Genomic DNA, 57366 nt, shown 5'->3' with positions numbered 1-57366 from the left:
AAACGGCAATGGCGCCATAGATCGGCGAATTGAAGAAAAGCGCGCCCAGGATGATCAGACCCGAGACCGGATTGTTCTGAAACACGACCTGCCCGATGCCACGCAGGCACCAGTCGACAAAACCGAAAACCGGATGTTCCTTCAATGCGTTCAATGCCTTCCCCCCGACTGCAAGCGGCACGCGGGCACGGTAACACGGCCCGGCAGAAGGCGCGGAACTATTGACCGCGGAGATATCATTTTTTTGAAACGCAACCAGACGTGCCTGACAGCCGGGTCCGGACGTGTCCCGTTGGGCCTGAAAAGCTTCGGGTGTGCCAGGCAGGATCTGGATGGATCGGCACGAGACGTCAAGCGCTGGCAGGCACTGGAACTGCAGCGGAACCGAATGGTTCCACTGCAGCCAAGTTGGGTACTTGAGGCAAAGCAAAAGACGGAGACAACCGGTATCCGGCTTCTCCGCATAATGCTCGCTGACATTACTCCCTGGCCCCTGCAACTTCGTTCAGGTTGGGAGCCGGGTTTGTATCAATGTTTAGACGAACCTTGAAATACTGCCGAAAAACATGGACTTTTGCCGCGACAGGGACTGAATTTGACTATGACAGCAAGCCCCAAAAAACCTTGAACTGCCTCGACATCTAACGCGGCCATGGTTCACAAGCGATCCCGTCATTGTCAGCATCGTGTTTCGGCCAATACCCAGGTTCGCCACGATTTGCCGGTGCCAAGCCAACTGAACGTGCTGCAACGCAATTCGGAGCAGATGCAAGATGCAGCAAGGTAACGCTTCGGGACCAGGGACTGAAGAATGGCAGAGCCCAATATGTGAGCGAAAGAAACGCCAGAACAAATGCCATTGCCAACAAGGGGGTCCAGGCTCTGAAAGCCTCCGAAGAACGACCCCGAAAGCTTTTGGACGACACTTCACGGAACCGATTTTTAAGCCGCAAAGCTTTTTCGTCTGCCGTGTTGCGGTCGGCCACTCGCATGTTGCGCAAGATCTTGCTCATGTCACATCGAATTTGTTTTCGACAACATCAACATACTAGGGAGAATATGATTTAGTTCCGATTGAGCTTTTCGTTCGATTTTTAGCGGATCCGGGTCGCAGGTCCGATGATCTGACGGCTGCACGGAAATTCATTGAGGATCAAGAAACAAAAAAACCAGCATTCTTTCGAATGCTGGTTTTCCGGACCCTTCGGTCGAATTGGAGCGGGCGATGGGATTCGAACCCACGACCCCAACCTTGGCAAGGTTGTGCTCTACCCCTGAGCTACGCCCGCATAGCGTCCCTGGTCCGTGGCGGTGACCGCCTCGGCGTCGGTGGCGCAGTATATGAACTATGCTGAGACGGATTGCAACACCGAAATTGAAGAAATTTTTTTAGCCGTCGATTTGTGGATTTCCTGTGAAATCAAAGCCGGAAAATCGCAGATTTCTGCCGCTTTTTCTACCCTTCACCTCTTGTGGCCGGCAGCCAAATCGCGTTAGACAGCGCAAAAGCTCTCAAAATTCTCAGGAAAACCCATGCCGGCGACACGCGACGACCTACTGGCCTATTTCGAGGAACTCGGGATCCCTGTCACGACGGTGGATCACGAGCCCGTCTTTACAGTTGCCGAGTCCGGCGACCTGCATGACCGCATTCCCGGTGGCCACACCAAGAACCTGTTCGTGAAGGACAAGAAGGGACGGCTGTTTCTGATCGTTGCCCTGCACGACGCGGAAATCGACCTGAAGAAAGTGCATCAGATCATCGGCGCTCAAGGGCGCGTATCTTTCGGCAATGCCGATCTTCTGATGGAGGTGCTGGGCGTGGAACCGGGTTCGGTGACCCCCTTCTCGCTGATCAACGACCGTGAAGCTCAAAGGGTCACGCCCGTGTTCGACGCAGCCATGATGCAACATGAAGTACTGAATTATCACCCGTTGAAGAACAACGCGACGACGGCGATCTCCGCAGCCGACCTTCTGAAATTCGCCTCTGCTTGCGGCCACACGGCGCAGGTTCTGGCGGTCAGCGAAGAGGCCAAGGCAGCCGGCCTGTAACGGTCACCCACTTTCGGCAGGCGAAGGCGTTTGTATTTCGCGCGCAGTGGCTCCATGTTATGGGCCAAATCAACCCTTCAACGGCATTCACTTTGAGCCGGCAGGCCCCAGGCACCGGCAGGAAAATTCGAGGCGGCACATGAGCAACGGCAATTACAGCATCGGCGGCCAGGTCGGCGGCGGCTTTGGCGCCAGCATGGGTGGCGGTTATGGCGGCCAAATGGGCGGTGGCAGCATGGGCGGCGGCAACGGTGGTGGCGACACCCCTGCAGGCGACCTCATCTTCGACGTGACGACGCAGACCTTCATGGCCGATGTCATGGAAGCTTCCCGCCAGCAACCGGTTCTGGTTGATTTCTGGGCGCCCTGGTGCGGTCCGTGCAAGCAGCTGACACCGATCATCGAAGCTGCGGTGAAAGCCGCCGGCGGCCGCGTAAAGCTGGCCAAGATGAACATTGACGACCACCCGGAAATTGCCGGCCAGATGGGTATCCAGTCGATCCCGGCCGTGGTGGCCTTCAAGGATGGCCAGCCGGTGGACGGTTTCATGGGCGCACAGCCGGAAAGCCAGATCCAGGCATTTATCGAGCGCGTTGCCGGCCCTGCCCCGGTCAGTCAGACCGACACCTTCCTGGAGCAGGGCGCAGAGCTTCTGCTGGCCAAGGATTATGGTCAGGCTGCCCAGCTTTTCGGCGCCGTGATGCAGATGGAACCGGACAACGTGACCGCGATTGCCGGCCTGGCACAGTGCTATATCGGTGCCGACGATCTGGAACGGGCCAAGCAGGCATTGGAACTGGTTCCGGAAGAAAAACACTCCGACGAAGCCTATGTGGCCGCCAAGGCCGCGTTGGAACTGGCCGAACAGGCAGCATCCCTCGGCGACCTTGCCGAGCTTCAGGATCGCATTGCCAAGGATCCGCTTGATCTGCAGGCCCGCTTCGACCTGGCTCTTGGCCTCAACGGCAAGGGCAACAAGGAAGGCGCAGTCGACGAACTGATCGAGATCGTTCGCCGCGACCGCGAGTGGAACGAGGACGGCGCGCGCAAGCAGCTGCTGCAATTCTTCGAAGCCTGGGGCTTCAAGGATCCGGCCAGCGCCTACGGCCGTCGCAAGCTTTCCTCCGTGCTGTTTTCTTGACGACCGCCGCAACTGACACACATTTAGGAAACAGCACGAAGCTGGCAGTCATGCTGCGATAACGAAAACAAAGAAGGCATTGGAATGCAGGCGGGAAATGCCATTTACGAGACCATTGCGGATCTGCCGCCGGTCCTGCCCGTGTTTCCGCTTGCCGGTGCGTTGCTGTTGCCTCGCACACAGCTGCCGCTGAACATCTTCGAGCAGCGCTATATCGACATGGTGGATGCCGCATTGGCCGGCAACCGCCTGATCGGCATGGTGCAGCCTTCACCCGACCGTCATTCGGACGATCCGGACAATCCGGCTCTTGCCAGCGTCGGCTGCGTCGGAAGGCTCACCAGCTTTCAGGAAACCGGCGACGGGCGATACCTGATCACGCTGCAGGGCATCACCAGGTTTGCCGTTGGGCGCGAGCTCGAGGACTACAGCAGGTTCCGCCAGATCGAGTGCGATTTCTCCGCCTTTGCACATGACCTCAAGTGCGGACAGGGCGAGGAGGAAGTCGACCGGACGAGCCTTCTGAGAACCTTGCGCGACTATCTGGACGCCAACAACCTGGAAGCCGACTGGCAAAGCGTGTCGGAAGCCGAAACCGAGGTGCTGGTCAACGCCCTGTGCATGATGTGCCCCTACGGCCCGCAGGAAAAGCAGGCCCTTCTGGAAGCCCGCGACCTGAAGACCCGTGCCGAAACCCTGATTGCCATCACCGAAATGGACATTGCCCGCTCGCAGAATGACGGCGGCACCACCTTGCAGTGAGTGCTCCGAACATGGCGCACCAACCTGAAAGACACTCCCAGATGACAGAACCGACCGAACGCCCGGTTGACCGCAAGCTGCTGGAACTGCTGGTCTGCCCCGTGACCAAGACCACGCTGGAATATGACGCGGATGCCAAGGAGCTGATTTCGCGCACCGCCAAGCTTGCCTACCCGATCCGCAACGGCATCCCGATCATGCTGCCCGATGAGGCGCGCAAGCTGGAAGGCTGAAGCCACCGGCCAGCAAAAAACCCGGGCGATTGACCCCAGTCCCACACCTAAATGTGGGCGTAGCGTAAAAGATTAAGCCGAACCCCTTGGTCCAGCAGAGCCTTCGGGGTTCGGACCTGCCTTGAAAATCTGAAACAAGTAAGAAACTGCGACTTCCCCGGCCCTGAAAACCGCCATTCGTTGCACGGGAACCGGACATTCGTCGCGACGTGTACGAACGGCAGCAGAGCTGGACAAAGCGGACCTAGGGTCAGAACGCAAGCAAGCCTGATGTGAAGTCAACATAAGGGAACGACTGGGTTTACCATACTCTGGAGACAACTTTGTGTGGTCTTCCCATGCCAACTCAATCTTGAGTGTGTATGATTGCGCGCATAGTCAGCCAAAGGGGTTTTGATATGCGTCTGTATTCGGTTCCCGTGCTCGCTCTCGTTTTGATCCTTGGCCTGGCCCTGCCGCTCAGGGCGCAAAGCACCGATCCTTGTGCCGCCCCGCCAAGCGTGGATTCGACGTTCACCTGCCTTTTCAACATCTTCCCCCGAAGCCAAGGCAGTGCAGACAACCCCAGCATCGGCTGGGCGCTGGCCCAGGTGGTGGCCAAGAACGGCGGGTCAGGCCCTATTGCCTCCGATGGTCCCTTGGTCATCGTGAATGGCTACGGTGTATTTGTTTATGACGGCAAACAGGCCTCCGCTGGCAAGCTGCTGGACCATGTGCTCACCCGCAACGACCCGGCCACAGGTTTCGTGCAGGCGACGGCGCTGTCGCACATTGGCCCCGCCCTGGCCTATCTTGCGGCGCTGAAGGCAGACAACTCTCCGCTCTTTGACAAGCTGTTGTCGGACCTCGAGACCCGCATCGCCCATGCTGCATCGCAGCTGAAGCTTAACCCTGACTGGATCAGCAAGCTGGAGGCGCCCTCCTGGAAGGAACGTCCGGACGAGATCAACGCCATGATGACCTATGGGATGTGGATGGCGTTGGATTATGTCCAACGTGTCCGTGCCGGGAAGGTGAAGAATTTTGACGCCAAGTCGGTCGCGGAAGATTTCTACAATGGCGGTGACAAACGCTATGAAGTGCCGTTCAACAACGTGATGATCGGCACCTTCATGCTGGCGGCACTCAACAGTGTCCAGGAGTTGCAAATGATGATCGCCAACAACACCGACACAATCAACTGGGCTGACGCCCGTGTTGTGGTGCACATGCCCATCGGCACCAATTATGGGGCGGGGCTGACCTTGTCGACCAACCAGCTTGCGGCGGCCCTGCCTGTCTTGAGCGACGGCAAGATCGGGGCAGAGAACATCCTGATCATGCCCTATGCGGTGGCCCCCTGCACGAATGTTTCGGTGATAACACAATGCCCGCTTGAAGTGTTTACCAGTGATCTCAATGCTGCGACTTACGGTTTTTATTCGCAGACCGCTTGGCTGGGTGTCTACAATCGCACCCAGATCGCGCGGAATGCGTTCTACAACGTCGACGACATTGAAACGGTGTTATCGAAGCAAATCCCCGGAGATTACCCGTTGACCTCGGCGGATGACATCGATGCCTTCATGATGCGGCTCAAGTATTCGCTGATCAACGGTGACCAGCTGCTGTCAAACTCGGTTGGGTTCTGGCTGCCGGGCGCGCTGAAAGCCAACGGGTGGGACACCAGCACGCTGAAAATTCCCGGCGTGAACGCGGGGTTCCCGAAGGGAGTCAAGCGATACCCCAAGCCAAAAAGCTAGAGCATCCTGCGGTCAAGGGAACTGCGGTGAATGCCATAACCGTCATCGCTGCGGTCGATTTGTATCGGTCTGCAGTACCGCGCAGACTGCGCCGCCGATCTTGCCCCTCCAATTGCCGTACGGAGTGGTTTCAGCATGCTGGAACCGTGGACTAATAAAACCACACCAAGGAGTATTGAATGGCAACTGAGCGGACCAAGTTGCTTTCGTTTCTGGCAGTGTCGGCACGCTGCCGCCGTTCATCTGCAGCAGTGTGCCGTTCGCTCAGCGGAATCGAGCGGCGTTCTCGGCTGCTGCCACCTTGGTATCGCCCTTGCCAAAGACGGAGGGACGTGGCTCGGGGAGTTGGAGTGCCTCCTGCACTCGTGGCATGGCGTCCAACCGGTCAAACCAGGCCTGTAGATGCGGAAGCCCGTCAACGCTCACCGTTGCCCAGAAATGGCTGCGAGCCCAAGGATAGGTGGCGATGTCCGCGATCGACATGGCCTCGCCGACGAGCCAATTGCGGCCTGCAAGACGCGTATCGAGCACTTCGAGCAGACGTCGGCTCTCGGTCACGTAGCGGTCGATGGCATAGGGTACCACGTCGCCGTTTGGTTTCGCGATGCGTTGGAAGTACATAGCCTGGCCCATCATCGGGCCGATCCCTCCCATCTGGAACATTAGCCATTGTAGCGTTTCAGACCGCTCCTTCGGATCATGGCTGAGAAACCGGTCGTACTTCTCGGCGAGATACCAGAGGATCGCACCGCTTTCGAACACTGCGAAGTCTTCGGCGCTCCGGTCAACGATGGTTGGAATGCGCCCATTCGGATTCAGTCGCAGATATTCCTGCGCCTTCTGTTCCTTCTTGCCAAAGTCAATCGGCACCAGCTCGTAGTCAATTTTCGCCTCGTGCAGGAAGATCAGCGGCTTCCAACCGTTCATGGTGTTGGCGCTGTAAAGGATGATTTCAGGCCGCGTCATTTGCAAGCTCTCCAAACGTCATTGCAAGATGGGTATCGAAGCGCGCAAGGTCACCTGCCACGTCGGCGTTCTTCATGACATCGAAGGCGCCGAAGCTCGGCAGCGGCATCATGCCAAAGAACTTGGCATTCAAATGGACAGGACGCAGGAGGTCATCCAAGGAGAGGCCTTCGAAAAAGGGTTCTCCAGCATCAGCAAAGGCTTCAGCCGGCGCATTCAACGTTGTCGAGATCATGTACCGAGTGCCGACCAGCTTGCCGCCCATGCCATAGTTTGCCTTTGGCGCGTTGGAGGAGCGACCGTCGCCATCGCTGAGCCGTCCGCCCATTCCAGCGGTGTAGACCTCATCCATGTATTTCTTGAACGACCAGGGTACGCCCATCCAGTTTACCGGGAACTGGAGAAGCAGGACATTCGCCCACAGGTGATTTTCGATCTCCGCCTCTACGTCATAACCTTCCGAGACGGATGTCAGTCGGACCTTGTGCCCCATCGTCTCGAAGGTTGCCTTGGCACGGTTGGCCAGAGTTGCATTGAGCGTCCCTGGGGCGAAGGCGTAGGGTTGTGCGCCGTTCAGGATATGGATCTTGCTCACGTCGAATGTCCTCTCTTGTTGTCGCTCGCTTGACACGAGCGGAGTCAGCATGAGATGAGCCAGAAGGGATACAAAAACAACCAGTATACTTTTTGTAACCTAATAGTACGAAATCCGCAGAGGACCGTTTATGGACGCGAAAATTGAAGTGGACGCTAAAGGTCGTCGCACTGCACGTGGCGTATGTATGGAACCCTGTGTGATAGAGCGCGGCATGCGGATCATCGGGGGCAAATGGACCGGGTCCATCCTGTGGCACGTCAAGGATGGACCCGTGCGGTTCAACGATCTGGCGCGGATGATCGGTGGTGCATCCAAAAAGATGATCACGGAACGCCTGCGTCAGCTTGAAGATCAGGGACTGGTCAAACGTGAGGTGCGGGACACAGCGCCAATCACGGTCGTCTACGAGATCACGGATTTCGGTCGGACAGCGCTCGCCTTCCTGGATGAGTTGCGCAAATGGAGCGAGGGGCTTCCACCATCGATCATCGGGGACGGATAAACCTAGTACAGCCGGGCGACGGAACGCGGCGAGGTCGCAATGGCCTCCAGGCAGACCTTCGCCGCAGACTGATCGAACGTCCCGTTGGGCCGGAAGGCGCCTGCGAGCCTACCTGGCGCGAATGTCTGCTTCGCCAAACGCTGGAGCCGTTTTGCTTGCAACCACACTTGGGTTAGAGGCCGGGTGATTGACCCGGGCTTTCTTAAAATTCCGATGCAATCCGGCATCCCGATGCAAATGCGCTTGAAGCATTTGGGACGAGGAGGCCGGAGCAACCGATTGAAGCCCGGCACACCGGCCCGGGCCCTTCATGGCGAGGGCGTCAGTAGCCGCGGAACATCGGTAGGATGTTCAGGATGATCAGCTGGCGGACAAAGATGATCGCCAGCAGCAGGATCACCGGAGAAATGTCGACACCGCCGAGATCGGGCAGGAACCGCCGGATCGGCCGGAGCGCGGGCTCCGTCAGATTGTAGAGAACCCGGCCAATGGAATTGATGATCTGATTGCTCGAGTTGACGATGTTGAAGGCATAGAGCCAGGAGAAGATCGCGCTGGCGATGATCACATACGTGTAGAGTTCCAGGGCGAGCAGTATCACGTTGAAGAGTGCGGTCATGGTCCGGTCCGTTGCCGTTCGAAATCTGGTCTTGCCCTCATGTAGCTTCCTGACAGCCCTGCTGCAAGACGGCAGCGTCACCGACATTTGATTGTGCTTAAGCTTCGCACCAGCAACAGGGCGGTGCGGAAATGCAACAGTCCGGCAAAACCCTCTCAGCTTAGGGTTTGTGTAAGCCCTTCTCGTGCTATCTTCCTGCCAACGGAATTCCTTGTCGGATGGGGTTGAATGTTCAAGTTGATGACGCGCGCCGCGCTGGCGCTTGCTCTAAGCGCTGTGTCTGGAGCCGCTCTGGCGCAGAGTGGAGACCTGTCTGAGCAGGATGCGAACCGCCAGTTCGTGGTTGACCTCGGTGTCGGCGCCATTGTCCAGCCGCGTTACGAGGCTGCAGACTCCTATCTGGTCTACCCCTTCCCGATCGTTTCGGTCGGCCGCTTCTACTTCCCCGGCCTGGGCCAGGTTGTCGATGGCCGCCGCAAGTCTGGTGTGTTCTTCTACCCGTCGTTCAACTTCATCGGCGAGCGCAAGGCCAGCGACAGCACCGATCTGACCGGCACCAACACCATCGACTGGGCGCTTGAACTCGGTCTCGGCGGTGGTTTCCGCACCGAGCATTTCCGCGCTTTCGCCGAACTGCGTCAGGGCATCAACGGGCACACGGGCCAGGTTGGTCAGCTCGGCCTCGACGGCATCGTCTATCCCGCTGAAAAGTGGGAAGTCAGCTTCGGTCCGCGTGCGGGCTTTGCCTCTGACGAATACATGGACACCTATTTCGGCGTGAGCTCGACCGAAGCAGCCAACAGCGGTGGCCGCCTGACGAAGTTCAACCCGAGCGCCGGCTTCAAGAGCGTCGGCCTGGCAGCCCGCGCCAGCTACGATTTCAACGACGACGTCCGCCTGCACCTGCAAGGTGGCTATGACCGTCTGGTTGGCGACGCAGCGGACAGCCCGATCGCCAAGAACGGCAGCGAAAACCAGTTCAGCATCGGTGCCGGCGTCACCTACCGTTTCGCCTTCGACCTGTTCTAGGAAACCCGTTTCCGCAATGTTCAAGATGCTGCCGCACTATGTGTGGCAGCATTTTTGTTTCCGGTCGACCGACATGCCGGTTGATCCGCCTGTTCGGGACATACATCCCGGGAACGCATGGAAGTTCTTCAGTTCAAGCCGGCTTGACCTGTCCTGCAGGCACGATCATTGCGCAACCCGTGCCTGCGTTTCGGCAAAGCCGGAACGCTCACTTCGCGAAGTGGCAAGTCGGATGGACGGAGAACCGCTCGGACGCCCCTAGTAGGCGCAGGGGACGAGCTTGATGCCGTTCGGCAGCTTGGTGTTCTCGTCGCCGCAAGCACCGAGGATGCGGCTGGGGTCGAGATTATAGGCACCCGACAGATCCGCCCCGGCAAGACGCGTACGGCGCAGAAGAGCGCCATCGAAATCAACGCCCTTCAGATTTGCGCCCGTCAGGTCCGAACTGACCAGCCGCACGCCTGTGAAATCCGCCCCGGAAAAATTGGCGTTATGAGCCTTGACCCTGTCGAGCTTGGCCTGGCGCATGCGGGCATCCTGGAAGTTGGCGCCATTCAGGTCCACGCGCTCAAGGTTGGCATCATCCATCTTGGCTCCCTTGAAGGAAGCTGCATCCGCAATCGACCGGGTCAACAGGACATTGCGCATGTCCGCGCCGTCAAAAACGGCTCCATTTGCCTCAACCGTGTTCAGGTCCGCGTCCCGAAGGTCCGCATCCTGGAAATTCGATTTGTTCAGATTGGCTTTTTCAAGATCGACGGAGCGCATGTTCGCACCGGAAAAATCGCTGCCGGAGAAATCCGCCCGCTCGGCTTCCGTCCGCCGGAAATCGGAGCCCTTGAAGTTCGCGTCTTTCAACAGGGCTTCCTTGAGGTCGACTTCCCGCAGATTGGCACGGCCAAAATCACCGTTTTCAAGAACCAGACCACGAAGTTCCGCCAGCCGAAGATCGCAACCGGGGCAACCGCCCTTTTCCTTGATCTCGGCCATGCGCTCTTGGTCACTGCCAGCCTGTGCTCCACCGGCTGCCACCAGCAGGGCCATGGCGCCAACGCAGCCTGCAAGAACCCGGGTCACCCTGTTTTTCATCGCGAATCCCTTTGCCAATCTCCACCTAAAGATAGGTCGCACTTGTGGCGGTTGAAGGACTGTATCCGATCAGAAGATTGAAAAAGTGAGAAAATGAGGCAGATCCGCTTCACATCGTGGCGATCCTTTGCCGCAGGGCGGGCATCATCGCCGGGAAGCAAGGGAGGGAGGGAAGAAGCAGGCGGGGTCGCGAGTGCCCACTCCTTCCGTCCATCTAAGCGCTGACGACGCACTACCTGACAATCAGCGTGCCAATCAAAACGCAAAAGCCTTGCCAATTTGTTTTCAAAGCCATTCAAACCAGATCTGGTTCAGCTAAAATCGCCTGACACAAGATGCTGATTCCGTTTAGACTTTCTTCACATCTGCTGCATTGCAAATTGCAACGCCACCTGCAAACACGGCTAACAAAAGGTTAAGAAATTGAGCTGTCCGTCCGTCAGGAAATCTCTTCCTTGACGTCGATGGTCGAGCGCTTGCCGATGTCGTCATAGTGCCGCTCGAGCCATTCCTGCGCGGTCTTGCGCCCAAGATCCTTGAGATCGGTGAGAAACGCCCATTCGGCGTTGAGTTTCGACGAGGCTTGCAACGGCTTCAGCTCCCCGGCGGAAATCCGGTGCATGTTGACCTTCATGTATTCCTCGCTCGACAGCTTGCCTTCCTCGATCAGGCGCGTGACGAAGTCGATGGCCCGGAGCTCGCGAAGAAGCGTGGAATTGAAGGTGATCTCGTTGAGCCGGTTGACGATCTCCCGCGCGGTTTTTGGCACCTTGCGCCGTTCGATCGGGTTGATCTGGATGAGCATCACATCCGGCGTGTCGGTGTCGTAGAACAGCGGATAGAGCGGCGGATTGCCCATGTAGCCGCCATCCCAATAGGGCTCGCCCTCGATTTCCACCGCCTGGAACACCTGCGGCAGACACGCGGATGCCATCACTGCATCCAACGTGACTTCCTTTTCGCTGAACACCCGGATCTTGCCGGTGAAGACGTTGGTTGCCGAAACGAAGATCTTCATGTGTTCGCATTGGTGAACACGGTCGAAATCGACGGTTTTTTCCAGGACATCGCGCAGCGGATTGGCGTTGAGCGGATTGAATTCGTAAGGCGACGCAAACCGCGTCAGCACATCGAAAAACAGATAGCTGGGGGAATGATCAAGGCTCCACTCCCCCAGGAACACGTCCAGCGGCGAACGCTGGATCGGGCTGTATTTCGCCTGCCGGCTGACCTCGTACCAGAAAGCTTCAAGGCGTTCTCTCGCACCGTCTTCGCCGCCGTCCTGCATGCCGCCGGCAAGCACCACCGCATTCATGGCGCCGGCCGACGTGCCGCTGATGGCGTCGATCTTCAGCCGCTTGTCTTCCAGGAACCAGTCCAGAACGCCCCAGGTGAAGGCGCCGTGTGCGCCGCCACCTTGAAGGGCAAGGTTGATCTTCTTAGGCGCGGCCATGACGGCTCCCTTGTTCCGGTGGTTCGGCGACGGTCGCGGGCGGACATCAGCCCGCACCGCGAGCAGCGTGGATCAGTGTGCGGTCCAGCCGCCATCGATGGGCAGGATCGAGCCGGTGATCGACGATGCCGTATCGGAGCACAGGAACACCGCGTAGCCCGCCACCTGTTCGATGGTCACGAACTGCTTCGTCGGCTGCGCGGCCAGCATGACGTCGTTCTTGACCTGCTCTTCGGTCATGTTGCGCGCCTTCATTGTGTCGGGGATCTGCGCTTCCACCAGCGGTGTCCAGACATAGCCCGGGCAGATGGCGTTGACGGTGATACCCTGCTGGGCGACTTCCAGCGCCACGGTCTTGGTGAGACCGGCAATGCCGTGCTTGGCGGCCACATAGGCGGACTTGTAGGGCGAGGCGACCAGCGCATGGGCGGAAGCCGTGTTGATGATCCGCCCCCAACCCTTGGACTTCATGCCGGGCAGCGCGGCACGGATCGCATGGAAGGCGGACGTCAGGTTGATGGCGATGATGGCATCCCACTTGTCGACCGGGAATTCGTCGACCGGCGACACGAACTGGATGCCGGCATTGTTGACCAGGATATCGACACCGCCGAATTCCTTTTCCGCATCGGCGATCATGCCGGCGATCTCGTCACCCTTCAGCATGTTTGCCGGCGAATAGGTGCAGCGCACCCCGAAATCCGCCTCGATGGCGGCCCGGGTCTTTTCGATCTCATCGGCATCACCCAACCCGTTGATCACGACATTGGCGCCTTTTTCCGCGAAGGCGCGGGCGCATCCGAGCCCGATGCCCGAAGTGGATCCGGTGATGACGGCGGTTTTGTTGGCAAGCATTTGGGATCTCCCTTGATCGGCGGATCATCGGCCGGGAGTGTCCGGCCATCCGGAAACGGATCGTTGAAAGGCTTGGCCTCGTTCTGCCTTCCACGAAAGGCAACAAGGCGTCAGAACAGAAAATTTCAGGCACACATTCGACCAGTTATCGCCGCACTGCAACATCGGAATGATGAAATTTGATCCATGTTGCCTTCATCAACGCCGGTTCATGCGCTGCGCCCCTTCAAGCGCCTTGCGTGCACGGGCCCTGGCGGCATCCCGCGTTTCCTCCACTTTGGAAAGATCTTCCTGTCGAAGCCCGAGTTGCGCGGCAAAGCGTTCGCGGATCAGGCCGTAGAAGGTCGCGTGCAGGCTGGCAAACGCCCAGACCAGGATCAGCATGGTGCCCATCGGAAAGATCGCAGAGCGGATCTGCTGCCACAAGACGCTGGCAGGCATCAATCCATCGCTAACGCCAAGAACGACCGCCCAGATGCCGACCAGGAAACCTGCAAGCAGGCTCATCACCAGCGCCGCAAAGGCCATGGCCCAGCCAAGCCCGGACGTTGCCCGCCAGCTTTCCTTGAGCGTCAGCGGATCGTCCACCGCCGATGCCGGCAGCACGACGGAAAAGCGTTGCACCACCATCAGTGCAACGAACGGTGCCAGAAACAGTAGCAGCAGTCCGATGCCCGCCGTGACCGCGGCCAGCAGCAGGGAAACAATCACCAGCGGTATCAGTGACAGGGCGCCGATCAGGCTGAGGACGATCTGGTTGAGAATGACGCGTATGTTGCGCGCCCCGAAGGTGACCGGAAAATCCCGCGCGTCGATCAGGATGCGCCGCACATAGGCAATGGCGATGGAAAAGCCGACCAGCAGGTTGGCAATGGCTGCCAGCGCCCTGAGCGCGCCTTCGTCGGCAGCGGCGACCGGCTCGGTCATGTAGGAAACGGTCTTGAAGCCGCTTTCCGGCATCAGCGACCCGCCGATGGCGAAATTCAGGGCAACCAGAAGCAGGATATAGGCCCAGCCGGTTTTCAGAAGCGTCCCGAAATTGTGCTGCGCCAACGACAGCGAACGTTCCAGAACGGTGAAAAACATGGTCTGCTCCGGTTGCTTGCAACGGCCGCAGGATACGCGATTCAGGCCGGCGCACCAGCCCCCTCCGGCCGTTCCATCGCGATCCGGTACCCTGCCGTCAGGATCGAGATTCCCAGCACGGTAACGATGATCTGCACCAGCACGTTCAGCACCAGGATCTTCATCTGGATGAGGGCCGCCGGAAGGCCTCCGGACAAAAGACCAAGAAGATACTGCAGCCCCTCGCCAACGGCGACAAAAGGCAGGATCAGGATGAGCGCAGCCAGGAACATCGGCATGCCGAGGCCTTTTCCGAACTGAAGCATCTGACTGAAGCCGAGCGGTCGCTCAACGGCAACGGCCGGCAGGCTGAGGTTCAGACGGAACAGGAACGGGGCGAGAATGAATAACGCGACGATCCACAAAACCACCGTCATGGCGGTGCTGTTGAACAGGCTCGACAGCACACCAATCACCAGCCCTGCAGGCAGCACGACAACGACCGCGGCCAGCGACAACAAAAGCATTTGCCCGATGAAACGGAACTCGACAGCGCCAACGCGAAAGTGCAGAGGTCCCGGCCGCTCGTTCAGCAGACCGAACCGGTGCCAGGCGACCGAAATGGATGCGGACGACAGCAGCGCAATCACCATGGTCGTTACCAGCAGCAGGACCGTCGTTCCGGAAATATCTTCAGGCGCGGTCGCCTCATCGATCTGCGCGCCATTCGCCAGAATGAAGAGAGACAGCACGAACTGCAGGAGAAACCAGCCACCACAAACCTTGAACACGGTTTCCAGATTGCCAAAGACAATGGAAACAGAGTCCGACAGCAACCGTTTCAACATGCAGCACCCTCCATAACAAGACGGCCGACGGTTTGGGCCGGCCCATGCAAGCTCATAGCGGGCTGAAAACCATGTGGCAACGTCCGCGAGCCCCAAGATCGACCTGCCTTTGCGGCGGCTCTGCCATTGCCCTTTTTTGCCGCACGCCCTAATCATGCGCTGGAAAGTCGGCCCCAGTTCCCTCATATGAGGGGCAAACGCTCAAAACCCGTTGGTTCCTGTGATGATCGATGATTTCGCGAAAGCCCTGCCCCGCCGCTCCTCCGTCGGTGTGAAGGTCGGCAATGTGATGGTTGGCGGCGATGCACCCATCGTGGTGCAATCCATGACCAATACAGACACGGCGGATGCCGATGCAACCGTCGCGCAGGTGGCCGCGCTCGCCCGCGCCGGCTCTGAAATCGTCCGCATCACCGTGGACCGTGCGGAAGCGGCCGCCCAGGTGCCGCGGATCAAGGAACGGCTGGAGCGGATCGGCATCACGGTGCCGCTGGTCGGCGACTTCCACTACATCGGCCACAAGCTGCTGACCGACTATCCCGACTGCGCCGCAGCACTCGACAAGTACCGCATTAACCCGGGCAACGTCGGCTTCAAGGCCAAGCGCGACACACAGTTCTCGCAGATCATCGATATTGCGCAGAAGCACGACAAGGCCGTCCGGATCGGCGTCAACTGGGGCTCACTCGATCAGGAGCTTCTGACGAAGCTGATGGACGAGAATGCCGAAAGTGCAAATCCGGTGTCGGCAGCGGCTGTCATGCGCGAAGCGATCATCCAGTCTGGACTTCTGTCCGCCGAGCGCGCCGAAGGCCTCGGCATGGGCCGTGACAAGATCATTCTCTCGGCCAAGGTCAGCCAGGTGCAGGACCTGATCGCCGTTTATGCCGATCTCGCCCGTCGCTGCGACTATGCCCTGCATCTCGGCCTCACCGAAGCCGGCATGGGCACCAAGGGCATCGTTTCCTCCGCAGCTTCCATGGGCATTCTCCTGCAGCAGGGCATTGGCGACACCATCCGCGTGTCGCTGACGCCGGAACCGGGCGGCGACCGCACACGCGAGGTGCAGGTGGCTCAGGAGCTTTTGCAGGTGATGGGCTTCCGCGCCTTTGTGCCGGTGGTGGCCGCCTGCCCGGGCTGTGGCCGCACAACGTCCACCGTTTTCCAGGAACTGGCCCAGGACATTCAGGACCACATCCGTGTTTCCATGCCCAAGTGGCGTGAACAATATCCGGGTGTCGAAAGCCTCAACGTGGCCGTGATGGGCTGCATCGTAAACGGTCCGGGCGAATCCAAGCATGCCGACATCGGCATTTCCCTGCCCGGCACCGGCGAAACCCCCTCGGCGCCTGTCTTCATCGACGGCGAGAAGGTCATGACCCTGCGCGGGCCCGGCATCGCCGACGAGTTCAAGCAGATGGTTCTGGACTATATCGAAAAGCGCTACGGCACCGGCAGCAAGTCGTCCTCCGACGCTGCCTGACCCCGGAAGGAACACGACCCCATGATGCAGCCGGGCGCTCCCGAGCCACAGAGAAAGCCGGTTCTGGTGATCACGTCACAGGTGGTGCGCGGCGGTATCAGCGGCCGCGGACTGACCTTCGCGCTGGAGCGGATCGGCCATGATGTCTGGTTCCTGCCGACCATCCTGCTGCCCTGGCATCCGGGACAGGGCAAGGGCACCCGCATCGTTGCCCCTGCAGCAGACTTCATCGCCATTGTTGAGGATCTTGCCGCGTCCCCGAAACTGGCCGAAGTCGGCGCGGTGATTTCCGGCTATCTCGGCAATCCGGAACAGGCGACTGCCATCGCGTCACTTGTGAAGGCGGTCAAGACCCACACTCCGGATGCGCCATACCTGTGCGATCCGGTCATGGGCGACCAGCACGACGGCAGCGGCAACCTTTATGTGCCCACGGCAACGGCCGAGGCAATCCGAGACCAGCTCGTGCCCCTGGCCGATGTCGTCACGCCCAACGCCTTTGAACTCGGCTGGCTGACGGGCCGTGAGATCGACAGCGAAATGCAGGCTCTCGCCGCCGCCCGGGTTCTCGGCAACGAGCGCGTGATGGTGACCTCCTCGCCAGCCCTGCGCCGCAATGCCATTGCCAACCTTCTGGCAGGCCCGCGTGGCGCCGTTGCCGCCGAGCATGCTTCCATCGCCAATCCACCGCACGGCACCGGAGACCTGATCGCAGGCCTGTTCCTGTCCAACCTTCTGGCCGGACAAAACGACGAGGAAGCGCTGAAACGTGCGTCGGCCTCCGTTTTTGAACTGGTTGCCCGCAGCGTGCGCAAGGGCGCGGACGAATTGCTGTTCGCCGAGGAGCAGAACTCCGTGGTGAAGGCAATGGCCCTCGTCACCTCGCGCCGGGTTCTGGAAGCAAAGGCCCGTGCCTGACGAGGCAGGCACAAGGGTTGCCGGTATCGACGGCTGCAAGGCCGGCTGGGTTGCGGTCATCCGCAGTCTGGAAGACCCCGCCGATCTGGATCTGATCGTCTTTCCGACCTTCGCGGATATTGTCGGACACACCCCGCATCTTGCCATCGTCGCCGTCGACATGCCCATCGGCTTGCCGGACCGCATCGGCCCTGGCGGTCGCGGCCCGGAAAAGGCTGCTCGCAAGCACCTTGGCATGCGCCAATCCTCGGTGTTTTCTGTGCCCGCTCGCCCCGCCGTTTATGAAGACGATTACCTGAAGGCCTGCAACACGGCGCTCGCCACGTCCGACCCGCCGAAAAAAGTCTCCAAGCAGTGTTTCTTCCTTTTCCCGAAAATGCGGGAAATCGACGCCCTGATGACACCGGAGCTGGAGACATGCGTCCACGAGGTGCACCCGGAACTTGCCTTCTGGCGCCTCAACGGCGGAGCGGAAATGAGCCTGCCCAAGAAGGTCAAGAGCCGCGCCAACCCGGCAGGCCTCGACCAGCGGCGGGACCTTCTCGTCTCCAAGGGGTTGCCCGGAGAGTTTCTCGACCAGAAGCCCCCGCGCGGCTGCGGCCGCGACGACCTTCTGGATGCCGCCGCCAACAGCCTGATTGCCGAGCGGATTTTTCGGGGAGACGCGGAACCGTTTCCGAAGGACTTCCGCCGCGATGAGCGCGGCCTGAGGATGGCGATCTGGGCGTAATGCGCTCGCGTTGTCCATTTTCCTGCTTTTCCTGAAAATCCTTCAAGGCATGCCCCACCCTTCCCTTTTCGCCAAAACCTGCTAAAACGCGCGCCGTTCCCCAAAAGGGAACCACCGGTCGCAGCCTACCCGGTGCCAGCGAAAACAAGGGACCACATCGTTGAAAACACTTGTCATCTGTTCCGGCGGAATGGATTCCGTCACCCTTGCGCACAAGGTTGCGCGGGAACACGAGCTGATCGGCCTCGTTTCTTTCGACTATGGCCAGCGCCACAAGAAGGAGCTGGACTACGCGAAGGCCTGTGCCGATGAGCTGAACACCGAGCATATCCTGATCGACATTTCCAATATCGGCCGCCAGCTGACCGGCTCGGCGCTGACCGACAACGTGGACGTGCCGGATGGGCATTATGCCGAGGAAACCATGAAGATCACCGTTGTACCGAACCGCAACGCGATCATGCTTTCCATTGCCTTCGGCATTGCCAGCGCGCGCGGTGCCGAAGCGGTCGCGACCGCCGTCCACGGCGGCGACCACTTCATCTATCCGGACTGCCGTCCGGCCTTCACCGAAAGCTTCGAGACCATGCAGCGCCACGCACTGGAAGGCATGGGCGAGATCAGCCTCTTCACGCCTTACGTCCACACCTCCAAGGCGGACATCGCCGCCGAGGGACTGAGGCTTGGCGTCGACTATCGCAAGACATGGTCCTGCTACAAGGGCGGCGAGGTTCACTGCGGGCGCTGCGGCACCTGCGTGGAACGGCGCGAAGCCTTTCACCTGGCCGGTGGCATCGACCCGACGGTCTACGCAGACGAAGCGTTCTGGAAGGAGGCGTGCAATGTTTAGGATCACCAAGGAATTCCACTTCTCCGCCAGCCACCAGATCCTTGGCCTGGGAGAAGACCACCCCTGCGCCCGCCTGCATGGCCACAACTATGTGGTCGAGGTGGAGCTGATGTCGGAAGAGCTGAACGGCATCGGCTTCGTGCGCGATTACCGCGAACTGTCCGAATTCAAGCGCTTCATCGACGACACGCTCGACCACCGGCACCTGAATGACGTGCTGGGCAATGATTGCGTGACCGCCGAAACCATGGCGCGCTATTTCTACAACTGGTGTCGCCAGCGCTGGCCGGAAACCTCGGCCGTTCGCGTGAAGGAAACGCCGAAGACCTGCGCCGAATTCCGTCCCCTCGTCTATCCGGGGGCGCGTGCGGCATGAGTATCGAACAGATCCGGGTCAGCGAAATATTTGGCCCCACCATTCAGGGCGAAGGCGCCCTGATTGGCCAACCCACCGTGTTCGTGCGCACCGGCGGCTGCGATTACCGCTGCTCCTGGTGCGACACGCTGCATGCGGTCGACAGCGCCCATCGGGACGAATGGTGTCCGATGACGCCGGAAGCCATCCTGATGCAGGTGGAGATCCTGTCCGGCGGCAATCCGCTGACAGTGTCGCTTTCCGGCGGCAATCCGGCGATCCAGCCGCTTGGAGGCCTGATCGAGCTCGGCCGGAAAGAGGGCTACCGTTTCGCGCTGGAAACGCAGGGCAGCCTCGCCAAGGACTGGTTTGCCGATCTCGACGTCCTGACGCTGAGCCCGAAACCGCCGTCCTCGGGCATGGTCACCGACTGGCAGCGCCTGGCGGAATGCGTCGAGGCCGCAGGGCCGGAGACGCAGACAGTGCTGAAGGTCGTCGTCTTCGACGAGGCGGACTATGCCTTCGCGCGAGACGTCTCAGACCGCTACCCGCACCTCAGCTGCTTCCTGCAGCCGGGCAACCACACCCCGCCGGCGGCAGCCGACACCGATGCCACCATCGACATGGCCGGCATCATGGAGCGCATGCGCTGGCTTGTGGACCGGGTTACCTCCGACAGATGGTACGCAGCCACCGTCCTGCCGCAGCTTCACACGATGATCTGGGGCAATTTGCGCGGGGTTTAGGAACCGGCCTTTCCGGCGTCATCCCGGCCGAGCGTAGCGTGAGCCGGGACCGGGAAGCCAATGGTGTCGCGAGCAGAATCGACAGGCCTTCGCCTCTCCGATCCCGGATCTTCGTCCGGGATGACAACGGAGAGGAAGCTTTTCAAAACCACTCCCTCATCCTGAGGAGCCGCTCCAGCGGCGGCTCGAAGGATGGGCGGCACGCACAGAACAAGCGGCCCATCCTTCGAGACGGACCTGACGGTCCTCCTCAGGATCAGAGCACAGGGAAGCGAAAGCCCAAATTTTGGGTCTTTGCGAGTTCATTCAAGAACACGGAGCCCACCCACCGACAGCGCAAAGCGTGTCCCCGGAACGGGCACAAAATCAGGAGACAGTCATGTCCGACAAGAGCATCTACGAGAACCTGACCCAGCTCGGGTCTTCCACCGAACTTCCCGACGATCCCGACAAGGCGGTTCTGGAAAAAGTGCCGAACCCGCAGGCTGGCACGGGCTATATGGTCCGCTTCGTTGCCCCGGAATTCACCTCGCTGTGCCCGATCACCGGTGCGCCGGACTTCGCTCATCTGGTGATCGATTACGTGCCACGCGATTTCCTGGTCGAGAGCAAGTCGCTGAAACTATTCCTCGGCTCCTTCCGCAATCACGGCGCCTTCCACGAGGACTGCACGGTTTCCATCGGCAAGCGCCTGGTCGACCTGCTCGATCCGGAGTGGCTTCGCATCGGCGGCTACTGGTATCCGCGCGGCGGCATCCCGATCGACGTCTTCTACCAGACCGGCCCAGCTCCGGACGGCGTCTGGATCCCCGACCAGGGTGTTGCCCCCTATCGCGGGCGCGGCTAAGGCAAACGGGCAGCCTGCGCGGATATGACGACCCCAAGGTTCGGGCAGGAATTCGGCACTATCGATCAACACCAGGCCGCACCCCACCCGGAAGTGTCACCCCGGGCGAGCATCGCGAGACCCGGGGCCCACTCGTTTCCAGAGCCTCAAGACTTGCCCGCTTGTAAGCTGGCTCCCTGAACGCAATAGAGATTTCCGAACGCGCCGCGATGGGCATTGGATCCCGGGTCATGCCCGGGATGACATCTGCGGATGGGGCAAGCCTCGCTTGCCATCCGCTTACCAGAAACACCTGTTGTTCCACGCAAGAGATCGCGCAACCGGTACACCCGCCGTCCGCCCCGCGATCCTTCCGCCTGGCTGGCTGCCTTACTCCGGTACCGGCAGGTTCAGGCCAGGGGCTTTTTCGATCACCTGGGTGGTCACCATCTCGAAAGACGGGGCCTTGCTGTCGTAGATCGCCTTGACGATGAAATCGTCACTGCGGCGGACATAGTAGGTGTAGCGGTTTTCTGTGACCATGCCCTGGCTGACGGTAATATCCGCTGCCACCACCTCCACGGCCTCACCCTCCAGCTCTTCCTCGCTGCAGGCCGCGTTGCGGATGCTGGCTGCGTTCGTTTCCTTGTCGGCACGTGCCTGATCCGCGTTCTGGCCGGTGTCCATCTCGCGGATCTTTTCCCAGGTCGACCCCTGGTCTGCGGATTGGTAGAGCACGTTGCCGTAGCCAAGCACCCACGGGCCTTCCGGTGAGGTCGGCACGGTCAGATAGTGATCCTGCGACAGGTAGAAAAAGTCATTGGTGGTCGGCGGCGCGCCCTTGAAGGCGGTGGTCACCTGGGTCTTGGTCGGCGTCGTCTGATCGAGTTGCAGATAGAGTTCCGTGAAACGATCCTGACACGGGTCAGCCAGTGCGCTCTGCATAGAGCCGGCAAGAAGAAAAAGAACTGCGGGCACGCGGTATTTCATGAAAGCCCCCATGGAAATGAATTTAAGAAATCGGCCGAAATCACCGGCCATTCCCATGGAACACTTTTTCCTGCCGCCAAACAATCACCTCGTTGGCTTCAACGTCCCGTCCCGACCCGCAAATGCAGCAGGGCCGCCCGATCGGCATCGATCGGGCGGCCCCAGATTGCGTCTGTGTTCTGAATGAACGAAGCTTGCTCTTAGAAATGAACCGACCGTGCGTCGAGCGGCTTCTGGTTCGGCGGAGCGAACTTGGTCAGATCGATCCCTTCGACAGCTGCCTTGTATTCGTCGAGGCTCGGCGTCCGGCCAAGGATGGCCGACAGAACCACGACCGGCGTCGAGGCCAGCAGGGATTCGCCCTTTTTCTCGGAGGAATCTTCCACGACACGGCCCTTGAAGAGGCGCGTGGAGGTTGCCAGAACCGTGTCGCCCTTGGCGGCCTTTTCCTGGTTGCCCATGCAAAGGTTACAGCCCGGACGCTCAAGGTAGAGAATGTTCTCGTATTCGGTGCGGGCGGTGTTCTTCGGCGAGTTGTCGTCGAATTCGAAACCGGAGTATTTCTGCAGAATGCTCCAGTCGCCTTCTTCCTTCAGCTCGTCGATGATGTTGTAGGTCGGCGCAGCCACCACGAGCGGTGCCTTGAACTCGACTTTCTCGTTGGTCTTTTCGAGGTTCTTGAGCATCTGGGCGACGATCTTCATGTCGCCCTTGTGCACCATGCACGAACCGACGAAACCCAGATCGACCTTCTTCTCGCCGCGATAATAGGAAACCGGGCGGATCGTGTCGTGGGTGTAACGCTTGGAGACATCCTCGTTGTTCACGTCCGGGTCGGCGATCATCGGCTCGTCGATCAGGTCCAGATCCACCACGACTTCCGCGAAATACTTCGCGCTGTCGTCCGGCGTCAGGGCCGGCTTCTCGCCGGAGCGGATTTCGGCAATGCGCTTGTCTGCCTTGTCGATCAGGCCCTGCAGAACCTTGTTGGCGTTGTCCATACCCTTGTCGATCATGATCTGGATACGGCTCTTGGCGATTTCCAGGGATTCGATCAGGGTGTCGTCGTTGGAGATGCAGATGGAGGCCTTGGCCTTCATTTCCGCGGTCCAGTCGGTGAAGGTGAACGCCTGGTCGGCGAGCAGCGTACCGATGTGCACTTCGATGATGCGGCCCTGGAAGACGTTGTCGCCGAACTGCTTCAGCATCTGTGCCTGGGTGGCATGAACGACGTCACGGAAGTCCATGTGATCCTTCATGGTGCCCTTGAAGGTCACTTTCACCGATTCCGGGATCGGCATGGTTGCTTCGCCCGTGGCCAGTGCCAGCGCAACCGTGCCCGAATCCGCACCGAAGGCAACGCCCTTGGACATGCGGGTGTGGCTGTCGCCGCCGATGATGATTGCCCAGTCGTCGACGGTAATGTCGTTCAGCACCTTGTGGATCACGTCCGTCAGCGGGTGATAGACGTCCTTGGGATCGCGTGCGGTGATGAGGCCGAACTTGTTCATGAAGCTCATCAGCTTCGGAATGTTGGCCTGTGCCTTCAGATCCCAGACCGAAGCCGTGTGACAGCCGGACTGGTAGGCGCCGTCGACGGTCGGTGCGATCACCGTTGCCGCCATGGCTTCCAGTTCCTGGGAAGTCATCAGGCCGGTCGTGTCCTGCGAGCCGACGATGTTGACCTTCACACGAACGTCGGAACCGGCATGCAGCACCTTGCCTTCCGCAACGCCGACAGCGTTCCGGTTGAAGATCTTCTCGACCGCCGTCAGGCCCTGGCCTTCGTGCGACACTTCCTTGTTGGGTGCGAACACCGGCGGCGTCTCGATGCCGAGGGTTTCCGCGGCAAAGCTCTGCAGCTTCTTGCCGAAGACGATGGCGTAGGAACCACCAGCCTTCATGAACTCGACCTTCTGCGGGGTCAGCGCGGAAGCGACATCGGCCAGTTCTTCGTCACCGGCGTCGTTGTAGAGCTTCTTGGTCTTGGTGTTGATGGTCAGCACCGTGCCGGTCTCGACGGAATACTTCTGTTCCAGAACCGGGCTGTCGTCATTGTTCAGGATCGGCTTGCCGTTTTCGTCCAGCTTCTTGACCCAGTTCTTCAGGTCAATGCCGATGCCGCCGGTCACGCCGACGGTGGTCAGGAAGATCGGTGAAATGCCGTTGGTGCCGGCAACGACCGGGGCAATGTTCACGAACGGAACATAGGGGCTGGCTTGTTTGCCGGTCCACAGGGCGACGTTGTTGACGCCGGACATGCGGGACGACCCCACACCCATGGTGCCCTTTTCGGCAATCAGCATGACGCGCTTGCCCGGATGCTGCAGCTTGAGCGCCTCGATTTCCTTCTGGGCCGCTTCGGAGATCATGCACTTGCCGTGCAGCTCGCGGTCGGAACGCGAATGCGCCTGGTTGCCGGGGGACAGAAGGTCGGTGGAAATGTCACCTTCGGCGGCGACATAGGTGACGACCTTTATTTCCTCGTCGATGTCCGGAAGCTTGGTGAAGAACTCGGCCTGAGCGTAGCTTTCCAGAACGTCCTTGGCGATTTCGTTGCCGGCCTCATAGGCGGCCTTCAACCGGTCCGTATCGGCATCGTAGAGGAAAACCTGCGTCTTCAGGACTTCAGCCGCATCCCTGGCGATCTGGGCATCGTCGCCAAGAGCCAGGTCCAGCAGAACCTCGACGGAAGGGCCGCCCTTCATGTGGGACAGGAGTTCGAAGGCAAACGCCGGGGTGATCTCATCAACAACAGACGTGCCGAGGATGATTTCCTTCAGGAACTTCGCCTTCGCGCCGGCAGCGCTCGTGGTGCCCGGCAGCGTGTTGTAGATGAAGAACTTGAGCGACTCTTGCCGGTGCTGGTTACCGGTATCCTTGATCTGCGCGACGATCTCTTCAACGAGAGCAGCGTCTTCGATGGGCTTGGGATGCAGACCCTGGCCTTTGCGCGTTTCGATCTCTTTCAGGTAGTCTTCATACAAGCTCATGATGATCCCGGCGTCCTGGTGTTGTTTGAAGCCTGGCTTCCGGATCGCCGTGAGGTCTGGCGGGCCGGGACAGGCTAGCTGAGCGGCGTTTTAATTCAGTATACAATGGTATGCAATATCTTCCCATCCAATAAATGATGTCTATATACCGGTTGGCGCATCTGCATGCACCCAAGATCGCATTTTCGAATTTCCGAAGGTGTTTTCTGGCTTCGATTTCCGGACGATGCCGTTTCAAGAGGCTGAAACTTCAACCGAAGTCTCGACAACGGCGACGGCGTCGTGTCTGGTGGTCGTAGCCAAAGATTGCTATAGGTGCGGCGCATCAATTTGCGGCGGCGACTGAGGGAGAGGCTCTCATCGTATCCGCGCGGAAGGATGCCGGATGACAGAGCGCTGCAGCTCCGTTTCCGGAGCCTTGAGAGAGTATGCCAGGCACCGGCGCACACACGGCCCGGGCCTTTTGGACAATAAAGGAGATCGCACGTCGTGACCCAGTCCCTCGACAGCTTCAAGTGTAAGAAAACACTGACCGCCGGCGGCAAGACCTACACCTATTTTTCCATTCCCGAAGCGGAGAAGAACGGCCTCGAAGGTGTTTCCAGGCTGCCGTTCTCGCTGAAGGTGGTGCTTGAGAACCTGCTGCGCTTCGAAGACGGCCGCACGGTGACCAAGGCAGATATCCTTGCCTGCGCCGAATGGCTGAAGACCCGCAAGTCCGATCACGAGATCTCCTATCGCCCGGCCCGCGTGCTGATGCAGGACTTCACCGGTGTTCCGGCCGTGGTCGACCTTGCCGCCATGCGCGATGCTGCCGTTAAGCTCGGCGGCGACCCGGAAAAGGTCAACCCGCTGGTTCCGGTCGACCTTGTCATCGACCACTCGGTGATGATCGATTATTTCGGCACCAAGGACGCCTTCAGGCAGAACGTCGAACTGGAATATGAGCGCAACCGCGAGCGCTACGAGTTCCTGCGCTGGGGCCAGTCCGCCTTCAACAATTTCCGTGCCGTCCCCCCGGGAACCGGCATCTGCCACCAGGTGAACCTGGAGTACCTGGCCCAGACCGTCTGGACCAGGGACGAGGACGGTGAAACCGTCGCCTATCCCGACACGCTGGTCGGCACCGACAGCCACACCACCATGGTCAACGGCCTGGCGGTTCTGGGCTGGGGCGTCGGCGGCATCGAGGCGGAAGCCGCCATGCTCGGCCAGCCGATCTCCATGCTGATCCCGGAAGTTGTCGGCTTCAAGCTGACCGGCAAGCTGAATGAAGGCATCACCGCGACCGACCTCGTGCTGCGCGTCGTGGAAATGCTGCGCCAGAAGGGCGTCGTCGGCAAATTCGTCGAATTCTATGGCCCCGGCCTCGACAACCTGTCGCTGGAAGATGCGGCCACCATCGCCAACATGGCGCCGGAATACGGCGCGACCTGCGGCTTCTTCCCGGTCGACAAGGAAACCCTGAAGTACCTGGAAGCCACCGGCCGCGACAAGGACCGCGTCGCCCTGGTTGCCGAATACTCCAAGGCGCAGGGCATGTACCGCTCCGGCGGCGAGGAGCCGGTCTTCACCGACACGCTGGAACTCGACATTTCCACCGTCGTTCCGTCGATTTCCGGACCGAAGCGTCCGCAGGACCGTATCAATCTTGCCGATGCCGCAGCCGGTTTCGCCAAGACCATGACGGACGAGTTCAAGAAGGCGGGCGAGCTGTCCAAGCGCGTTGCCGTTGAAGGCAAGGACTACGACATCGGCAACGGCGACGTTGTGATCGCCGCCATCACGTCCTGCACCAACACCTCCAACCCGTCCGTTCTGATCGGCGCCGGCCTCGTGGCCCGCAACGCGCTGAAGAAGGGCCTGAAGGTGAAGCCATGGGTGAAAACCTCCCTGGCGCCCGGGTCCCAGGTCGTGACCGACTACCTCGAAAAGGCCGGCGTTCAGGACGATCTCGACGCGCTCGGCTTCACGCTGGCCGGCTACGGCTGCACCACCTGTATCGGCAACTCCGGTCCGCTGGACCCGGCGATCTCAAAGGCGGTCAACGACAACGACCTGATTGCCTGCTCGGTGCTGTCCGGCAACCGCAACTTCGAAGGTCGCGTCAATCCGGACGTGCGCGCCAACTACCTGGCCTCGCCGCCGTTGGTGGTCGCCTATGCCCTTGCCGGCAACCTGAACATCAACATCACCGAGGATCCCCTCGGCGAGGATCAGGACGGCAACCCGGTCTACCTGAAGGACATCTGGCCAACCACGGAAGAGATCACCGACCTCATCCGCGCCTCGATCAACGAGGAGATGTTCCGCACCCGCTATTCCGACGTCTTCAAGGGCGACGAGCACTGGCAGGGCATCAAGGTGGAAGGCGGCCTGACCTACTCCTGGCCGGTGTCCTCGACCTATGTCCAGAACCCGCCCTACTTCGAAGGCATGACCATGGAGCCGAAGCCGCTTCAGGACATCGAGAATGCGGCGGTCATGGGCCTGTTCCTGGATTCGATCACCACCGACCACATTTCACCGGCCGGCTCGATCAAGCTGGACAGCCCGGCAGGCAAATACCTGTCCGAGCACCAGGTCGCCCAGAAGGACTTCAACTCCTACGGCTCGCGCCGCGGCAACCATGAAGTCATGATGCGCGGCACCTTCGCCAACATCCGCATCAAGAACCAGATGGTTCCGGGTGTCGAAGGCGGCGTCACCATGAAGGACGGCAAGAAGGAATGGATCTACGACGCCTGCATGGAATACAAGGAAGCAGGTGTTCCGCTGGTTATCTTCGCCGGCAAGGAATACGGCACGGGCTCGTCCCGTGACTGGGCCGCGAAGGGCACCAACCTCCTCGGCGTGCGTGCGGTCATCGCGCAGTCCTTCGAGCGTATCCACCGTTCCAACCTGGTCGGCATGGGCGTCATCCCGCTCACCTTCAAGGAAGGCGAAAGCTGGCAGTCGCACAACATCACTGGCAAGGAACGCGTGACCATCAAGGGCATCGCCGACATCCAGCCACGCCAGATGATGGACGTGGAAGTCACCTATGAGGACGGCACCACCAAGACCATCGAGTGCCTGTGCCGTGTCGATACGCTGGACGAGCTGGAATACATCAAGGCCGGCGGCATCCTGCACTACGTGCTCAGGAACCTCGTGACGAGCTGAGGGCCGGCTTTTCAAGTCAGATGAGATCGAAGCGGGCCCTGAGGGGCCCGTTTTTTTGGATAACACCCCCCGGTGGGTCATTCCGGACAAGTGCAGCGAAGCTGCGCGCTGATCCGGAACCCAGCGCGTGCTTCGCGCCGCAAGCGCGTCTTTTTTAAGTGTCGGATGCTTGTTTGAGTTTGCGCTCGCTTTCGCTCACGCTGATTCACTGGATTCCGGATCGGGCCATGCAGCTGCGCTGCAGGGCGCTTTTGTTATTTGCCACTGGTGGAAAAGTCCGTCAGGCTCAACCTCAGGCAGTTCCGGAGGTTTCCTCATGCCAGATACCAAACCACCGCATCTCTCCCATATCGCTCCGGTTTTTCCGGTTTCCGACCTGAAGGCGGCAGTCGCCTATTACCGGAACAGGCTCCTGTTCGAGAGCCGGTTCGAATGGGCGGATACGGAGGCCGAGCCCGTCCGCTATGCCATTTTGTGCCGGGACCATGTCGAATTGCATCTGTCGGCCGGGGCCGGACGGCATCCGGCGACGGCCTATTGCTTCGTGGCCGGGATCGACGGCTATTACACCTCGGTGACAGAAGCGGGCGCCGATATCGCCGAGGCGATCACCGACCGGCCCTGGGACATGCGCGAATTCGGTGCAAGGGACCCGGACGGGAACATGCTCTATTTCGGCGAGCATCTGGAGCGGATCGGGCAGTGAATGCCCTGGGTAAAAACGGGGAGCGAGATCCTAACGGAACCCTGGCAGCAGCTGTCGGTTGCGAAGCTCAGAACGAGCCGCTAATAAACCCGTCATGCGCCGATTTTTGATCGTCTGTTTTTTATTGATCCTTTCAGGGACTTTGCTCCCCTCATATGCACAAGAAGCCGTTCAGGAACCGCTTGAAATCGGCGACTCGGGCACGGAGTACCTGCGCGCAATCCGTCTGCGCGGGATCGATACGGACGTGGCCTATTTCGACCCCTCCGCACCGCCACCCAAACTGGACACCACCCAGGAACCGCCGAAACCTGCGGCGGATCAGGCGGACCCGACCATCGACAACCGCTGGATTCCGGGCCTGATCGTAGGCGGCATCCTTGTTGCCGTTGCCTATTTCTTCCTGCGCTTCGGTGGACGGTTCACGGTGTCGCTAGGCCGTGAGGCAGGCAACCCCGACAGCACCCGCCCCCGCATCCGCGGACAGGCCCCGATCTGGGCGGAAAAGCTCGCCCCGCTTGACGAGATCCTGCGCATGGAAGATCGGCAGAGAGCCCTTGTGCTGCTGACGCAAAAGGTGCTGGCCACCGCCATTGCAGCCAACGGCATCCTGATGCAGCGCAGCTGGACGGCACGCGACGCCTTGCGCCAGTTGCCCGAAAGCCAGGCGAGGGAACTGCTGCGCAAGCTTGTGACCATGGCCGAACGGGTGCAATTCGGCGGCAGGCACGTCAGCGAAGACGAGTTCAACGACCACGTTGCGAACTGCCGCTACCTGCTTGGTCCGGAGGCGGCATGAGCGAGAGCGCTGCAAATACGCGGCCGAAGGGCCCGAGCCTGGAAACCGCCGTCATCGCACTGATCTGCGTCGCGGTTCTGATTGCCGGCTGGTACATCCTGTCCCAGCGCCAGCAGGTCTTGCGCCGCTCGCCCGCCGGGCTGGACGGCCTGCAGGTCTGGCTGGCGACAAATGGGGCCAGTGCGCAGAATTTTGCCGGCGGCTGGCTGATGGACCAAACAGCGGTCGGCCTGCTGGTGGTACCGCTTTACGATACGCTGCCGGACAGCGAACGCAGCAGCCCGCGCACCAAGGAAGAACTGCTGCTGCAGCAGGACGAGTACGATCTGGCGACCGCGGTCGTCCTGGAAAAGGCCGAGCGTGTTCCAACCCTGCTTGTGCTGCCGAAATGGCGCAGCGGCATGCGCCTGACCGGCCTTGCCCACCCTTTCCTGAAGGTTGAGGCGGACCGTCTTCAGACAATCGTCAACAAGGTGATCGGCACCAGCAGCACGAAAATTGCCGTCGCAAGTCGGCCCTTCTCCGACTTCCGGTACCAGTCACAGCAAGGCGAGCCCTTGCGGGCGGAGATCTACGCCGCCCAGACCTTCGCAAACGAGGCCTGCCGCCCGATCGTCGGTGACACCGGCGCAATGCTGCTGGCCGATTGCCCGCTCGCCGATGCCGGTGACGGCGAACAGGAGCGCATTCTGGTGCTGTCCGATCCGGACCTGATCAACAACCACGGCCTGCGATTGGGCGACAATGCCGGCATTGCCCTTGATGTTCTGACCGAAAAGGCCGGCAACCGGAATATCGTCATCGACTACAGCCGCTCTTCTTGGCTTCGCGATCCCGTGAACGAACCCAAGCGCGAGCGCACCTGGGAAGATCTGCTCCGTTTCTTCGGACCGCCCTTCCTGACCCTGTGGCTCGGCACAGCACTGTTGCTGGGGCTGGCGCTCTGGCGCAGCTTCATCCGCTACGGCCCCATCCGCGACGAAGAGGCGGGACCTGGCGCCGGCAAGGATCTGGCGGTCCAGGCGCGCGCAAGGCTGATGCGGCTTTCCGGGCAGGATGGCGCCCTCATTCGCGAATATGCGACCGCCCGTATTTCGGCGACGGCCTCTGCCCTGTTCGGTCCGGCCCATGCCCGCCACTATGCCGGGGAAGACGCCTTCCTGACCTACACCGAACGCCGGCATCCGGCCCTTGCACCGCGCCTGCGCGCGATCCTGGCCGACATACGAAAACTGCCTGCCCGGCTTCCGGCCACGGAAGCCATCCAGCAAATCGACCAATTGGAACAGGTATTGGAGCAAATAACCCATGACGCTTGAAGCGCTGCGCGAACGGACCGATGCCTTGCGGACGGAGATCGGCCGGACCGTACTCGGTCAGGACGACATCATCGACCTGTTGCTGATCGCCTTGTTTGCCCGCGGCCACGTGCTGCTGGAAGGCCCTCCCGGCACCGCCAAGACGCTGCTTGCCCGCAGTTTCTCCGCGGCTCTGGCACTCGATTTCGGCCGTATCCAGTTCACGCCGGACCTGATGCCCGGCGACGTGCTCGGCACCTCGATCTTCGATTTCCGCACCAACGCCTTCGTGCTGACCAAGGGCCCGGTGTTCTCGCAGGTGCTGCTGGCCGACGAAATCAACCGCGCCCCGCCCAAGACCCAGGCCGCCCTGCTGCAGGCCATGAGCGAACGCATGGTCAGCATCGACGGCACGGATCATTCCCTAGGACGGGAATTCATTGTCGTGGCAACGCAGAACCCCATCGAGCAGCAGGGTACCTATCCCCTGCCGGAAGCCCAGCTCGACCGGTTCCTGTTCAAGCTGGTGATCGACTTCCCGCCCGAGGACATCGAGATGGCGATCCTGCGCCAGCACGCGGACAAGCCGTTGGAAGCCGGCATGGAAACCGCCACGCTGTCCAAGGTACTCGATTCCGCCACCCTTGAGGAAACAAGGGCGCTGGTCGATAGCATCATCCTGAAGGATGACATCCTTGCCTATATCCTGCGCCTGATCCGCGCGACCCGCCAAAGTTCCGAAATCGCCTTCGGTGCCTCGACCCGCGCGGCCGACGCGCTGGCAAGTGCGGCACGTGCAACGGCGGCACTCAACGGACGCGATTACGCCATTCCCGACGACGTCAAACGTCTGTTCGTGCCGGCCCTTCGCCACAGGATCGTTCTCGGCCCGGCGGCGGAAATCGAAGGCCGCAGCCCGGCGCAGGTCCTGGAAAACATCCTCAACCAGATCGAGGCTCCCCGCTGATCCGGCCGTCCAAACGACTGCTCGCCTTTGGCGCATTGGCTCTGGCCATCTCGGTGATCACGGTTGTCACCGGGGGCGCTGCGCGTGAAATCGGCGCGGTTCCCTGGATCGTGCTCGTGCTTCTGGTCGTCATCGACATGGCCATGTCACTCCGGCGACCGCAGAACCTGACGTTTGAGGCTCCGGCGGAGGTATTTGTCGGCGAGACGGCAAAGCTTCAACTGGAACTTGCCCAGGCGCCCTTGGCCCTGCGAGCGAAACTGGACTGGCCGGAAGGCCTCGGCGGCGACGCGGAGTTCGCGTTTGCCCCGGCAGCGGACGGCAGCTCGCGGGCGGAGGTTGCCTGCCGGGCGATCCGGCGCGGCGTCTGGCGCGTGGACCATCTCTGGCTTTCCTGGCACTCGCGCCTCAAATTGCTGGAGTTCGTGCCGAAACTGGCCGTCGGCGCAGAAATCCGCGTGGTCCCGAACATCCGCATGGTCCAGTCCGGGCAGATCACCACCACCGTTCTGTCGACGCTTTACGGCGTGAAGGAAAACCGTGCTGTCGGTGAAGGATCGGAATTCCAGCAACTGCGGGATTTCGTCCAGGGCATGGACATCAAGACGATCGACTGGAAGCGGTCGGCCCGACGGCGTTCCCTTGTCGCCAAGGAATTGCGCGCCGAGCGAAATCACCATGTCATTGTCGCACTCGACAACGGCTATCTTATGCGCGAGGAGATCGGCGGCCTGCCGAAGATCGACCACGCCGTGACCGCAGCGCTGGCGACCGCCTGGGCGGCTGCCATTGGCGGTGATCTGGTCGGCTATTATTCCTACGACGTCAAACCGCGCACCTTCTCCGCACCCGCTCCGGGCAGGACGGCGTTTGCACGGCTGCGCAGCTGGACGGCGGAGCTTTCCTATGTCAGCCGCGAAACCAACCACACCCTCGCGCTCACCGAGTTGAACGCCCGGACGCCCAAACGCAGCCTGCTGATCATCTTCACTGATTTCGTCGACACCACATCGGCCGAATTGCTGGTGGAGAACATCGGCATCCTGGCCAAGCGGCACCTGCTGATCTTCGTCGCAATCCGAGATCCCGACCTTGAGAAGCTGGTGGAAACGGCACCGGGAGATCTCGATGGCGCAGCCACGCTTGTTGCCGCCAACCAGGCACTCAATGAACGCCGCCTGGTGTTCGAAAAACTGTCCCGAATGGGCGTTACCATCGTCGACGCCAAACCGAATGCCGTGACCGCGCGGCTGATTTCCGCCTATCTTGAAATCAAGGCCCGGGAGCTGATCTGATGGACACACAGGATCTGATGCGCTCCGCCCGGTTCCGAAAGGAGCGGGAAGCCGACTGGCAGAGGCTGGAAACCCTGGTTCGCAAGGCCGAAGGCCAGGGCCTTCAGCATATGGAATTCGCGGAGACCCGAGATCTTGCCTCTCTCTACCGGCAGGCGACGACCTCGCTGGCGATTGCGCGCGAAATCTCGCTCGACAAGGCCCTGCTCGGCTATCTGGAAGCGCTCACGGCCCGTGCATATCTGTGCGTCTACGCCCCGCAGGAACGGCTTGGGGGCCTGCTGGAGCACTTCCTGAGGGAAGGCGCGCCACGGGCGATGCGCCGGTCCTGGTTCTACATTCTGATCGGGTTCCTGTGCATGGCGCTAGGGGCCCTCACGGGTTATCTGCTCTATTTCGAGAACAACGACTGGTTCTACGTGATGATGCCGGCCGAACTTGCCGGCAACCGTGGGCCGGACGCGACCACGGAATCCCTGCGCTCGGTCATCTACGGCACCGACCAGGCAAGCGGGCTCGGAGCATTCGCGACCTATCTGTTTTCCCACAACACCCGCATCGCGATCTTCGTTTTCGGTCTTGGTGTCTTTGCCTGCGCCCCTGCCGTCTTGCTGACATTCTATAACGGCCTGTCGCTCGGTGCCTTCCTCGCCCTTCACGTCGACCGGGGTCTGGGTCTCGATCTCGTCGGCTGGCTGTCGATCCATGGCGTCACCGAAATCTCTGCCATCTGCATTGCCTGCGGCGGCGGGTTGCAACTGGGGTCCGCGGTGCTTTTTCCGGGTGACAGATCGCGCAGCGTTGCCTTGCGCGAAGCCGGTCGCGATGCCGTGAAACTGGCGATTGTCGCAGCCATCATGCTGGTGGTGGCCGCACTTCTGGAAGGCTTCGGCCGGCAACTGGTGCAAAGCCTTGACGCCCGGCTGATCATCGGCTGGGGGATCGGTGCGCTCTGGCTGTCCTGGTTCCTGTTGGGAGGCCGGAGCCGGCGATGAGAGTGCGTTTCTGGAAACGAACCAAGACCGATCAGCCACCGGCATCAACGCTTGTGCCGCCGGAGGGCGTTGCACTGACGCTGCCCATCGCGGGTGTTGGGGTGCGCTTTTCTGCCCAGCTCATCGATATCATCCTGACCGCGATTGCCGCGACCTGCCTGGTGATCCTGCTCGCTCTGATCAACCTGACGACACCGCAGACACTGATGGCCATCGCCGCCCTGCTGTTCTTCCTGATCCGGGTTCCCTACTATGTGCTGGCCGAGCTGGCCTGGAACGGCCAGACCCTCGGCAAACGGCTGATGAAGATCAAGGTGGTTTCCCATGACGGCGGACCACTGACCGCCCGCGCGCTTGTCCTGCGCAACCTGATGAAGGAGGCCGAGATCTTCCTGCCCGGGACGCTTCTGCTGACGCTGGATTCGGCAACGCCGCTTGCCTCGCTCGCCGCTTTTGCCTGGGTTGCCATGTCGCTGATGATCCCCCTGTTCAACCGCTACCGGCGCCGGCTGGGCGACATGATGGCAGGCACCCATGTCATCCACCTGCCGGTGCCGGTGCTTTTGAAGGATCTGGCCAGCGAGACGGTCGCGACCGGGACAGCACGCAAGAAATTCGTCTTCCTGTCCCATCAGCTCGACCACTACGGCGCCTTCGAACTGCAGACACTGGAAACGCTGCTGCGTGGCCAGAATACACCGTCCGGAGCCGAAGCTGCCCACCAGCGGAACGCCACCCTGGAAGCAATCGTGGAAAAGATCCGCAAGAAGATCGGCTATGCCGCTCCGGTGCCTCCGGTGGATCGTTTGCCGTTCCTGCAGGCGTTCTACAACGCCCAGCGGGAACATCTCGAGCAACGCCAGCTGTTCGGCGACAAGCGGGAAAACAAGCACTACGCCCAATCCGGCGAGGAAAAATAGACCTTTCGCCCTCTCCAGCTCCAGTCATCAAGTGGATCAGCCAGATTGCAGAAACAGGACAATCATAGTCTCAGAGCCTATTTCCTTGATCGGGTTGGCCAGTCCGAGGGGTCGCAGGGGCGCCATGTCCGGCAGTCACTTGGGATCGGCGCGCTGATAGGAACCAGTTTTTCCATCACGATCCGGAATCTTGTGCCGGTGCTTGCGATCGGTTTTGTAGTCAGCCTCCTGGGCGCTCTGCTGGCCGGATCGCTTGTCGGGGTCGATGCCGCGCTCAATCTGGAAACGGACGACACCAGCGACCTGGCCGGCCTCGTCGACCTTGCGACGGCCTTTGTCGATGTGATCGTTTTTGCCGTGACTGCGGCCTTTCTCGCCCAGCTGACCTATGACGCCCGGTTGAACCGCCCGGTCTCGATTGCCCGCTATTTGCTGCCGGCCCTCAAGGCCAGTGCGCCGATCTGCCTGCAAAACGGGCTGCTGGTCGTCATCTTCGTGTGCATTGCGCTGCCGCTGGTCTTCATTGCGATCTTTGTGAATACGACCCTGATTTCCATCACGGCGCTTGCGGTTCTGCCTTTTGTCGCCCTGTGGGGATGTTCGGTCTTCTCGGTTTTGGCCCCCGCTGTCGTCATTGAACGGGTTGGCTTCAGCGGCATGAGCCGCAGCTGGGCGCTGACGAAAACCTATCGTTGGCAGATTGCCGGCGCACTGCTGCCGGTCTGGCTTTGCTCGCTGGCTGTCACGATTGCCGGCGCCTTTCCAGTGGAGCTTCTCGCCCGTGAGGGAAGTTACGTCTGGGCCCTGCCCGTCTTTGCCGCAACCAACGCGCTGGCAAGCGGACCGTTGGCAATCCTTGCCACGTTGGTTTACGCGCGACTGCGCGAAATCAAGGAAGGTATCAGCGTTGACCAGGTCGCCGATGTCTTCGACTGAGTGTCAGGAGGGTTGAACTTCCGCGCAAGGCCCGGCTTGTGACCTGCTGCAGAAGGATTTATGGTGAAAAATCGCAAGAGTAACTGTCTTCAGCAGAGGGCGGGCAAGATGCTCATGCGATCGGGATCTACCGGTTTTCGGACAGTCCACGGCTTCAGGCGGATGATCGTCGCTCCTCCCGTTTGGCGGGCAGCGTTCGTCGGTATGTGGGCTGGAATTAGATAACCACTTTTGAAAAAACTATTGGAAGTTTTACGGAGCAATTGAATGACCGACACGACCCTAAGCCAGCCCACGGCCTCCCTTGGCGTTGGCTCCATCATCGGCGAGAGCTTCTCGATCCTCCTCAAGCATTTCATTCAGGTCGTCATCGTCGGCTTCGTGCCGAACCTGATCGGCTTCCTGATTTCCGGCCTGCTGGTCGGCTTCGGTGCCGCACTCGGCATCCAGCCGCAGGAGTTCACCGGCCCCGGCAGCGCTGTTGCCAACGTGCTGTCGATCCTCGTCAGCATGGTGGTCTATTCCATCACCACCGCACTTCTGGTGCAGCTTGCCTATGACGCGAAGCTGTCGCGCCCGGTACAGCTTGGCCGTTACTTCGGTCCGGCCCTGAGCGCCGTCGTGCCGCTGGCGATCCTCTCGATCGTCGTCTCGATCCTGGTTGGTATCGGCCTGGTCCTGCTGGTCGTTCCGGGCCTTTGGGTCTATGCGGTATTCGCCGTCATGGCACCGGCCGTGGTGATCGAACGCGCCGGCTTCGGTGGTCTTGGCCGCAGCAAGTATCTTACCAAGGAATACCGCTGGCCGATCCTGGGTGCGCTGGTACTGGCCATCATCTGTGCGACCATCATCAACATCGTCGCTCTGTTCGTCGTCGGCCTCGTGGCCTCGGCCGGCAGCATCGGCATGGTCATCGGCATCATCCTGTTCGCTGCCATTTCCACAGTCGGCGCAGGTTTCCTGAGTATCCTTGTCGCACTGATTTATGCGCGCCTGCGTGAAATCAAGGAAGGCGTCAGCGTCGACCAGATCGCATCTGTGTTCGACTGATCGCCCAGCAACGCGGGCAAACCGCGCTGCTTTTTGAAATTGTCCGGCAAGCGGGTCCGGACACCAGAGCACCCGGGGCAAGCCCCGGGTGTTTTGTCTTTGAGCAAAGACAAGGCGGGGAATTTTCCTTGCATCATAACAGTGCGGCCAACTAACAAGGTTCAACCCAACCTGCCGCCGGAGCATTCCCCTGAGACTGATTGCCGAAAACCTGACCATCGATCGCGGCGGACGCCGGGTGTTTCAGGACCTGTCCTTTGATCTTCCCTCCGGCACGGCACTGGTCGTGACGGGCGCGAACGGCATCGGCAAGTCGTCGCTGCTGCGGACGCTGGCAGGTCTTGTCGCGCTGGCTGGCGGCACGCTTTGGCTGGAACAGGGAGAAGCCGACCGGTCGCCGGCTGAACACGCCCATTATTTCGGCCATCAGAACGCGGTCAAGGCAGCGCTTTCGGTGCTGGAAAACCTGACGTTCTGGCAAGGCTTCACCTCACCGGTTTCAGCATCTGTCTTTGGCGCAACGGCAATGTCTCCCGAGGCCGCGCTTGATCTCCTCGGCATAGGCCACACGACAGACCTGCCGGCAGGATTTCTCTCCGCCGGTCAGACGAGGCGTCTGGCCCTTGCCCGGCTTCTGGTCACGCCCCGGCCGATCTGGCTGATGGATGAGCCGACGTCGGCGCTGGACAAGGCATCGGAAGGCCAGCTTCTGGACCTGATGAACGGACATCTGACCGCCGGCGGCATGATCATAACCGCTACCCACACCGATCTGGCCCTTGCCAATACCAAGATCCTGCATCTGCGCACCGCTGATCCCGTTTCGCTGCACGAGGAGGATCTGACCGCATGAGCTCCTGGGCTGTTGTGCTGTTTCGGCGGGATCTTCGGCTGTCTGTGCGCGTCGGCGGCAGCGCGCTTGTCGGTGTGCTGTTCTTCCTGGCCGTTGTCACTGTCATTCCCTTCGGCGTCGGTCCGGATCTGAACCTGCTTTCCCGCATTGGTCCTGCCATCTTGTGGATCGGTGCACTTCTGGCAACGCTCCTCGGGCTGGACAGGCTGTTTCAGGCTGATCGGGAGGACGGCACGCTGGACCTGATGCTGATGGCCGGACGGTCGCTTGAACTGCTTGTGCTGATCAAGTGCCTGGCGCACTGGGTCGCAACAGGCCTGCCGCTGGTGATCGCCGCCCCCCTGCTCGGCATCTTTCTCAATCTCGACCCCGTCGCCACGGGAGCTGTCACGCTCACGCTGCTGGTCGGCACACCGGCCCTGACGCTGATCGGCGCCATCGGCGCGGCCCTCACCGTCTCGTTGCGCCGCGGTGGACTGCTGCTGGCCGTGCTGGTGATACCGCTGGCCATTCCCGTGCTGATTTTCGGCGTCAGTGCCGCGGATGCCGCTATTCATGATCCCGTGCCGTTTCTGACGCCGTTCCTGATCCTGTGTTCGCTGTCGTTGATTGCGGCGGTGATCGGCCCGCTTGCCGCTGCCGCGGCGCTCCGGTTTGCAGGAGATTGACGGCAATTTGACACCCCGCAATGCACCCTGCGGCATACTCGTCCATTGAAGCGGACAACGCTCTAGATTAGAACGGTTCCATGGCAATTTGGGATTATGCAAATCCGACGCGATTTTTGAGGCTGGTCCAGGTGGTTCTGCCCTGGCTTATCGGCTTGTGCGTCATTGCGTTCGCCGCCGGGCTCTACATGAGCTTCTTCGTTGCGCCTGAAGACTATCAGCAGGGCGACACCGTGCGGATCATGTATATCCACGTACCGGCCGCCTGGCTCAGCATGATGTGCTATTCCGTGATGGCGCTGTCGTCACTTGGCACCCTTGTGTGGAAACACCCGCTGGCGGATGTTTCCGCCAAGAGCGCGGCCCCCATCGGCGCGGCCTTCACCTTCATGGCACTCGTGACCGGATCGCTCTGGGGCAAGCCCATGTGGGGCACCTATTGGGTCTGGGACGCGCGACTGACGTCGGTCCTGGTCCTTCTGATCATGTATCTTGGCCTGATGACGCTGTGGCGCACGATGGAAGATCCGATCAAGGCCGGCAAGGCGGCAGCCGTGCTGACGCTCGTCGGCGCGCTGAACCTGCCGATCATCAAGTTTTCGGTCGACTGGTGGAATACGCTTCACCAGCCGGCCAGCGTCATGCGCATGGACGGCCCGACCATTCATCCGGACATTCTCTGGCCGCTGCTGGTCATGGCGATCGCCTTTACGCTGCTGTTCTTCGTGTTGCATCTGATGGCAATGCGTAACGAGATCCTGCGCCGCCGCGTGCGTGCCCTGCGCCTGCGCGCAGCCAGCGCTGCCCAGCCGGGCACTGCGGCAGCCACGGCTCAGCCTGCGGAGTAATTCTCATGGATCTAGGCCCACACGCTGGCTTCATCTGGGCGTCCTACGGCCTTTGCCTCTTCACGGTCATCGGACTGATCGCCTGGGTGCGCATCGACAAGGCCCAACAGGAAAAAGCCCTCAAGGACCTGGCAGCCCGGGGCATTTCCCGCGCCCGGCCGGCCGGTGAAGGAAAAGCAAGCTCATGACGTCCCACGATACCGGTGCCGGCCGACACGGGCAGCAGACTGCCAAACGCGGTTTCCCGGTTCTGGTGCTGCTGCCCTTGGTGGTGTTCGCAGCGCTCGCCGCTCTGTTCCTGTTTCAGCTGACCCTCGGCGGCGATCCGCAGAAAATTCCCTCTGCGCTGATCAACAAGCCGGCGCCGGAATTCGACCTGCCGCCGGTTGAAGGCCTCACCGATGGTGACACCGCCGTTGCCGGGTTTTCCCGTCAGGATCTCATCGGCAAGGTTTCCGTCGTCAATGTGTTTGCATCCTGGTGCGTGCCCTGCCGCCAGGAGCACCCGCTTCTGGAAGAGCTGGCAAAGGTCGAGGGCATCCAGCTTCTCGGTATCAACTACAAGGACAAGCCGGAAAACGCGCGCCGCTTCCTGGGCAGTCTCGGCAATCCGTATCAGCGCGTCGGCGCAGATACCGGTGGTCGCACCGCGATCGAATGGGGTGTCTACGGTGTGCCGGAAACCTTCGTCGTCGATGGCGAAGGCACGATCCGGTACAAGTTCATCGGTCCGCTGAGCCCCGAAAGCTATTACGACGTCTTCCTGCCGGAACTGCAGAAGATCATGGACGGCAACAAATCCTGATCTTGCCAACCTTGTGGTGCCTGCCTGTCACCTGCGCAGGCCATTGTCCCCGCTGATTATCTGCGGTGACAACGGCGAACCGGCCAAGCCCCATTTACAAATCGCCACGGGGCCGTTCTAAAGTCCGGATCATCTTTTTCAGCCGATTCCGGAGAGGCCCGTCTTGAAAGTACTTGTGATCGGTGGCTGCGGGTTCATCGGGTCTCATGTCGTGGACAAGTGCCTTCAGCAAGGCCTGTCGGTGCGGGTCATGGACACCCGGCCGGAACTGTATCGGCCGCCGCTTCCCGGTGTCGACTACGTCTTCCACAGCCTGTCCGATCATCACCGGCTCGCCGACACCCTGTCCGGTGTGGATGCGGTGGCGCATCTGGCCAGCACGACCGTTCCCTCGACCTCGAACCTCGATCCGGCCGCCGACATCTCCGGCAACCTCGTTCCCACGGTTCGCCTTCTGGAAGCCATGCGGGCAAGCGGAACGAGGAAACTCGTCTTCTTTTCCTCCGGTGGCACAGTCTATGGCATCCCGACAAAGGATCCGGTGCCGGAAGATCATCCGCTGAACCCGATCTCATCCTACGGCATCGTCAAGCTGGCGATCGAACAGTACCTGCGCATGGAACAACAGCTCCACGGGCTCGAGTTCGTCGCCCTGCGACCGGCGAACATCTATGGACAGCGCCAGGCACAGGTCGGCCTTCTGGGCGTGATCGGAACCTATCTGCGCAAGGTGGCGGAGGACGCCCCCATCGAAATCTGGGGGGACGGCAGCGTCGTGCGCGACTTCGTTCACGTCGAAGACATTGCCGACCTATGCCATCGCGCCCTGATCTCCGGCGCGTCCGGCAGCTTCAACGCCGGAAGTGGCGAAGGCACGTCCATCTCGCAGGTCGTCGACATCATCGGCCAGACCACAGGGCGCACCCTGGAGCCGGTCTACAAGCCGGGCCGCAACTTCGATGTGCCACGGGTCGTGCTGGATATTGCCAGGGCACGAGCGACATTCGGCTGGCAGCCTGCCGTTCCCTTGCGGCGCGGCATCGGAGAAACCTGGGAATGGGTGAAGCAGCACAGCGCACCTTGATGTGCCGTTCGCGCTGGAACCTGCAGAAAATCGGCGACTGACTGAAACGGACCCGCCGCATCAGTTCATTTACCCATAATAAAATCGACGCTGGCATAGATTTCCCGGAAGCCTGCGGGCATTAGTGTCCCTGGGTCAATCGAGGGGATGATTTGCGCATGAACGTGACCGACAGCGCGGCAAAGGTTCGACTGGAACAACTGACCGGACTGCGCTTCTTCGCAGCCTTGCTGGTGTTTGGCGTTCATTTCCGCTGGGATACCAGCGGCGACTTCGTCAAGACAATCGCCGAACAGGGCTATGTCGGCGTCTCTTTCTTCTTCATCCTGTCCGGCTTCGTGCTGACGCAGTCCTACAAGACGAGAATCCTTGCCGGCACGATGTCCTTTCGCGACTACTTCCTGCTGCGCATTGCCCGTCTGACACCGCTGCATTTCCTCACCGGATTGCCGTTTCTTTATTTCTCGATCATGCAGGTCGAGGCGATCTACTCGGAAGAATTCAGCGTCATCAAGACGGTTCTGAACCTGACCTACCTGCAGAGCTGGATTCCGGTCTCCTCGATCTATTTCTCTCTCAACGCACCGTCCTGGTCGCTGTCGGATGAAATATTCTTCTATGTGTGCTTCTTCGGCCTGGTCGCGTTTTCACCGCGAAAGCTAGTGGCGGTCACACTGGGGCTCGGTGTGGTGGTGTTCGTTTCCGCCCTGCTGGTTCAGGTATTCCTGGGAGATGTGATCTTCTTCGGCAAATACCCGTTCTCGCATTGGCTGTTCTATGTCTTTCCCGGCTTCCGCATTCTGGAGTTTCTGGTCGGCATGGTTCTGCATGAGGCCTGGCGTCGCGGCGTCCGGCTGCCCGGTGTGGTGCAGCCACTCAGCTATCTTCTCCTGTTCCTGGCGATGTGGCTGGCACCGGATGTCCCGGATCCCTTCCGCTATTCCCTGTTCTACCTGCCGATCATCACACTGTTCTTCTATGCACATCTGACGGAAGGTGCCAAACTCACCAGGGTGTTTGCAACCCGCCCGCTCGTGCTTCTCGGCAATGCCTCTTTCGCCTTCTATCTTGTGCACCAGCCGTCGCTTCACCTGATGAACATCTTCCTCAGGCCGTCCATCCCGGCGGATATCGTTTTCTTTCCGGTATCGCTGTGCATCACGGCAGCGTTTTCGATCTTCCTCTACCGCATTTATGAGATGCCGGCGGAGCGGGCGCTGAAATCATGGGTCAAGGGAAAGCGGTCCGCACAAACACCGAACGAGGCAACATCCTGACGCGTCGAATTCCGTGTCTCGCTGCGGCGAGCCGCTTAACATAATCTCAATGCTGACAGCGGATTATTGCGGCGAACCGGCCAATTTCAGGCCGGATACCGCCAGCCGCCACCGGTCAGATTGGCGCCAACCATGAGTATTCTTGTTGCTTTCCGAACTCGTCCTTTCAGCCCTGACTGATGTGATCCTTGCCTGCGAGCTGTTTTTTCTCGCCGGCCTGAGCCTGCGTCCGGGCATTCAGACCTTCTCACCTGCCTGGATCTGGAGCCTGACACTTGCATTGATCGGGCTTGCCTCGATGCTGGGTGCCATTGACCACGGGTTCTTCGAAACAATCGGTCACGAAGCGCACCGTCCGCTTGTGATCGCAACGCGCATCGTCATCGTTCTGGGCAGTCTCAGCATGATCGTCGCGGCCAGCTTTCAGTATCTGTCCTCGCCGCTGCGCCAGGGATTTGTGGCTGTCGGCGTCCTGGGTGCACTCTGGCCGGTCTTCATGATTCTGACTTCCGACGATTTTCTGTCCGTGATCCTCTATTATTCCATCGGCCTGATATTCCTGCTGGTGCTGAGCGTTGTCCGGTTCCGCCAGAACAAGGGAACGCTGCCGATGATCGCCGGCATTCTCCTCACTCTGGGTGTATCAGCGATGATCCCGATGCAGAGCCCGGGGTTCTGGGGTCTTGGCCTCTATGGAAGCTATCACGTCCTGCTGATGCCGATCGTCGTGCTTCTGTATTTCGGCGGCCGCTGGTTCAGGACCACGAGGTAGAGTAACGCCATGCGCACAGCTTCCATCCCCGTTGAAGAAAAGGTCCAGGAAACGGAAGACCTTGAAACGATCTTTCATCGGATGACGGAGTTCATGCCGCAGCGGGTCGCCGATGCGGTACGGGCGGCCTCGCGCAGGGTGCCGGTCGCGGCGCATCAGGACGTCATCGTCGAGGGTGAGACAAGCGACGGGCTCTACATCGTTCTCGAAGGCACCTTCGGCATTTACCGCAAGGGCGACGGCACGGCCTCGGACCACCGTGTTGCGGAAATTGGGCCGGGGCAACCTTTCGGCGAAATGGCGCTTCTTGACGGTGAACCACGCTCGGCAACCGTGCGTGCTGAAACAGCCGGTGCCGTGCTTGAAATCGAGCCGGAACGGATCCTCGAACTGGCCGATGGCGAAGCCAGACTTGCAGAATTCAAAGGGGCTCTGGCATCCTTCGTGACACGGCGCATGCGCGCCTCCACGCAGGAGCATGTCGCAGCCCTGCAGCGTGAACTGGACCTCCGGAACGAACAGCAGCAGTTCGGCAAGTTTTTCGTCTATTCGCTGATCATGATGTCCATCGGCACGCTGGTGAACAACGTGTTGGCGCGGACGATCGTCAACGTGGACGTCTACACCGAAGTCTTCGCCTGGCAGTATCTCGCCATCCTGATGGTGCCAAGCCTCTTTGTCATCCGGCACATGGGCATTTCGATTTCGGCGCTCGGGCTGACAACCGTCGGCCTGAAGAAATCCCTGATCGAGGGCGCGATCATTTCGGTCGGGCTCTGCATCTTTGCCTGGGGACTGGCGGCAGTGCTCAAATATTTCGACGCGCTGCCCGGCAAACCACTGCCCTTCAACCTGCTGGGAACACTGAGCTACTTTCTTCACAGCGCCTTGCAGGAAATCATCGCCAGAGGCTTTCTGCAGTCTTCCTTCCAGCGTTTCCTGGGAGACCAGGGCAAATGGCGGTCGGTCCTTCTCGCCTCGGTGCTGTTCGGAATGTTCCACCTTCATTTCGGCATTCCGGCCGTGCTGATGACAATCGGCACCGGATTTATCTTCGGCTGGATCTACATCAGGCATCAGAACATCGCCGGTGTGATCCTGATTCACTACATGATGGGTGTCGCGGCCTTCAATACAGGCTTGATCTGAGACGCAAGCCTAAGCTAGTGCTGCTTGCTCGACCCTATCGCTGCAGGTTGGAACGACATGATTGCCCGTGACTATTTCATACCGCGACCAGCCATCTACTATCGCGATTTCTGCTTTTATCTGGCGCTTTTTGTCGTCGGGTTTGCGTGGGGTCTGAACGCCTCCTGGCCGATGGTTATCCTGCCCTGGCTGCTGGCGACATTCGGCCTGCATCGCGCAGGACTTTTCTGCCACGAAATCGTACACATCAAGGACGAGAAGCTGCGCGGTTTCCGGGCGCTCTACACCTGGACCGTGGCGCTCATCGTGATGGTTCCGCCGCTGCGGTTTCAACTGCCGCATCTGGCCCATCATCGGCTCGGCATTTTCGGAACGCCCGAGGATCCGCAATACCCGCTCGTGCGCGGCAATGCGTTTGCCATGGCCATGGTTCTGCTCGTGATCCCCTTTGTGGTGCCCTTTACCAACCTTCTGATGACGGTGACCGCCGCGCTCGGCGCGTTCCGGGTCGAAGCTGCGCTCGATCGCTGGGCGACGGAGAAGCTCGGCTTTTCGCTCAGCTCCGCCCTGACACCGGAACAGCAGGCCGAAGTGACCCGGCACGCCCGGGTTACGCTCGCGCTCTTCATTGCGGCAATCATCTTCTTCCCCGCGGCGCTGCCTTTCTATTATGCCGTCCTGGTTCTGGGCTGGGCGCTTTTGACCGCGCGTATCCCGCTGGAACATGAACTGGAACGCCTGGCCGAAACCTCCGGACGGGAAGACCAGATGATCGACAGCTTCACGATCGAGTCTCCGCTGGCCCTGATCGTGCAGCCGGTTGGCTTCCGCTTTCATACGGCGCATCACATGTATCCCGGGGTGCCCTATCACAATCTGCCCGCGCTCCACGAGGAGCTGAAGCGCACCATTCCCGAGTACCGGGACAGCATCATTTCGCTCTGGACCGCGATCAGCGGACCCAAACGCCGTCCTGCAAATTCTCTTCATTGATTTAGAAAGCCCGCCGATGAAAGACGTTATCCGCCAGCTCGCAGAAGCCATGTCTGCGGCCTCTCCCGATGCGCAGTTCGAGGTCCGATACTGGGACGGAACCGGCTTCTCCATCGGGACCGAGCCAGAGTTCATTCTGCATTTCAAGAACGAGCGGGCCCTCTCCAGGGTGCTTTCGGACGCCTTCATGGGCTTTGGCGAGAGCTACATGCTGGGCGACATCGAGGTGGAAGGCGACATCAAGAAGCTCTTCTACCTGGGCTTTGCCATTGATTTCGCGGAACGGCCCATGTCGTTGATGCTGCGGATCAAACTGGCCTTCCACTTCTTGCGCGCACGCAACACCATTGCCCGCTCGCGCGAGAACATTTCCTTCAGCTACGACATCGGCAACGATTTTTACGAGATCCTGCTCGGAAAGGGCATGATCTACACCTGTGCCTATTTCACCTCACCCGACAACACGCTGGATGAAGCACAGAACAACAAGCTGGAACTGGTTTGCCGCAAGCTGTGCCTGAAGCCGGGCGAACATGTTGCCGATCTCGGTTGCGGCTGGGGCGGGTTCCTGATGTATGCCGCCGAAAACTACGGCATCACGGGCGTAGGCTTCACCATTTCGGCTGAACAGCGCGACTATGCTATTCAGAAGATCGCCGAGCGCGGCCTCTCCGACAAGATCGAGATCCGCCTGCAGGACGCACGCGAAGCGGACGGCCTTTACGACAAGGTTGCCTCGATCGGCATGGTCGAACACATGGGCAATGCCCAGATCGCACCGGTCTTCGAACGGATCGCACACATTCTCAAGCCGCAGGGCCTTGCCTTCGTCCACACGATCGGCAACGAAATCCCCCGGCCGATCGACCCCTGGATCGACAAATACATCTTCCCGGGAACTCAGGCATCGCCGCTGACGACCATGGTCGAGGCTGCCGGCAACAATGATCTCTACATGATCGACCTTGAGAATATCCGGCTGCACTATCCGCCGACGGTCAAATACTGGCTCGCCAATTTCGACGCCAATATCGACCGTATCCGCGAAATGTATGACGACACCTTCGTCAGAAGCTTCCGGCTGTATCTGGAAGTCGCAAGTTCCTCCTTCAGCTGGGGCGACAACCGGCTTTACCATCTGCTGATGACCAGGGGCCTGAAAAACGATGTCCCGATGACCCGGGAGCATCTGGTCCTGCCGAAGTCCGGCACTTCCCCGGCCGGTACATCTTCAGAAGGTGGTGCATGACGGAACCCGTCCATGTGGCAGTGATCTATACGGACGCAGGCGGTGGCCACAGGGCCAGCGCCTTCGCCCTGAAAGCATGCCTCGAAGGGTCCGGCAGATACCGGGTCAGCCTGATAAATCCCTATACCTCGCTGATCCCGCATCTCGACCTCTTCAGCCGCTTCGGATCACGCACAGGCGAGAATATCTACAACGAGGTCATCTTGCGTCAGGGACGTACCGGCCTCACCTGCTGGCTGTTTTATGCAGCCTTGCGTCTGAACTACGTCTTCTGCGAACCGCCGGCCATCAGTATTCTTTCCCGGCATTTCGAGGACATTCGCCCGGACATCGTGCTGTCGGTCATGCCGCTCGGCAACCGGGTGATGCTGGAGGCGCTGAAACGCTACCGCGCTGGCATAACGGAAGGCCCGCTGCCGGAAGGCGCCGTGATGATCACGGACTGGGCAGAGCTGGCGAAGGGTGTCTGGTTCCCCAACCGGGCGGACTATCACGCAATTTGTGGCACGCAGGACGCCCTGCGGAATGCCGAAAAACTGCCAAAGCTTGCCGGCAAGATCCATGCGATGGGCGGCTTGCTGATCCGGCCGGAATTCACCGACCCCACCCAACGCTCCAGCCGGGAAGCGCTGAATCTCGATCCTTCCAGACCTGTCGTGACCGTGCTCTATGGTGCCCAGGGCAGCATGCGCATGATCGAACTGGCAACCGCGATGCGCGACATTCCGCATAACGCCCAGGTGGTGTTTCTTTGCGGCCGGAACGAAGCGCTTGCCGATCAGCTGCGCGCCATGGACCTGCCGTTTCCGGTCCAGGTTCTCGGGTTTACCGACAGGGTCGCCCAGTATCTTTCCGCCAGCGATCTCTTCATCGGCAAGCCGGGTCCGGGCAGCACCAGCGAAGCCATGGCACTTGGCGTATCCATGCTGCTCGACAAGAGCCTGGCGCTGCCGCAGGAAGCTGCGGTCCTGCGCCACGTGACGAAGACGGGAGCCGGACTGGCCTTTTCGACGTCCTCCGATTTCAGCGAGAGCTTCAAGGCGGCCATGTCCGCCATCGAGTGCGGCCAGGCGCGGCAACCGGTTGCCGCCAACACATCGCCCGCCGACATTCTTGAGATCATGGACCGCATCGCCGCTTCCCGTGTTCCGGCAGCAGGCTCCTTGCAGCCGGCCGGTGAATTGCCGCACGCCCGGCACGTGTCCAGAGCCTGAGCGATGCCTGAGGACGACCAGGGCCCCGCGACGGGCAGCAGCCGCCCTCAAGAGCACACCCTGAAGATCAGGGTCGTCTACAATCCCCGCACAGGCCGCAAGCGCGAGAAGCGTTTCAAGGCGGTATTGGCGCTGCTTGAGGCACGCGGTCACACGTGCGAAATCCTGATCACGACGAAGGCGGGCGATGCCGCCGGTTTCGTTCGGGAAACCACATCAGACGACGCCGATATCCTGGCAATCGCCGGCGGCGATGGCACGATCAACGATGCAATCCAGGGAGCCGGCCCGCAGACGCCGCCCCTGGGGCTCATACCGCTCGGCACAGCGAATGTGCTGGCGCATGAGCTCGGCATCGGCACGGATCCACACCGGGTTGCGAACTGCCTTATGGAAGCGCGCATCCTTAAGATCCGGCCAGGCCAAGTCAATGGGCACCGCTTCATGATGATGGCCGGCATCGGGCTGGACGCGCAGGTGGTTTCGGATCTCAGCCGCGCCACCAAGACCCGCTTCGGCAAGGCCGCCTATCTGATCGAAGTTTTCCGGACACTGCGGCGATGGTCCTGCCCGCCGGTGGACGTCCGGCTGGACGGTGAGCCCGAAAAGGCAGCGACACTGATCGTCAGCCGTGGCAAACGGTATGGCGGGACATTTGTCCTCGCACCGAATTGCGACCTCGCCAACCCGTCTTTTTGCGCAACAATATTTCCTCCAGGCAGCGCTCTGTCTGTCTTCGGACGTTTTCTGCTGATACCGGCAGGCCTGCTCCTGCGGCTTGGTCTCGTTGCCCAACGGCCGGCCAGAACAGTCGAAATCCTGGGTCCCCTGGGCGACCCGATACAGGCCGACGGCGATATCGTCGCGCATGCCCCTGCGCAGATCTCGGTTTGCGAGCAGCCGATACGCCTGTGCGTCCCGATGTCCCGGCGATAACACGAGCCTGGAAGATCAATCTTCGCTTTCCAGCCCGGCAAGATGGACCAGCCGGCGGCATGCGCCCATCCAGTCGAAGTCTTCGCGCGCGGCAATGGGAGGCTCCGGCACAGTCGTCAACGCATACTCCAGCGCCTCGAGAGCCCCTTCCAGTTCGGTGTAGAAATGGGCGTTGGGATAGGCCTTGTAGGGAAGGTTGCCCGGACAGTCCGGCAGGATGACATGCCGGCCGGCAACCAGCGCATCGGCGGTTGCCGTGCACAGGATTTCGCTGCGCGAAGGGTTCACCATGACGCGGTATCGTCCGATATCGGACCAGAACCGCCGGTTCGGTCCGAAGAACCGTAAATCCGCGCCTTCCTCTCGTGCGAAGGCGCGAAACTCTGCTTCATCCCGCCCCCCGCCAATGACATCGATGGGCCGTTTTGCACGGGCAGCGATGCGGGCGAGGTCGTCCAGGCCCTTCTCCCAAAGGAAAGCTCCGAGAAAATAGATCCCTTCGGTTTCCTGCGTAACGAGAGGCACCTGCGCGTAACCGGGCATGACACCGGTCACCCGTTCCACAGGCATTGTGATGCCCGGCAGTGTGAGGGCGGGCGACAGGCTGAGGGGCAGATCGATGCGCAGCCGCAGGGCGCGGCCGTGAAGAAAGGACACCAGCCGGGCGAGGCTGTTTGGAAACGGCAACCCGGACATGCGGATGTAGGTTTCATAATCCGTCATGCTGAGGCCGATCGTCTTGTCCGCCCGGATGCCCCTGCGCCCGGTCGTTACCGGATACCAGCACAGATGCTCCGGCTCGCTCGCGATCAGGCACCGGGCCGGCGGCGCGGCGCGGTAGACGTCTTCCATCGGCACGATCGACCCCATGCCTGCCACAAACCTTGCCCGATAAGGCCGGCATTCCGGAAATTTGTAGGGTCCGAAGGCTTCAAGTTCCGTCCGGAGCCAGTCGACCTGCTCGTCAAAATCGACGAAACGGGTCTCGCCCCACAGCCGTTGCTGTGAAACCTCATCCAGCCAGGGAAGAACATAGACAACCCGATAGCCAAGCGTTGCCAACCCACAGGCGTGCCACAGCGAGATGAAGGACGGTCCGGTCATCCACGGCAGGGCGGCACTCGTCAGAACCGCAAAGTCATGGATCTCTTGACCTTTGGTACGTTCGCCAGACAGGGGCACTTGTCTCCAGTTTCAACAGCCAGAACCACGGGCAACGATCAGCCAGCGCCCTGAAGCGAAGGTGGCGGCCGGCTGGCGTGAGACACCAGAACACATGATTCTCCCCCCGAGACAATCCACCATCGCAGGTCCGGAAAGCCAGACAGGCCAGAACGCTAACGCCCGTTTCGACCTGTATTTTCCACAAGACGCCTGGCACGCCAAATGGTGAGGCCTTGTCACAAACGCGCGAATGAGGCCGTCTAAGACGAAAGTCACCCGCTCGTGACTTTCGGTTGAGTGCTCCATTGCATATTTTAGGGGCAATCGAACAAGGAATTGAGCCAAATGGTGGGATCGTTTTCCCGGAAGGCCGGCAAGGCCCTCCGCACCGCGCTTATTGTAACCGGCGGAATAGTTGCCCTGGCCGCGCCAATCAACGGCGCGCAGGCGCAACCCGAAAAAGTCATCGAACTGTTTACCAGCCAGGGCTGCTCCTCGTGCCCGCCGGCCGATCGGCTGGCGGAAAAGCTGGTGCAGGAAGATAACAACGTCCTGACCATGGTGATGCCCGTCGACTACTGGGATTATCTCGGCTGGAAGGACACGCTGGCAAGTCCCGTCAACTCGCAGCGTCAGCGGGCCTATGCCGCGCGGCGCGGCGACCGGTCGGTCTACACCCCGCAAATGGTGATCAACGGCGAGGAACACGTCGTCGGCAGCCGTGAAGGCGATGTAAGGGCCGCGCTGGCACGTACCGACCCCTTTACCGCGACAATTGACCTGAAGATTACCGACATGGTCGTCCAGGCAACGGTGAATGGCTCCCTGCCAAAGGGCTTCAACATGGCGACCGTCTATTTCCTGCGCATGCAGGATGAAGCCCTCGTTGATATCGGCCGTGGCGAAAACGCGGGCCGCAAGGTGCGTTACGTCAACGTGGTGCGCAATCTGCAGCCGATGGGGATGTGGTCCGGCGGCCAGGAGACATTCCGCATGCCGAAGTCCAAACTGATGCTGAAAGGCGACGCCCGCTGCGCAGTTGTCGTGCAGCTTGAAAATCCCGACGGCCCCGGCCGGATCATCGGCGCGGCAACCATGAACAAGAGCGGCGGTCTGTGAACCGCCGCTGTGGTGTGGCCAAATATCAATTCTCTCTGAAAAACGAGACCACCGGCCTCAAAGCCGGGTTGTAACCCCCGAGAAAACTGCTACCCCTTGCCCCGTTCGACCCGCCTCGGGATCGTAAACGCCCAAAGCACGGGCAATTTGCGAAACGCAGTGGCCGGTCAGGTTCTCTGCTTTGCCGGCGTCTGGTGAAGCAAATCGGTCCTGGGGGAACGCATGAAGTTGAAGCGCAGGCTTCAGATAGCCTTTTTGAGCATCGTTTTCGGCGTGGTCGTTCTCGGTCTCAAGATCGGCGCCTACCTGTTGACCGGCTCCATAGCGCTTTATTCAGACGCGTTGGAAACGACGGTCAATATCGCGTCCGCTATCGCTACGCTTGCAGCCGTCTGGTTCGCCGCCAAACCCGCCGACAGCAACCACCCCTACGGCCACGACAAGGTTGAGTATTTCGCGGCGGTTCTCGTCGGTGTGATGATCGTGCTTGCCGCCCTGTCGATTTTCCGCGCGGCTTGGCTCGGCTTCATCAGTGGCGACAGTCCCGAATATTCGCCAGCCGGTATCGGCATGAACCTGCTTGCCGCCGTCATCAACGGCGCCTGGGCGCGGTACCTGATGAGATATGGCAAACACGCAAGATCACCTGCCCTTGTTGCGGACGGCAAGCATCTGATGACCGATGTGGTCAGCTCCGTCGGGGTTCTGGGCGGTGTTGTGCTGGTGATGCTCACCGGCTGGAAAGTCATGGATCCCGCGCTTGCGGTTCTTGTCGGCCTCACCGTTCTCTGGTCCGGCTGGGGCCTCGTCAAGGAATCCGTCGGCGGACTGATGGACGAAGCCGCCTCGCACGACACATTGGACAAGATCCGTGTTCTGATTTCCGAACATGGCGAAGGCGCCCTGGAGGCACACGACCTGCGCACTCGCATTGCCGGCAAATCCACCTTCATCGATTTTCACCTGGTGGTGCCGGGCGAAATGTCCGTCGACAAGGCACATGAGATCTGCGACCGGATCGAGATTGCCATTGTCGAAGATGTCCCCGGAGCCCGGATCACCATTCACGTCGAACCGGAACACAAGGCCAAGCATTCCGGCATTGTGGTGCTCTAGGCGGTGGCCCGAACCCTCTGGTCTTAAAAATAGTAGGGATAACCGCGCATGAGCGAGGCGTTGTTATACTCGAAGACACCGGAGGTCTGGTCGCCCAGCCCACCGCAAACTCGCTTGCCACCACCGATGGCGCGGCAGAGATGCCGAAGCAGGTGCCCGCCGGCGCGCCCCTCCGCGATCGAACAGGCATTGAGGGAAAGGACGCCGCCAGGGCGGATATATTGGCCCAGCGTTCTCCAAAAGTTCTCCATCCCGGAACTGTGCGACACCATCCCGACCGGACTGGCCGCCGTGAATCCGCCTACGCAGTCTGCATCCAGAAGGGTCACCTGACCGGGAACGCCGCTGTGAAAGACCAGCTCGACCACGCCGAAGCCACCCGATGGCGCGTTTTGAACCAGATGACCCAGAATTTCATCGGTCGAGGAATAGCTGTAACCGGAATGCGCGGCCATATATCCCCGCGTCAAAAAATCAAGCTCACCATTATAAAGGAGTATCCGTGTCATATCGCGCCCCCCGGCACCAAATGTGCAACATGGCTTTCAGGATGAAGAAAGTCTCGTAATACCGCGAAATATTGCCTGAAGAACTGCTTCCTGTCACTCAAGGGACAGGATCGGGGTAAAAACAACTTCCAGAACGCCCCCCTTAAAATGGCAGCACTTTCGGAACGCTACGTCATCGGACAAGGTCTTTTCCGGCCCGGCCAACCAGCCTGTCTCCCGCCGGCGACACCTGCAGGCAGACCGAATTGCGTCTTGCCCTCGCCCGTCACAATCCATAATACTCTGCACCCGGCGATCCTCGCCGCCGTCTCACCGACGGGTCTGAACCGGGCATTTGCTCACTGCGGAACTGTCTTGGCGCCTGCCCCGGCAACGTCGAGATTTCCCCGCTCCGTCCCCGCAGCACGCCCCGGTTACTTCGGAACGATTTGAGGAACCAGTCTCATATGCCCAACTGGCGGCGCTGGCAGGCCCAGCTTCTTGATCATCTGATCCTGATCGGCGGCGCGCTTGTGATGACGCTGCCGGTCTATTCGATCTTTGCTGCGACCACCCATGAAGGCGGAAGGGTTCGGCCAAGGCTCGATCTGGGCAGTGGCACGCTGGAAAACTACGGACACTTTCTGCAGACCGGCGCGGGCTTTTCCGGTGACGTCACAGCATTGTCGATGATGTGGAATTCCTTCCTGCTGGGCGCTGGATTTGCGACCTTGAAGGTCGTTCTGTCCCTCATGACAGCCTATGCGCTGATCTATTTTCGGGTCCGCTTTGCCAGCGCCATCTTCGCCGTGCTTCTGCTGACCCTGTTGCTGCCTCTGGAATCCCGGTTCCTGCCGACCTATGCCGTGACCGTCGAACTTGGCCTCGTCAACACGCGTGCGGGCCTCATCCTGCCGCTAGTCGCCTCCGGCCTTGGGACGCTGTTCTTCCGCCAGTTCCTGATGACGGTTCCGGATGCACTGCTGGAATCGGCCAGGATCGACGGCGCTGGTCCGCTGAAGTTCTTCAAGGACATTCTGGTTCCCCTGTCGGCGCCGACAGCGGCCGCGCTGTTCCTGGTCATGTTTGTCAACGGCTGGAACCAGTATCTGTGGCCGGTAATGGTCACCTCGGAGGAAAGCACCTACACCTTGGTGCGCGGCATGCAGTTTTTCGGCAATTCCAGCCTGCGCGGACTGATGCTGGCGGTACTCGCGTTCGTGCCTCCGGCCCTGCTTGTCATATTGTTTCAACGACAAGTCGTTAAAGGCCTGTTCGACGGCTCACACTGACGACATCCGGCATTGAAACCGGCGGTCCCTGCCCCAATTTTCCCAGAACGACCCGAAAGGCACCTCATCCATGGCATTTGAAGCGATCCTGTTCGACTGTGACGGCGTTCTGGTGGATTCGGAAATCATCTATGTCGATGTCGAACGCGAACATCTGGCCCGGATCGGCCTGAAGTACGAGCTTCATGAGTATATGGACCGGTTCCAGGGCCTGGGCAGCACGGATTTCTGGGCGGCGCTCGACGCGGATTACCAGACCCTTGGCAAGGGACCGCTGCCTGAAACATTCGGACCGGATCTGGACGCTGCCACCCAGGCGCGGATCGACCGCGAACTGGCGGAAATCAAAGGCATCAAACAGCTGCTGGCAGCCCATGACGGCCCACGTGCCGTCGCCTCCTCCTCCCGCCTGCACCGGCTGACCCACAAGCTTCAACACACAGGGCTCTTCCCTTACTTCGAGCCGCATATCTATTCAGGCGAGCAGGTAACCAACGGCAAACCCGCGCCCGATCTGTTTTTGTTCGCGGCGGATAAGCTGGGTGTAGACCCGAAAGCCGCGCTTGTCGTGGAAGACAGTGTCAACGGCGTGAAGGCGGGCCTTGCCGCCGGCATGACGGTTTGGGGTTTTGTCGGCGGCGGTCATTGTCACGATGGCCACGCGGAACAGCTGCTTGGCGCCGGTGCACATCGGGTCGTCGACAGCCATGACAACCTGGCCGCTCTGCTGATCAGTGAAAGCACAGCAGCCTGAGGCTGTTTTGGGTCGATCCAAAAATCTGACAGAACCCGAATGCTCCTGAGAGATCCGCGCGCCGTTACCCGGCGCGCGGCAGGCCATTCTAGCGCCCGAGATCGTGTTCCGGATTTGCGCTGATCTTGTGGATCGAAAGATCCGCTCCGCGGTGCTCGTCTTCCTGAGACAGCCTCAGACCCATCGTCGTTTTCAGGATACCGTAGACGGCAAGACCCGCCCCAAGGGCGTAGACCGCCCCCAGAACCGTACCGATAACCTGCGAAACGGGAGACACACCGCCAAGGCCGCCCAGGGCCTCGAGCCCGAAGAAACCAGCGGCGATACCACCCCACGCTCCGCAGATGCCATGCAGCGGCCAGACACCCAGAACGTCGTCGATTTTCAGCTTGTTCTGGCAGATCTCGAAACCGATTACGAAGACGCCGCCGGCGACACCCCCGACGATCAGGCTGCCGATCGGGTGCATGACGTCCGAACCGGCACAGACGGCAACGAGACCGGCCAGCGCACCGTTGTGCACGAAGCCCGGATCATTCCGGCCGACGACCAGCGCCACAAGAATGCCGCCAACCATGGCCATCAACGAGTTGATCGCCACAAGACCGGAAATGCTCTCAAGTGAGGCAGCCGTCATCACGTTGAAACCGAACCAGCCGACACAAAGCATCCAGGATCCCATGGCGAGCCAGGGCAGCGATGAGGGCGGAATACCGATGGGACGGCCGTTGCGGTCGTAACGGCCCATGCGGGCACCCAGCAGCAGAACGGCGCCGAGCGCGATCCAGCCGCCGACCGCATGCACCACCACAGAGCCTGCAAAGTCATGGAACGGCGCGCCGAAGGTCGCTTCCAACCAGCCCTGGAAACCGAAATTGCCGTTCCAGACCAGACCCTCGAACAACGGATAGACGATGCCGACCAGCGCAACGGTGGCCAGGCATTGCGGCCAGAACTTCATGCGTTCCGCGATGCCACCGGAGATGATCGCCGGAATTGCGGCGGCAAATGTTGTGAGGAAGAAGAACTTCACCAGGCTCAGACCCTGAAGTTCGAAGCCTTCACCACCACCTGACAAGGTCGCCGCGTTCACCAGGAACGTGGTGCCGTAGGCAACCGCATATCCGACGAAGAAATACGCCACTGTCGACAGGGCAAAGTCGACAAGGATTTTTACCAGCGCGTTGACCTGGTTCTTTTGCCGGACGGTGCCGACTTCCAGAAAAGCGAAGCCGCCGTGCATGGCGAAAACGAGAATAGCTCCCACAAGGACGAAAAAGACGTCCGCCCCGACCCCGGTTTCATTCATTTTGACCCCCAGATAGGCAATTTGCCGTTTGTTTTTGCGTTTCGGAGCGCACAGCATTCAAACTGCATGCCAAACGGGCAAAAGCTCAAAAAAGACCCGGAAATCCGCCGGTTTTTTAATCGAAACCTTCAGAGACCCCACCGGCGGAAGTGTGTGGATCGATTATTTTGTAATCATTCGCAAGTTTTTTAGGCAAAAACAGAAACTCAGGGCAACCAACCAAAAAAAGAGCCCGGGGTTGCCCCCGGGCTTTCCAAGTTTGCGGTCTGAGCCAATAGACCGCCTGGGAGATTTTTGTCGGTGCCGCCTTAGAGGCGGCCGGAGCCGGTTCCGAATTCCGGATAGGCTTCCACACCGATTTCGACCTTGTCGAGACCAAGGGCCTCTTCTTCCTCGGACACCCGGATACCCATGGTGGCCTTGAGGACGAACCAGATCACCGAGCTTACGACCAGGGTGAACGCACCGATGGAAACGATACCGATCAGCTGGGTGACGTAGGAAGCGTCGGAGTTGGACAGCGGTACGATGAGCGTGCCCCAGATACCTGCCAGCAGGTGAACCGGGATGGCGCCAACGACGTCGTCGATTTTCAGCTTGTCGAGCATCGGAACCGCGAAGACCACGATCACGCCACCGACGCCGCCGACGAAGACGGAAACCCATACGCTCGGGGCAAGCGGTTCTGCGGTGATGGCAACCAGACCTGCCAGAGCGCCGTTCAGAGCCATGGTCACGTCGACCTTCTTGTAGAGGATCTGGGTGAGAACAACCGCGACGACGACACCGGCAGCAGCAGCCATGTTGGTGTTGGCGAAGATGCGGGAGATGTCGGAGACGTCACCGATGGAACCCATAGCGAGCTGGGACGCACCGTTGAAGCCGAACCAACCCAGCCACAGGATGAACGTGCCGAGGGTTGCGAGCGGCATGGAGGAACCCGGGAACGGGTGCACGGAGCCATCCGCACCATACTTGCCTTTACGGGCACCGAGGATAACCGCACCGGCCAGAGCAGCCCAGCCACCGACGGAGTGAACGAGAGTGGAACCGGCAAAGTCGGAGAACTCAGCGCCGCCGATAGCCTTCACGGCTTCGCCGTTGAGCCAGCCGCCGCCCCATTCCCAGGAACCGGTGATCGGGTAGATGATGCCCGTCAGGACAACGGTGAAAGCCAGGAAAGGCCACAGTTTGATGCGCTCGGCGAGCGTACCGGACACGATCGACGCGGTGGTCGCACAGAAGACCATCTGGAAGAACCAGTCGGACGCCGTGGAGTAACCGGTGTCGAGTGCGT

57 protein-coding genes and 1 tRNA gene (2 of these 58 only partly in view) are annotated in these 57366 nt (G+C 60.4%); 41 read left to right on the top strand and 17 right to left on the bottom strand.

Annotated elements, in window-relative coordinates; all coding sequences use genetic code 11:
- The 3 genes from J7447_RS22355 to J7447_RS22345 all read right to left on the bottom strand — a co-directional run.
- A protein-coding gene (locus tag J7447_RS22355; protein ID WP_209171003.1) for an urea transporter crosses the window boundary here: on the bottom strand, positions 1-154 show its beginning. 878 nt of this gene lie to the left of the window's left edge; the window shows 154 of its 1032 coding nt (coding positions 1-154); its start codon is at positions 152-154; its stop codon lies beyond the left edge, outside the window.
- Positions 155-641: 487 nt separating this feature from the next.
- Positions 642-860 (bottom strand): excalibur calcium-binding domain-containing protein, encoded by a 219-nt coding sequence (locus J7447_RS22350; protein WP_209171105.1) that lies wholly within the window; start codon positions 858-860, stop codon positions 642-644.
- A 354-nt stretch (positions 861-1214) separates the two neighbouring features.
- Positions 1215-1289: transfer RNA gene (locus J7447_RS22345), tRNA-Gly, on the bottom strand.
- Positions 1290-1533: 244 nt separating this feature from the next.
- Between J7447_RS22345 and J7447_RS22340 the strand changes: the two genes are divergently transcribed.
- From J7447_RS22340 to J7447_RS22320, 5 genes are all read left to right on the top strand, one after another.
- Positions 1534-2055, top strand: a complete 522-nt coding sequence (locus J7447_RS22340; RefSeq protein ID WP_023002782.1) for a prolyl-tRNA synthetase associated domain-containing protein — start codon at positions 1534-1536, stop codon at positions 2053-2055.
- Between the two features lie 139 nt (positions 2056-2194).
- The gene (gene trxA / locus J7447_RS22335) at positions 2195-3196 is read left to right on the top strand and encodes a thioredoxin (RefSeq protein ID WP_209171002.1); all 1002 of its coding nucleotides are present in this window, start codon (positions 2195-2197) and stop codon (positions 3194-3196) included.
- An 84-nt stretch (positions 3197-3280) separates the two neighbouring features.
- The gene (locus J7447_RS22330) at positions 3281-3958 is read left to right on the top strand and encodes an LON peptidase substrate-binding domain-containing protein (RefSeq protein ID WP_023002780.1); all 678 of its coding nucleotides are present in this window, start codon (positions 3281-3283) and stop codon (positions 3956-3958) included.
- A gap of 41 nt (positions 3959-3999) precedes the next feature.
- Positions 4000-4191, top strand: a complete 192-nt coding sequence (locus J7447_RS22325; RefSeq protein WP_031270137.1) for a Trm112 family protein — start codon at positions 4000-4002, stop codon at positions 4189-4191.
- Positions 4192-4589: 398 nt separating this feature from the next.
- Positions 4590-5933, top strand: coding sequence for a DUF5624 domain-containing protein (locus J7447_RS22320; RefSeq protein ID WP_209171001.1), 1344 nt, complete (start codon positions 4590-4592; stop codon positions 5931-5933).
- 264 nt (positions 5934-6197) lie between these two features.
- Here J7447_RS22320 and J7447_RS22315 read toward each other — a convergent pair whose 3' ends face one another.
- Both J7447_RS22315 and J7447_RS22310 read right to left on the bottom strand, forming a co-directional pair.
- A complete protein-coding gene (locus tag J7447_RS22315) occupies positions 6198-6899 on the bottom strand; it encodes a glutathione binding-like protein (protein ID WP_209171000.1) in 702 nt (233 codons plus the stop codon).
- Positions 6886-7494 carry an NAD(P)H-dependent oxidoreductase gene (locus J7447_RS22310; RefSeq protein WP_209170999.1) on the bottom strand — a complete coding sequence of 203 codons (609 nt, stop codon included), beginning with the start codon at positions 7492-7494 and terminating at the stop codon, positions 6886-6888. Before J7447_RS22310 ends, J7447_RS22315 begins: the two co-directional genes overlap by 14 nt.
- Positions 7495-7624: 130 nt before the next feature.
- Here J7447_RS22310 and J7447_RS22305 point away from each other — a divergent pair, with 130 nt between their 5' ends.
- Positions 7625-7999 (top strand): helix-turn-helix domain-containing protein, encoded by a 375-nt coding sequence (locus J7447_RS22305; RefSeq protein ID WP_209170998.1) that lies wholly within the window; start codon positions 7625-7627, stop codon positions 7997-7999.
- 322 nt (positions 8000-8321) lie between these two features.
- On the opposite strand, the gene J7447_RS22300 is transcribed toward J7447_RS22305, so the two are convergent.
- On the bottom strand, positions 8322-8618 hold the full coding sequence (locus tag J7447_RS22300; protein ID WP_023002770.1) for a YggT family protein: 297 nt from the start codon (positions 8616-8618) through the stop codon (positions 8322-8324).
- A 228-nt stretch (positions 8619-8846) separates the two neighbouring features.
- Between J7447_RS22300 and J7447_RS22295 the strand changes: the two genes are divergently transcribed.
- A complete protein-coding gene (locus J7447_RS22295) occupies positions 8847-9647 on the top strand; it encodes a MipA/OmpV family protein (RefSeq protein ID WP_023002769.1) in 801 nt (266 codons plus the stop codon).
- 258 nt (positions 9648-9905) lie between these two features.
- Here the strand turns inward: J7447_RS22295 and J7447_RS22290 are convergent, their stop codons facing one another.
- From J7447_RS22290 to J7447_RS22270, 5 genes are all read right to left on the bottom strand, one after another.
- Positions 9906-10736, bottom strand: coding sequence for a pentapeptide repeat-containing protein (locus J7447_RS22290; protein ID WP_023002768.1), 831 nt, complete (start codon positions 10734-10736; stop codon positions 9906-9908).
- Positions 10737-11175: 439 nt separating this feature from the next.
- Positions 11176-12189 (bottom strand): patatin-like phospholipase family protein, encoded by a 1014-nt coding sequence (locus tag J7447_RS22285; protein ID WP_031270129.1) that lies wholly within the window; start codon positions 12187-12189, stop codon positions 11176-11178.
- Between the two features lie 72 nt (positions 12190-12261).
- Positions 12262-13044 carry a 3-hydroxybutyrate dehydrogenase gene (locus tag J7447_RS22280; RefSeq protein WP_023002766.1) on the bottom strand — a complete coding sequence of 261 codons (783 nt, stop codon included), beginning with the start codon at positions 13042-13044 and terminating at the stop codon, positions 12262-12264.
- A 198-nt stretch (positions 13045-13242) separates the two neighbouring features.
- The gene (locus tag J7447_RS22275) at positions 13243-14130 is read right to left on the bottom strand and encodes a hypothetical protein (RefSeq protein ID WP_055659867.1); all 888 of its coding nucleotides are present in this window, start codon (positions 14128-14130) and stop codon (positions 13243-13245) included.
- Between the two features lie 41 nt (positions 14131-14171).
- A complete protein-coding gene (locus tag J7447_RS22270) occupies positions 14172-14957 on the bottom strand; it encodes a hypothetical protein (RefSeq protein WP_023002764.1) in 786 nt (261 codons plus the stop codon).
- Between the two features lie 223 nt (positions 14958-15180).
- On the opposite strand from J7447_RS22270, the gene ispG reads away from it, so the two are divergent.
- The 7 genes from ispG to queF all read left to right on the top strand — a co-directional run bounded on the left by ispG (position 15181) and on the right by queF (position 20886).
- Positions 15181-16440: a flavodoxin-dependent (E)-4-hydroxy-3-methylbut-2-enyl-diphosphate synthase gene (ispG, locus tag J7447_RS22265; protein ID WP_075284112.1), complete on the top strand. Its 1260-nt coding sequence runs from the start codon at positions 15181-15183 to the stop codon at positions 16438-16440.
- 21 nt (positions 16441-16461) lie between these two features.
- Positions 16462-17358 carry a pyridoxal kinase gene (gene pdxY, locus J7447_RS22260; protein ID WP_286189428.1) on the top strand — a complete coding sequence of 299 codons (897 nt, stop codon included), beginning with the start codon at positions 16462-16464 and terminating at the stop codon, positions 17356-17358.
- Entirely contained in the window at positions 17351-18088 is a 738-nt protein-coding gene (locus J7447_RS22255) for a DUF429 domain-containing protein (RefSeq protein WP_209170997.1), read from the top strand. The genes pdxY and J7447_RS22255 overlap by 8 nt, the downstream gene beginning before the upstream one ends.
- A 160-nt stretch (positions 18089-18248) precedes the next feature.
- Positions 18249-18938 carry a 7-cyano-7-deazaguanine synthase QueC gene (gene queC / locus J7447_RS22250; protein WP_075284109.1) on the top strand — a complete coding sequence of 230 codons (690 nt, stop codon included), beginning with the start codon at positions 18249-18251 and terminating at the stop codon, positions 18936-18938.
- The gene (gene queD, locus J7447_RS22245; RefSeq protein ID WP_055659875.1) at positions 18931-19314 is read left to right on the top strand and encodes a 6-carboxytetrahydropterin synthase QueD; all 384 of its coding nucleotides are present in this window, start codon (positions 18931-18933) and stop codon (positions 19312-19314) included. Before queC ends, queD begins: the two co-directional genes overlap by 8 nt.
- Positions 19311-20039, top strand: coding sequence for a 7-carboxy-7-deazaguanine synthase QueE (queE, locus tag J7447_RS22240; protein WP_152509195.1), 729 nt, complete (start codon positions 19311-19313; stop codon positions 20037-20039). Before queD ends, queE begins: the two co-directional genes overlap by 4 nt.
- 379 nt (positions 20040-20418) lie before the next feature.
- Positions 20419-20886: a preQ(1) synthase gene (gene queF, locus J7447_RS22235; RefSeq protein ID WP_006937960.1), complete on the top strand. Its 468-nt coding sequence runs from the start codon at positions 20419-20421 to the stop codon at positions 20884-20886.
- Positions 20887-21255: 369 nt separating this feature from the next.
- Here the strand turns inward: queF and J7447_RS22230 are convergent, their stop codons facing one another.
- Together J7447_RS22230 and J7447_RS22225 are read right to left on the bottom strand one after the other, a co-directional pair.
- Complete coding sequence (locus J7447_RS22230) at positions 21256-21855, bottom strand: hypothetical protein (protein ID WP_209170996.1); 600 nt, start codon at positions 21853-21855, stop codon at positions 21256-21258.
- Positions 21856-22055: 200 nt separating this feature from the next.
- A complete protein-coding gene (locus J7447_RS22225; RefSeq protein ID WP_075282153.1) occupies positions 22056-24848 on the bottom strand; it encodes a bifunctional aconitate hydratase 2/2-methylisocitrate dehydratase in 2793 nt (930 codons plus the stop codon).
- 489 nt (positions 24849-25337) lie between these two features.
- Between J7447_RS22225 and acnA the strand changes: the two genes are divergently transcribed.
- The 23 genes from acnA to J7447_RS22110 all read left to right on the top strand — a co-directional run bounded on the left by acnA (position 25338) and on the right by J7447_RS22110 (position 48827).
- The gene (gene acnA / locus J7447_RS22220; RefSeq protein ID WP_023002755.1) at positions 25338-28013 is read left to right on the top strand and encodes an aconitate hydratase AcnA; all 2676 of its coding nucleotides are present in this window, start codon (positions 25338-25340) and stop codon (positions 28011-28013) included.
- A gap of 316 nt (positions 28014-28329) precedes the next feature.
- On the top strand, positions 28330-28719 hold the full coding sequence (locus tag J7447_RS22215) for a VOC family protein (protein WP_023002754.1): 390 nt from the start codon (positions 28330-28332) through the stop codon (positions 28717-28719).
- Positions 28720-28861: 142 nt separating this feature from the next.
- Positions 28862-29518 (top strand): DUF4129 domain-containing protein, encoded by a 657-nt coding sequence (locus tag J7447_RS22210; RefSeq protein WP_209170995.1) that lies wholly within the window; start codon positions 28862-28864, stop codon positions 29516-29518.
- Positions 29515-30837 carry a hypothetical protein gene (locus J7447_RS22205; RefSeq protein ID WP_209170994.1) on the top strand — a complete coding sequence of 441 codons (1323 nt, stop codon included), beginning with the start codon at positions 29515-29517 and terminating at the stop codon, positions 30835-30837. Before J7447_RS22210 ends, J7447_RS22205 begins: the two co-directional genes overlap by 4 nt.
- Positions 30827-31783, top strand: a complete 957-nt coding sequence (locus J7447_RS22200) for a MoxR family ATPase (protein ID WP_055659892.1) — start codon at positions 30827-30829, stop codon at positions 31781-31783. The genes J7447_RS22205 and J7447_RS22200 overlap by 11 nt, the downstream gene beginning before the upstream one ends.
- Positions 31784-31836: 53 nt before the next feature.
- Positions 31837-33078 (top strand): DUF58 domain-containing protein, encoded by a 1242-nt coding sequence (locus tag J7447_RS22195; RefSeq protein ID WP_082444732.1) that lies wholly within the window; start codon positions 31837-31839, stop codon positions 33076-33078.
- A complete protein-coding gene (locus J7447_RS22190) occupies positions 33078-34073 on the top strand; it encodes a stage II sporulation protein M (protein ID WP_209170993.1) in 996 nt (331 codons plus the stop codon). Before J7447_RS22195 ends, J7447_RS22190 begins: the two co-directional genes overlap by 1 nt.
- A complete protein-coding gene (locus J7447_RS22185) occupies positions 34070-34993 on the top strand; it encodes an RDD family protein (RefSeq protein ID WP_209170992.1) in 924 nt (307 codons plus the stop codon). The genes J7447_RS22190 and J7447_RS22185 overlap by 4 nt, the downstream gene beginning before the upstream one ends.
- Before the next feature lie 45 nt (positions 34994-35038).
- Positions 35039-35929, top strand: coding sequence for a hypothetical protein (locus J7447_RS22180; protein WP_023002747.1), 891 nt, complete (start codon positions 35039-35041; stop codon positions 35927-35929).
- Between the two features lie 267 nt (positions 35930-36196).
- Positions 36197-36979, top strand: a complete 783-nt coding sequence (locus J7447_RS22175; protein ID WP_023002746.1) for a hypothetical protein — start codon at positions 36197-36199, stop codon at positions 36977-36979.
- A gap of 190 nt (positions 36980-37169) precedes the next feature.
- Positions 37170-37832: a heme ABC exporter ATP-binding protein CcmA gene (gene ccmA, locus J7447_RS22170; RefSeq protein ID WP_209171103.1), complete on the top strand. Its 663-nt coding sequence runs from the start codon at positions 37170-37172 to the stop codon at positions 37830-37832.
- Positions 37829-38500: a heme exporter protein CcmB gene (gene ccmB / locus J7447_RS22165; protein WP_023002744.1), complete on the top strand. Its 672-nt coding sequence runs from the start codon at positions 37829-37831 to the stop codon at positions 38498-38500. Before ccmA ends, ccmB begins: the two co-directional genes overlap by 4 nt.
- An 80-nt stretch (positions 38501-38580) precedes the next feature.
- A complete protein-coding gene (locus tag J7447_RS22160) occupies positions 38581-39348 on the top strand; it encodes a heme ABC transporter permease (RefSeq protein ID WP_023002743.1) in 768 nt (255 codons plus the stop codon).
- A gap of 5 nt (positions 39349-39353) precedes the next feature.
- Complete coding sequence (ccmD, locus tag J7447_RS22155) at positions 39354-39536, top strand: heme exporter protein CcmD (RefSeq protein WP_023002742.1); 183 nt, start codon at positions 39354-39356, stop codon at positions 39534-39536.
- Entirely contained in the window at positions 39533-40153 is a 621-nt protein-coding gene (locus J7447_RS22150) for a DsbE family thiol:disulfide interchange protein (RefSeq protein WP_023002741.1), read from the top strand. The genes ccmD and J7447_RS22150 overlap by 4 nt, the downstream gene beginning before the upstream one ends.
- A gap of 163 nt (positions 40154-40316) precedes the next feature.
- The gene (locus J7447_RS22145) at positions 40317-41237 is read left to right on the top strand and encodes an NAD-dependent epimerase/dehydratase family protein (RefSeq protein WP_209170991.1); all 921 of its coding nucleotides are present in this window, start codon (positions 40317-40319) and stop codon (positions 41235-41237) included.
- Between the two features lie 158 nt (positions 41238-41395).
- A complete protein-coding gene (locus J7447_RS22140) occupies positions 41396-42514 on the top strand; it encodes an acyltransferase (RefSeq protein ID WP_209170990.1) in 1119 nt (372 codons plus the stop codon).
- A 142-nt stretch (positions 42515-42656) separates the two neighbouring features.
- Positions 42657-43286 carry a hypothetical protein gene (locus J7447_RS22135; RefSeq protein WP_209170989.1) on the top strand — a complete coding sequence of 210 codons (630 nt, stop codon included), beginning with the start codon at positions 42657-42659 and terminating at the stop codon, positions 43284-43286.
- Between the two features lie 9 nt (positions 43287-43295).
- Positions 43296-44435: a cyclic nucleotide-binding domain-containing protein gene (locus J7447_RS22130; protein ID WP_077291497.1), complete on the top strand. Its 1140-nt coding sequence runs from the start codon at positions 43296-43298 to the stop codon at positions 44433-44435.
- A gap of 57 nt (positions 44436-44492) precedes the next feature.
- Complete coding sequence (locus tag J7447_RS22125) at positions 44493-45428, top strand: fatty acid desaturase (protein ID WP_168691896.1); 936 nt, start codon at positions 44493-44495, stop codon at positions 45426-45428.
- A gap of 16 nt (positions 45429-45444) precedes the next feature.
- Positions 45445-46677, top strand: coding sequence for a cyclopropane-fatty-acyl-phospholipid synthase family protein (locus J7447_RS22120; RefSeq protein ID WP_023002735.1), 1233 nt, complete (start codon positions 45445-45447; stop codon positions 46675-46677).
- The gene (locus tag J7447_RS22115; protein WP_209170988.1) at positions 46674-47891 is read left to right on the top strand and encodes a glycosyltransferase; all 1218 of its coding nucleotides are present in this window, start codon (positions 46674-46676) and stop codon (positions 47889-47891) included. Before J7447_RS22120 ends, J7447_RS22115 begins: the two co-directional genes overlap by 4 nt.
- 3 nt (positions 47892-47894) lie before the next feature.
- Positions 47895-48827, top strand: a complete 933-nt coding sequence (locus tag J7447_RS22110; protein ID WP_209170987.1) for a diacylglycerol kinase family protein — start codon at positions 47895-47897, stop codon at positions 48825-48827.
- A 15-nt stretch (positions 48828-48842) separates the two neighbouring features.
- Here the strand turns inward: J7447_RS22110 and J7447_RS22105 are convergent, their stop codons facing one another.
- Positions 48843-50009 carry a hypothetical protein gene (locus J7447_RS22105; protein ID WP_209170986.1) on the bottom strand — a complete coding sequence of 389 codons (1167 nt, stop codon included), beginning with the start codon at positions 50007-50009 and terminating at the stop codon, positions 48843-48845.
- Positions 50010-50336: 327 nt separating this feature from the next.
- Between J7447_RS22105 and J7447_RS22100 the strand changes: the two genes are divergently transcribed.
- Positions 50337-51110: a DUF1223 domain-containing protein gene (locus J7447_RS22100; RefSeq protein WP_208997817.1), complete on the top strand. Its 774-nt coding sequence runs from the start codon at positions 50337-50339 to the stop codon at positions 51108-51110.
- Between the two features lie 222 nt (positions 51111-51332).
- Complete coding sequence (locus J7447_RS22095) at positions 51333-52226, top strand: cation diffusion facilitator family transporter (protein ID WP_023002730.1); 894 nt, start codon at positions 51333-51335, stop codon at positions 52224-52226.
- Positions 52227-52249: 23 nt separating this feature from the next.
- Here the strand turns inward: J7447_RS22095 and J7447_RS22090 are convergent, their stop codons facing one another.
- Positions 52250-52735 (bottom strand): hypothetical protein, encoded by a 486-nt coding sequence (locus J7447_RS22090; protein WP_023002729.1) that lies wholly within the window; start codon positions 52733-52735, stop codon positions 52250-52252.
- 446 nt (positions 52736-53181) lie between these two features.
- Here J7447_RS22090 and J7447_RS22085 point away from each other — a divergent pair, with 446 nt between their 5' ends.
- Positions 53182-54006 carry an ABC transporter permease subunit gene (locus J7447_RS22085; RefSeq protein WP_023002728.1) on the top strand — a complete coding sequence of 275 codons (825 nt, stop codon included), beginning with the start codon at positions 53182-53184 and terminating at the stop codon, positions 54004-54006.
- 70 nt (positions 54007-54076) lie between these two features.
- Positions 54077-54760: an HAD family hydrolase gene (locus tag J7447_RS22080; protein ID WP_023002727.1), complete on the top strand. Its 684-nt coding sequence runs from the start codon at positions 54077-54079 to the stop codon at positions 54758-54760.
- An 88-nt stretch (positions 54761-54848) separates the two neighbouring features.
- Here the strand turns inward: J7447_RS22080 and J7447_RS22075 are convergent, their stop codons facing one another.
- Entirely contained in the window at positions 54849-56069 is a 1221-nt protein-coding gene (locus J7447_RS22075; protein WP_075282230.1) for an ammonium transporter, read from the bottom strand.
- A gap of 308 nt (positions 56070-56377) precedes the next feature.
- Positions 56378-57366: the 3' portion of an ammonium transporter gene (locus J7447_RS22070; RefSeq protein ID WP_055659930.1), read on the bottom strand. The gene runs 376 nt beyond the window's last position; 989 of the gene's 1365 nt are visible here — the last part of the coding sequence; its start codon lies off the right edge, out of view; the stop codon is at positions 56378-56380.

It is taken from the genome of Labrenzia sp. R5_0 (genome assembly GCF_017743835.1).
Classification (GTDB): Bacteria; Pseudomonadota; Alphaproteobacteria; order Rhizobiales; family Stappiaceae; genus Roseibium; species Roseibium algicola.
The sequence above is the reverse complement of the archived record's forward strand: the minus strand, read 5'-3'. Positions and strand labels throughout refer to the sequence as shown.

Coding starts and splice junctions, on each gene's coding strand:
- J7447_RS22110 (WP_209170987.1), top strand. CDS start 47,895: ATGCCTGAGGACGACCAGGGCCCCGCGACGGGCAGCAGCCGCCCTCAA.
- J7447_RS22095 (WP_023002730.1), top strand. CDS start 51,333: ATGAAGTTGAAGCGCAGGCTTCAGATAGCCTTTTTGAGCATCGTTTTC.
- J7447_RS22290 (WP_023002768.1), bottom strand. CDS start 10,736: ATGAAAAACAGGGTGACCCGGGTTCTTGCAGGCTGCGTTGGCGCCATG.
- J7447_RS22285 (WP_031270129.1), bottom strand. CDS start 12,189: ATGGCCGCGCCTAAGAAGATCAACCTTGCCCTTCAAGGTGGCGGCGCA.
- J7447_RS22085 (WP_023002728.1), top strand. CDS start 53,182: ATGCCCAACTGGCGGCGCTGGCAGGCCCAGCTTCTTGATCATCTGATC.
- J7447_RS22215 (WP_023002754.1), top strand. CDS start 28,330: ATGCCAGATACCAAACCACCGCATCTCTCCCATATCGCTCCGGTTTTT.
- J7447_RS22115 (WP_209170988.1), top strand. CDS start 46,674: ATGACGGAACCCGTCCATGTGGCAGTGATCTATACGGACGCAGGCGGT.
- J7447_RS22205 (WP_209170994.1), top strand. CDS start 29,515: ATGAGCGAGAGCGCTGCAAATACGCGGCCGAAGGGCCCGAGCCTGGAA.
- J7447_RS22200 (WP_055659892.1), top strand. CDS start 30,827: ATGACGCTTGAAGCGCTGCGCGAACGGACCGATGCCTTGCGGACGGAG.
- J7447_RS22100 (WP_208997817.1), top strand. CDS start 50,337: ATGGTGGGATCGTTTTCCCGGAAGGCCGGCAAGGCCCTCCGCACCGCG.
- J7447_RS22300 (WP_023002770.1), bottom strand. CDS start 8,618: ATGACCGCACTCTTCAACGTGATACTGCTCGCCCTGGAACTCTACACG.
- J7447_RS22090 (WP_023002729.1), bottom strand. CDS start 52,735: ATGACACGGATACTCCTTTATAATGGTGAGCTTGATTTTTTGACGCGG.
- J7447_RS22230 (WP_209170996.1), bottom strand. CDS start 21,855: ATGAAATACCGCGTGCCCGCAGTTCTTTTTCTTCTTGCCGGCTCTATG.
- queF (WP_006937960.1), top strand. CDS start 20,419: ATGTCCGACAAGAGCATCTACGAGAACCTGACCCAGCTCGGGTCTTCC.
- queE (WP_152509195.1), top strand. CDS start 19,311: ATGAGTATCGAACAGATCCGGGTCAGCGAAATATTTGGCCCCACCATT.
- J7447_RS22125 (WP_168691896.1), top strand. CDS start 44,493: ATGATTGCCCGTGACTATTTCATACCGCGACCAGCCATCTACTATCGC.
- J7447_RS22330 (WP_023002780.1), top strand. CDS start 3,281: ATGCAGGCGGGAAATGCCATTTACGAGACCATTGCGGATCTGCCGCCG.
- J7447_RS22325 (WP_031270137.1), top strand. CDS start 4,000: ATGACAGAACCGACCGAACGCCCGGTTGACCGCAAGCTGCTGGAACTG.
- J7447_RS22190 (WP_209170993.1), top strand. CDS start 33,078: ATGGACACACAGGATCTGATGCGCTCCGCCCGGTTCCGAAAGGAGCGG.
- J7447_RS22120 (WP_023002735.1), top strand. CDS start 45,445: ATGAAAGACGTTATCCGCCAGCTCGCAGAAGCCATGTCTGCGGCCTCT.
- J7447_RS22140 (WP_209170990.1), top strand. CDS start 41,396: ATGAACGTGACCGACAGCGCGGCAAAGGTTCGACTGGAACAACTGACC.
- J7447_RS22295 (WP_023002769.1), top strand. CDS start 8,847: ATGTTCAAGTTGATGACGCGCGCCGCGCTGGCGCTTGCTCTAAGCGCT.
- J7447_RS22270 (WP_023002764.1), bottom strand. CDS start 14,957: ATGTTGAAACGGTTGCTGTCGGACTCTGTTTCCATTGTCTTTGGCAAT.
- J7447_RS22160 (WP_023002743.1), top strand. CDS start 38,581: ATGGCAATTTGGGATTATGCAAATCCGACGCGATTTTTGAGGCTGGTC.
- J7447_RS22340 (WP_023002782.1), top strand. CDS start 1,534: ATGCCGGCGACACGCGACGACCTACTGGCCTATTTCGAGGAACTCGGG.
- J7447_RS22130 (WP_077291497.1), top strand. CDS start 43,296: ATGCGCACAGCTTCCATCCCCGTTGAAGAAAAGGTCCAGGAAACGGAA.
- ccmB (WP_023002744.1), top strand. CDS start 37,829: ATGAGCTCCTGGGCTGTTGTGCTGTTTCGGCGGGATCTTCGGCTGTCT.
- J7447_RS22150 (WP_023002741.1), top strand. CDS start 39,533: ATGACGTCCCACGATACCGGTGCCGGCCGACACGGGCAGCAGACTGCC.
- J7447_RS22315 (WP_209171000.1), bottom strand. CDS start 6,899: ATGACGCGGCCTGAAATCATCCTTTACAGCGCCAACACCATGAACGGT.
- J7447_RS22280 (WP_023002766.1), bottom strand. CDS start 13,044: ATGCTTGCCAACAAAACCGCCGTCATCACCGGATCCACTTCGGGCATC.
- J7447_RS22075 (WP_075282230.1), bottom strand. CDS start 56,069: ATGAATGAAACCGGGGTCGGGGCGGACGTCTTTTTCGTCCTTGTGGGA.
- trxA (WP_209171002.1), top strand. CDS start 2,195: ATGAGCAACGGCAATTACAGCATCGGCGGCCAGGTCGGCGGCGGCTTT.
- J7447_RS22320 (WP_209171001.1), top strand. CDS start 4,590: ATGCGTCTGTATTCGGTTCCCGTGCTCGCTCTCGTTTTGATCCTTGGC.
- J7447_RS22350 (WP_209171105.1), bottom strand. CDS start 860: ATGGCATTTGTTCTGGCGTTTCTTTCGCTCACATATTGGGCTCTGCCA.
- J7447_RS22305 (WP_209170998.1), top strand. CDS start 7,625: ATGGACGCGAAAATTGAAGTGGACGCTAAAGGTCGTCGCACTGCACGT.
- ispG (WP_075284112.1), top strand. CDS start 15,181: ATGATCGATGATTTCGCGAAAGCCCTGCCCCGCCGCTCCTCCGTCGGT.
- J7447_RS22225 (WP_075282153.1), bottom strand. CDS start 24,848: ATGAGCTTGTATGAAGACTACCTGAAAGAGATCGAAACGCGCAAAGGC.
- J7447_RS22080 (WP_023002727.1), top strand. CDS start 54,077: ATGGCATTTGAAGCGATCCTGTTCGACTGTGACGGCGTTCTGGTGGAT.
- J7447_RS22275 (WP_055659867.1), bottom strand. CDS start 14,130: ATGTTTTTCACCGTTCTGGAACGTTCGCTGTCGTTGGCGCAGCACAAT.
- J7447_RS22175 (WP_023002746.1), top strand. CDS start 36,197: ATGACCGACACGACCCTAAGCCAGCCCACGGCCTCCCTTGGCGTTGGC.
- pdxY (WP_286189428.1), top strand. CDS start 16,462: ATGATGCAGCCGGGCGCTCCCGAGCCACAGAGAAAGCCGGTTCTGGTG.
- queD (WP_055659875.1), top strand. CDS start 18,931: ATGTTTAGGATCACCAAGGAATTCCACTTCTCCGCCAGCCACCAGATC.
- J7447_RS22185 (WP_209170992.1), top strand. CDS start 34,070: ATGAGAGTGCGTTTCTGGAAACGAACCAAGACCGATCAGCCACCGGCA.
- ccmD (WP_023002742.1), top strand. CDS start 39,354: ATGGATCTAGGCCCACACGCTGGCTTCATCTGGGCGTCCTACGGCCTT.